Consider the following 55355-nt stretch of genomic DNA (forward strand, 5'->3'; position numbering starts at 1 on the left):
GAACGGGTCGGGCGGAAGCTCCACCCGCTGACGGCGCCACTTGATGCGCTTGATTGCGAGTTTCATAGGTAAACCCCGATCTAAATGATCAGCGTGACGCTTGTGCCGGGTGGCGGTTGCTGCGGTCGACGGTGGCTCACAAGTCCACTCGCGCTATTCGTTAGTAAATCGCGTGTCTTACTTACAGCGAGTATGCGACCGATCTGTGCGGCTGTCAACGGTAGTAGTGGATAGTCTTACTTTGTATTCGCAGAGCAGACGACGTGGCGTAGAGGGAACCATCATGGTTGAGCAGCAGAAGAAAGTCGGCGTGGAGCCTGAGGCTCGGCGAACTGCACGGGTGATGCAAGAGCGCTCCGTTTCGACGCGGACGAATCTGCTCGAAGGTGCAGCGCGTGTGTTTTCTCGATTGACCTACGCAGAGGCTCGCCTCAAGGACGTGGCTGACGAATCTGGCATAAGTGCCGGATCGATGTACTTCCACTTCGGCAATAAGGCAGACCTGGCTCGTGCCATACTCCAGGCTCAGCAAGAACGCATGACGGCTACTCTCACCGAGGTTCTTCAGCAGGAGACGTCTGGGTTGACCGCTCTACTCGCCGTGAGTCGTCAGCTTGGACAGCTGATCTCTTCGGACGTTGTGGTGCAGGCTGGTATCAAGCTTGGAATGCAGCCTGGACCAGATCTGGAGACAGACGCCAAAGATCCCTACTTCGAATGGATCAAGATCGCTGCGTCGCTGATCCGTCAAGGCATCGAGGACGGTTCGGTCGCACCGACGGTAGACGCTGACGCCGCCGCGGAGTACGTCAATGTTGTGCTCGTCGGTGCGCAGGTTCTTTCGGAGCTTGAGGATTCGTGGGCATCGCTGCCCCAGAGACTAGAGCGGATGAAACCGCTACTAATCCAAGCCCTGAGCGTCGACGCCACGAGCTGAAAGGCGGCATACCGTGAGCGCTCAGGCCGACAACGTGTGCCAGAGCGCGGCGGAAATGTGCACGGCCGGTGCCGGAAGTCTCATCGCTGGCCGCACCGCCGGCCTCATACTCTGGTGGAGAGTTCACCCCTCAGACGCACACAAGCAAGATCCGCGGAACCTGTGGCTGAATACTGCGCGGATTGACAGACAAGGCAGATTCATTGTCGACTTTTCGATCCCCCCCGGCACTCATGACGTGCGATTCGTGGATCTGGTTGAAGTAGAGAGGCAGGCGGGTATCGTCTTCGCCCACCGTTGCCTTGGTGTCGCCGACGACGCTGAGTTTGTCCTCTCCGACATCTCTCTACAGCTGAGCCCGGACATACGGTGGCAGAGTCGCCGTGGTCTCAGCGGCACGATACAAGTCTCGGTCGCCGACCCGCACGCGACGGCAATCCCGCTCAGAAGAGCAACGATGGACTTCTCGATACGAATACACGGACAGAAGTCCGGACGTGGCCGCGCTATCGTGCGGTTCCTCCCGGCGAAGCTGTACGCGCGCATCCGGGAGAAATCCCTCGCCTCCACAACTCACTTACCTGAGAACGCCTGGCCCAAGCGGCCACGTCAGGACGCGGTCATCGTGGACACGCGGGACTCACTCATTGAGGATCATTCCGCAGATCATGTTCCTGGGATGGCGATCGCCGCCGCGATCGAACGAGTGGCCGCGGACCTCGACGAACGAGCTTTGCGGGGGCTGTCGCTTACCTTTCGCGAGTATCTCGAGCACTCCTTGCCGACGGTGTTGTGCGTAGAGAGTGTTCATGATGGGGAGATGCAGGGAACCGTCCAGCAGGCCGGGGTCACGAAAGCGGTCTTCAGCGGACTGATGAACACGCATGGGAACCAATGAAGATGTCACAGGGTCGGGGGCTCGCAGTGGTGACTGGTGCGACTGGTGGGATTGGGGCTGCAATATGTCTGCGCCTGCAAGCCGACGGGTACGGAATCATCGCGGAATACCGATCCAGCCACGAAAAGGCGGGTGAGCTTGGCGACCACATTCGCGGACGTGGAACCTTCTTCAAAGCGGTATGTTCTGACTTGAGCACACCGGACGGAGTCAAGGCGGTGGTGCGCGCCGTTCGCGAGACGCTCGACGATCATCCCGAGTACGAGCTAAGAGCTCTCATCAACAATGCTGCCAAACTGCTCGGGCCAGCATTCGGCGAGGCTACCGTGGAGCAGTTCGACCACTACATGGCTGTGAACGTCCGAGCCCCTTACTTCCTCTGTCAGGAGCTCTCACCCCTTATGACGGCGGGCAGCAGCATCGTAAACATTTCTTCCGCCAGCGCCCACTTCTCCAGCCCCGGCGACATCATTTATGCGATGAGCAAGACAGCACTCGAATCACTCACGCGCAACATGGCCGAGGCGATCGCCGGCCAGGGGCTCCGTGTCAACTCGGTAATCCCCGGTTTCACGGACAATGGGCATCCAGAGTTCCACGACCCTTCGGCTCTGGAGTACATGTCGAGTTTCTCAGTGCTCGGCGGTGTGGCCGACCCCCAAGTAGTCGCGGACGCGGTGAGCTTTCTCGTCTCGGATCGGGCGAACCGTACGACAGGCACTGCCTTGGACGTAACGGGAGGGAGCACCGTCGGCGCCCGGAAACGCTCCGTCTCCTCCGTACGTCAGTTCACCGAAAAATAGGGCCAAGCCCCGCTCGGACCGAAACTCCGTGGGTATCACCGTGATACTCCGGCAGGTACGACCGCCAGCTCCTCGTTCGAACATCTAGGCATCGTCGTTGGCATCGCACTCACCATCGCAGCGATGGCGACGGACACAGGGTCAGTGGCCAGGTCGTGCTTTCCGAGGCTCGTCGGGCGCCAAGAAGCGAATGAAACAGTCACCCCACAAGTGAGCACTCGCGAATAGTGCTCAACGTGAGAAAGTACTTGCACCAGACAAGAACGGGCAGATCAGCGGCGAATCGGTCTCGCAAGACGCCGTCGGTTTGTTGCACTAAACGCCGCGCCGTTGCGCGAAACTGAGGCCGACGTAAGGGAGATGCTCGCGGAAGACAACAGCGGTTAGTGTTCCGCCGGTAGGGAGTTTCGTGCCGATGGCGTAGACGAATGGATCCGTGTCGATCTCCGCGCCGGTCACGGTGAGGCCATCGATGACGAGGTCCACTCCGTGCCGGACCACGCGCTCTGAGGTCAGCGCGGGCGAATCCAGTGCAGCCCGAGTCCGAGTTGCTCACGGAAGTGGTTCATCAGGATGTGGTTCGCGTGGTGGACGAGGAGGTAAGCGAGGGTGGTGTACTCGGACTCGGTGCGATGCCAGGCTGTCTGCACCGCCTCCCACAGCATCGGGTACCGCATGCGTTCGACGGACTCGATCAGCCACGCCGGGCGCGGCCACGGCGGGACCTCCTCGATCGACCGACGGGTCCGCTCATCAAGGTCGGCTAAGTTCACCGGGTCGGACTTGTCGCTCGGGTTTCGCCACAACGTCGCCGAAACGCTCGCAGTCATCACGCTCATGACGCGCCCATCGGTACTGGAGCTCACGCCAATGTCGGTGACACCTACAGCGTGTTGCGCAGCGAAGCCGTAGATGGGAATCGGCATGCTCTTGAGTAGCTTTTCCCGTTCGGATCGTGGGTCGGGTGCGTCCTCGGGGAGAATTCCAGTGAACTGCATCTTTCCTATCCTTGCGTTGTTCGGAACGCGGGCGGGATTGCAGCCTGCTCCCCATGAGGGATCGGAGCGTCTTTCGGACGGGGTCTCGTGAAAACGATGACAATGACGATCGCCGCGATCGGGACCGCGAATGCGAGCATCGGAACGACCGTCATGCCAAACAGTGCCGCATAGCCGACGCCCAAGGCAGCGCCGACAGCGACTCGGAGGAGGAGCGTGCCACGCAAGCGTGGGATGCTCCACCAAGCGACGGCCGTGCCACTGAGGGCGGCCGACAAGCCCATCCACAGGGTCATCTCCGGGCCCGCCGGTGCGTAAACGTAGGCGATCGCGATCGCGGTGAGACCGAGAACTACGAGACCGAGCGGCCCGCAGACCGCTGCCCGGCCGTGGCGCGTAGAAACAACCAGAGCAATTGCTGCAAGGAGTGGGATGGCTGCGGCGAAGAGGATGGTAATGCCCTGGCCCATAGCGATCGTCGTATCGGTAGCGGCCGATGACCACCCCGCACCGGTGAACGCGTACGCAACTCCCACCGCTCCAAAGGTGGCGCTCACGACGGTGAGCCAGAGAACCAGGCCGCGAACGTCGGAAGGCCGCGATCTTTTCGCTGGTACCGATGCAGAAGAGAGCCGGACGCGCCGGCCGCTGATCGTGCGGAGCGCCACCACGGCGACGACTGCCGCCGTGGTGGTGGACACCGTCGGATTGATCAGGGAGAGGCCCAGCGCGGGTGCCGCGACTGCACCAGCGAAGAGGGCCAGGAGGAGTCGGGCAAACCACGGCCATCGGGTGCGGTAAAGCAGTCCGTCGACACCGAGGCCGATGCCTACCGCCCCTACTAGCCATGCCAACCCGAAGAGGACACCCCACGCCCCCGCCAGACCGGTTAGCGGCTGATTCGCGTCAGCGAGACGGAACCCCCAGGCCCAGGAAAGCTGCGTCAACGCAGCGAGCAACAGTGCAATCAAAAGTATGGGGAGCACGAGGAGGGCACGCGGCGGTGTGACCCACCGTCGCTCCTGGGCGACCGCCACCAGCGCAACCGCAGCCAGCATCGGGGCGACACCCATTGTCACAAGCCCAACAGCCCAGCCCGGCCCAGGTCCCCCACTCACGCCAGTCAAGAGCCCCACCCAAGACAAGGCACCCAGCGTGATCGCCAGCAACGACGCCCACAGCGCCACCCGCGCATCGAGACGGAGACCCACCCCGTTGACGAACGCGGAGAACCGGTCACCCGCTGACGGCGCCGCGCGCTGTTCGTGATCCGCCTGATCGCGCAAGCTATCTATAAACACGGCACCGTTCGCCCGCCGCCACCACGCCGGATACCAGCACACTGATCGCGCGAAATCGTCCCGCAGCCGGCGTGTCACGAAAAGGCTCCCGCTGTCGGCGGCGCTCGAGAACTGGTCGGTAGCGGCGCGCGCTCGAAAAGTGAACACTCGACGATTGGAGTGTGATCACTTTGGAGGATTGGGCGTTGATCCGGAGGTTGGCTGCGGAGGGGGTTCCGAAGGCGCAGATCGCTGCGCGGTTGGGGATCTCGCGGACCACGGTCATCAAGGCGGTGAACTCGGAATCGCCGCCTCGGTATGAGCGAGCGTCGCGTCCGACGTCGTTCACGCCGTTCGAACCGCGGGTGCGGCAGCTGCTGGCGGAGACGCCGGACATGCCGGCGACGGTGATCGCGGAGCGGGTGGAGTGGTCCGGGTCGATCCGCTGGTTCCGGGACAACGTCAGTCGGCTCAGGCCAGAGCATCGACCGGTGGATCCGGCCGATCGGTTGAGCTGGGCGGCGGGTGACGCGGCGCAGTGTGATCTCTGGTTCCCGCCCCGGAAGATCCCGTTGGAGAACGGTACGGCAGTGCTGCTGCCGGTGCTGGTGATCGTCGCGGCGCATTCGCGGTTCCTGACCGCCCGGATGATTCCGACGCGGAAGACGGAGGATCTGCTGCTCGGGTCGTGGGAGCTGATCCAGCAGTTCGGGCGCGTGCCGCGTCGGCTGATCTGGGATAACGAGGCCGGGATCGGGCAGAAGGGTCGCCTCGCGCAGGGCGTCGCCGCGTTCGCCGGGACGCTGGCCACGAAGGTCGTGCAGTTGCGCCCGTACGACCCGGAATCGAAAGGGATCGTCGAGCGGCGCAACGGGTGGATGGAGACCTCATTCATGCCGGGCCGTTCCTTCGTCTCGCCAGCGGACTTCAACACCCAACTGGCGGACTGGATCACCACGGCGAACACCCGTGTCGTGCGGACGCTCAAAGCCCGCCCGGTCGATCTCCTCGAGCATGACCGGTCTCGGATGTTGCCGTTGCCGCCGATCCCGTTGCAGCTGGGCTGGCGGGAACGGGTCCGCCTCGGCCGGGACTACTACGTCCGTCTCGATGCATCTGATTACTCCGTTGATCCGACCGCGATCGGCCGGATGGTCGACGTGATCGCCGATCTGGATCGTGTCCGGGTTCGCCTCGACGGGCGGACGGTCGCCGATCATGCCCGGGTCTGGGCGCGCGGCAGCACGCTCACCGATCCCGCTCACGTCGAGACCGCCCGTCTGCTGCGGCGAGAGTTCCAACAACCACGGTCGGCGTCGATAGACGCCGACCTGAGTCGGGATCTGGCCGACTATGACCGGGCGTTCGGGATCGAAGGGGTCGCGTGATGGCTGCCAAGTCGACCGAGTCGGTCAAGCAGATCACCTATCTCGCCGCCGCGCTGAAAGCGCCCCGGATCAACGAAGCCGCCGCGCGGATGGCCGACCAAGCCCGGGATGCGGGCTGGTCGTTCGAGGACTACCTCGCCGCCGTCCTCGAACGTGAAGTGAGCGCCCGCAACGCGTCCGGCGCGGAGCTGCGGATCAAAGCAGCAGGGTTCCCCGCGAGGAAGACCATCGAGGACTTCGACTGGGATGCCCAACCAACCGCACGCCAGCAGATCGCTGCCCTAGTCTCTGGAGGGTTCCTCCTCGAAGCGCAGAACGTCGTGCTGCTCGGCCCACCCGGAACCGGGAAGACCCACCTCGCCACGGCGCTGGGGATCGTCGCCGCCCGGCACGGGCACCGGGTGTTGTTCGCGACCGCGACCGACTGGGTCACCCGCCTCACCGACGCCCACCGGCAAGGCCGGCTCCCGCAAGAACTCGCCCGGCTCCGGCGTTACGGGCTGATCATCGTCGATGAGGTCGGATACCTGCCGTTCGAGCAAGACGCCGCGAACCTGTTCTTCCAACTCGTCTCATCACGTTACGAACACGCCTCGCTGATCCTCACGTCCAACCTGCCCTTCTCGGGCTGGGGCGGGGTCTTCGGAGATCAAGCCGTCGCCGCCGCGATGATCGACCGGATCGTCCACCACGCCGACGTCCTCACCCTGAAAGGCGCCAGCTACCGGCTCCGAGGACGCGGTATCGACAGTCTCCCGAGCATCCGCACGACCACCGACGAAACCCCTGGCTAGACTGCCCGCAACCGTTCGCTTTTCACGCGCCGAAACTGTTCAGAATTCGAGCGCCGCCGACACCCGCTGGCATCCGGGCAAATCCGTGCACCGCCAGCTGTGTCCGTGCCGCTCGAGCGGAGCGTTCCATCAACTCCGCCTCCGCCGACAATCGCGCAGCGCCCTCGCCTGTGATGACGAAATACCGTCGAGCACGGCCAGCCACAATCTCTTCACCGTCCGCTGCGATTGAGCCTTCCAACACGAGCCGGTCCAGAGCCGCATACAAGCTGGCCACCTTCAACGACACCCGCCCACCGGACGCATCCGATGTCTCTCGGAGGATCTCGTACCCATGCCTCCGCCCGGAGGCTAGAGCAGTCAGAATCCAGAACGATGGCTGAGACAGGGGCGCGGTCATGAAGGCGAGCATATTCCAGACTCTGGAGTATGAACACCCACCATTTTCAGAGTTGAGCGTCGACGTACCGCCCCACGATATAGACGTTCGACCAAGCTGAGTCGCCTGGAGCGCCGCTCTCAGTCATGCTTACGACGTCGATTCCCTCGCGGTTGAGGGAGCTCACGGCGGCTTGGGGATCGTCTGATTCGGTAACGGCTGGATGCCCGCTGAAGCGCCAGCTTGCCGCATCCTTCATTGAACTCCTGTCGAAGCGGCCATACACCAGCACGTTTCTGACTGCTTCGCTCACCTGCTCCTTCTCAAGTGCCTCATGCTCGCCGTCTATGTATGCGATTGAATCCGCGTCATATCGTGAAGGTTCGCGCTCGTCGGGGAGCCAAGTGTCCGCGATCGCGAACGCGATCCCCAGGACCGACCGCAAGTTGGATTGAAATCTCATCCCGATCATCGCGGTAGCCCGAGACTGGCCATACTGCCGAGCGCCCCGCGGCCATGAAGTCGTGCGCTGCCGTTTGGAAGGTCAAGGCCAACTGATCTGAGATGGCAATGACGATCGAGCCACAATGCAGGTGCTTCATGAGTGCACGATATCCGCGCACGGGGACGAACTTGACTCGCGCATCAACTCGGTAGCCTGGCTCACACGTAGGAACAACCAGAATCGAGCTTCACCTTGATGAGTAACGAACTCATTCGACTCGCGCTGACTTGGCCGGTGAGCACAATCGACGGAGAGCCATCACTGACAAGCGGCATGCTCGTCGTGGTCCAAGAACCTGGAGGCGACTTCCTCCTGAGCGTCAGTGCTGGAGACGAAAACTTTCCAGACGGCGATGAGATCCAGTTCCCGCTGTCCGCAGAACACGCGCGACTCGTCCAGCGAGCTCTCGCCGGCGAGCAACTCGGCGACATCGGGGACTGAATCTGTCGGTCGTAGCCTTCACTCGTAACGGAGCGCCGCTAGCGTCGAAATCAAGCACGGTTCTTACGACTGTGCGTCGAAGCCTTCCAGAATCTCCGTACACCGCAACTGAGAACTTATGAATAGTTCTCCCTGCAAGATCGTACTTGCACCAGACGGTGATAGCCGTCGGCTTTTACCTCCTTCCTGTTCTCGTTGTGCTGAGACTGCCGATCAACTCAGACATCGGGGGGTCGTGTCACTGCAGCACGGTGATGATGATGCGTCGCGGCCGGCGCGAAGGCAGTGGCACGGAAACCGCGAAGCGGGATGTCCGCACCCAGAATGCGCGACGGGGGTGCCGACGAAGAGTGCGCGCCCATTCGTCCGCAGCAGCCTGCAGAGCCGGCAACTCCCGCGCAAACAGCATCGTGTTGTAGATCCGATACGCGGACTCACTCAATTCATCCCGATCACCGGCCGGCGCTGCGAAATCAATCGCCACCAGTAGATGCGCCTTCAACTGCCGCCCCGTCATAAGTCGCTGTCTCATGCGACGCTCCCTTCCTATGCGGCCCGGTCTCACACTCGGCCAATCGAGATCGACCCATTCTGCGCTTGAGCGAGGAGGCGGCCGATCGTCTCCGTCGCCTCGAGCTCTTGAGCCGTGAAGATCGTGGAGGTCGTACCTTCCGGTCCGGCGATGGTCACGGTGAACTGCATGGGCGAGATCTCCTCGGTTAGGCAGAGGCTGCGTTCGCGCGAGCAGCACGGAGCACCTTCTGGATGTGTGCGTGGAATGCGCCGACGACGTCACCCGCGGCGTGGGAGACCCGACCTCGGGCGCCACATCCGCAGCCCCACCGCCCGGTACCGCCCGGCACATAAAAGTGCTCGATCACCGGAGTCTGCTCCGTGCTGGTCACGAGGCCGATCCTGACTGGGAGGCGAGCACTGGCGACTGCGTCCGGATAGTTGCTTCCTTCACGGCGCAGGGATGCCGCCAGATCCTCCGATCGATAAGCATGACGGGGTGAGTTCCCGCGACAGCTGGAGCCGCTGCAGCGACGTCGCGCGCCCAGATCTTGATAATCCCGGTCGTCGGGTCAGCGAAGCCGAGCAGTTTCGGTAGGCAGCGCCGCGGCATCCCTGATCGAACGATGAGATCCGCACCGATGAGAAGTGGCGGTAGTGGAACGATCACCCTCGATGAGGACCCGAGATAGACGGTATAGGCGGTATAGGCGGTGGCTACGGCCTTCATCGGGCACCCCTCCCCAGGCTGGTCATGAGGGTGAGAGCACCTGCCACAACGATGACAATGCCCACCGCGTGGGCTGCAGAAGCTACTCCGACGCCAGTGCGGGCAGCGAGGAAGGCGGGCGTCACGCTGACGACCACAAGCACGGCCGCGACCACGATGCGAGCGATCATGAACTGTTGGAGCATTCCACCGACCCGCAGGAACCGGATGGCCGCATCGGCTGCGAAGTGACCCAGCAGCGCGGCAGCGAACAAGATGCCAGCCAGCATGCCGAGGAGCGAGGAACTCAGCGCGAGGGCGAAGACGAGCGCGGTGGTGACGAGCAGCGCGAGGATCTCGGAGGCGAGCAGTATGGCGGCTGGCGCATTTCTACCCGCCTGGGTTACTTCGCCAGGGAGCGGTGAAAGTGCCCATGCTCGGCGCTGGATGAACGTGGCGAGGATCGTGCAGCAGATCAAGGATGTGAGCAGTCAAACCCAGGCGCTACCTCCCGTAGAGAGATCGAACAGGATCGCAGCGATCAGGGGCAGGACCGCCTGCCGGAGCACCCATCCTGCGACTAAGATTCTGCGTGGCAGGCCTGGCCGGTTTGCCGGGCGCGTGCCGAGGGTCAGGGTCATGACAGCTCCTCCACCCCGGCGCCGGTCGGGACCGTCGTCCGGCTAGGAGGCTCCGTGCCCAGACCGGGCCACGCCGTCACGGAGTACTCAACGCGGTGAACATCCTGATTCTGTGCCTCGAGCAGATCGCGGATTCCGACCGAGTCAGAGCGGCGCGCAAGTCTGACCATGGCGCGGGTGATCTCGGTCGTCAGTTCGAGCTTGGTGAGGGGGTAGTAGCGGCCGTGTGCTCGGGCGGCCTCGTAGCAGGTGAGCAGTTTCCGAGAGTGGTGGTTGGGACAGCCACCTCGGCTCTTGCATCCCTCGGCAAACCCCGCGGGTGTGCCATGGTCAACTCGTTCGATCATGTCGAGGGTGTGGCTCATCAGGCTGCCAACCTCTGATCGGATTCAAGCTCCTGATCGGCTTCGAGCTCCTCAGACGTGTGCTGCACCCGCAGAACGGTCCGCGAGGTTACGCCAAGCAGCTGCGCGGTCTCCTCGAGGCTGTAGCCGAGCTCGCGCGCGCGCTGGATGGCGAGGTGGCGTTCTTCTCGCGTCATGCGAACGCGTTCGCCTAGGAGCGCCAGATCAATGGCGACTTCGTCGACGATCGGCTCAGGATCCTCGATAGCCGGCTCGGCATCGTTGTCGATGTCGTCCCACGCCATCGCCGGCAGCCAACAATGCCGGCGGGCGTAGTCCAGCGCGCCGGTGTAGACAGCTCGGTCGTATCGAGACTCGTGGGGTGGCCGCGCGTTCCAAAGCCGCTCGAAGAGGGAGGCCGCTGCGATGTGGAGCTCGACGGGGATCTCCCCGTCGTTAGTGAGAATGCGCGCCATTCGCGACTGTGTGACGCCGAGTAGACGGGCCAGGCGCGTCTGTGCCCATCCAAGGGTTCCCAGTGCCTGGATGCGCCGCCTCATTCCTCGAGATGAGACCTTGGCGTCGGGAGGCAATGTGCTGAGGTCAGTCTGAACGGCGATGATCCGCTCGGCTGTGGAGCGGTGGATCCGTGCTGGGGGCGCCCCGCGTCCGGGTCCGTCCTTCCGCTTGCTGCCGAACCAGATCGCGCGGATGGTGTCTGTGCTGACGCCGGCGGCCGCGGCGATCGAGATCACGGTCATGCCGTGCTTGAGGAGGATCCCGATGTGCAGCTTGACTGGCGCCGTCGAGGACATGCCGGAGTCGTATCTGCCGTAGGCGATCAGCTTCTTGCGCTCGTAGCACCGCTTGGTATTCGCGGCGCAGCAGGGGGAGCAGCTGCAGCGGTGGACGCGGTAGCAGGTCGGGGTGTCACCGTGCTTGTGGTCTGGCGGGCAAACCGTAGTGCGTTCCATCATCCATCCCTCCTCAAATTGATTACTTTTATAAATGTAAGCACTCCGATAGTGGATCTTGCAAGAGGAGAAGAAGCTCTCCTACCCACAAGGGGTGGAATACGGCAACGAAAGTCGACAAATTCGTTTCAAGGATCGCGCGCGCTCGCGGTGAGCTGGAGACACGTCGATGCCAGGCGTGCTGCCGTGATGCTGTGACGCACCTCGGCCGACGCCGACGACGAAGCTAGCGGCGTCGGCGGATCACGCGAGGGTTGAATGCGAGGGTTGCGTGCAGGGTGCGCACGTGCGGTCTCTTCGACTCCTCGGGGAGTGTGTATCGGCCGAAGGCGATGACGTGCCGTCCAAGGAGCGCTCCTGCGTCTGTGATGTTGAGGCGGGCGAGGTTTTTCTTGTCGACGAGGATCGCGACCTGGTCTGCCGCGTCGGTGAGCCGGATCATCAGGCCGTCCCATCTAGTGCGCGTGTAGCCGGCGACGCTCCCCCAGATGATGACGTCGGTGTTGAGCCGTGCCGCGATCGAGGCATCCCGGGCATGCACAATGACGCTGTTGGCGGGCACCGGGTCTTGGCCGCCCAGCACGAGCTCCAGACCTGCCGGCATCGTGCCGTAGACCAGGTTGACCAGCAGCGTGGAGAACGAACGCTGATCGGCGCTGTCGGCCTCCTGCTGCGTCGGCTCGGTGCGGTGGCGACGTGTGAGCTGCCCAGGTCGGTCTGGATTGGGCCGGCGACGACCATCCGGTCCGGTGGACGGCTCGGCGACGCCGAGTCGCATCCGCCAGCGCACGGGCCGTGCCCCCTGCTGATGCTGATGGCCGGCGTCTCCGGGACGGTCTTTGGACCGTTGAGAGCTCTCGTCGCAGCCCTCGCCGTGGTGGGCGGCGAACGCGGCCGCCTTCTTCGTGCTGTGCAGCGCGGTTGTCCAGACCTCGGCGCTGCACTCTTCCCCGTCCGGCAGCTCGCCCGGGCACCACAGATCGGGAATCACGGCGAGGCCGCGCACCTGCTCGAGCGTGACCAGGTCACCGGCAGCGTTTCGTGCGACATCCACCGTGTTCGCCCTATTCCTCGGCGAGGTCCTCGTGGATGTCGCGCGCGAGCTCGTCAGCGAAAGCGCGAGCGATCGTCGCTTCATCGGGCAATGCCTTCTGCGCGTCCTCGGCAAGCTCGTACCGGCTCACGGCGACCGGTTGCGTAGTCGAGGCCAGCGCGTATCGGACGACGGTGTCGTTTTTGCCGGCGACAAGCAGGATGCCCACCGTGGGCTGGTGCTTGTCGGGCATCCGGAGCCGGTCGTCGACGACGGCGACGTAGAACCCGAGCTGGCCCGCGTCGCGCGGGTCGAACTTCGTCGTTTTGAGCTCGATAACGACGTAGCGCAGCTGCTCAACGTGGAAGAACAGTAGGTCGACGTAGAAGTCGTCTCCGTCGATGTCGAAATGCACTTGGCGGCCGACGAACGCGAACCCGGCACCGAGTTCGCGCATCGTGTCGAGGATCCGGTCGACCATGCGCTGCTCGAGCTCGCGCTCGGATGCGTTGCCGTCGACGGCGAGGAACTGCAGTGCGTACGGGTCTTTCGTGAGCTCCTGCGCCTGGTCTGAGTCGAGCCGCTCGAGGACGCCGGCGAAGTTGGTCGGCGCGGCCGCTTCCCGCTCGTGCAGGCGGGTGGTGATCTGATGCGCCAGCACTGGCCGGCTCCACCCGTGATGAGCGTCCTTCGCGGCATACCAATCGCGCTGGTCCTGGTCGTCGAGCTTGTCGAGCAGCTCGATCACGTGGCCCCAGGGCAATTCGCCAACGGATCGTTGGCGAATTGAGTCGAGGTCTGGCCACGCCTCAGCGAAGCGCCGCATGTACCGCAAATTTGCGGGCGAGAATCCCTTCATCGTGGGGAACTCGTCTCGGAGATCCTTCGCGAGTCGAGCGAGGACGTTGCTGCCCCACGCCTCCTGTGAACGCCTAGCGCGGATAGCTTGACCGATGTGCCACCACAGCTGGAGCAATTCGTTGTTGGCCTTGCGCTGGACCCGTAGCCGGGCGCCATGCACCTGTCTCTTCAGTTCCTCGAGAGTCTTCGCGTAGTCGCTCGGTTCTACCTCTGTCACCTGCTCAGCTTTCCATCTCATGTCGTCCGCGCCGGCTCATTGCCGCGGTGAGGGCGGCTTGCGGTAGTGGCCCTCCACCTCTCGGCCATTGCGGGTGTGCGGATGAACCCAGGTGTGGCCGTCTCCGCCGCCCGTTTCGGATGAGGTGTCACCTTCGGGCGGTCGAGGTGCATCCGAGTTGGAGGCGTGCGCGACGGGCGTCTCTGTCAGAGGTGCGGCTCGGCGCAGCGACCACTTTCGGGACCACCGTCCGTCTTCTCGTTTTCCTGAGTACTTCTCGACGAGCTCTGGGGCAGCCTCCGGCTTGTCGACGGCGTAGCGCTGGAAGCTGACCACGTTCGCGTTTGCCTCCGCGACACGTTTGGCGATGCCTGAGCAGATGGACTGCCCGTCGTCTTCGTACAGCTTGTCGATGAAGCCGGGAGGCACGGCCCGTCCCCCGAGCCGCTCTGTAGCCGTGGCGCCGGGCTTGAGGCTGTCGAGGTGCTCGGTGCGCCACCGGTACTCCGCCCGTGCTTTCGTGACAGGCTTCGGGCCGTCGACGACGACGACGTCGACGACGTACCCACGCTTCTGCAGCACCTCGAGGGTGGCGAATGCTTTCGGCTCATTCGCGAGCGTGCCGTCGAGGATGATGTTCTCTCCACGGAGGATCGCGCGATCGCGCTCCTGCTTCATCAGAAGCGAAGACTCCTCGTGCACGAGGGAGGCACGTTCCCGTGGGGTTAGAGTCTCGGTACCTGCAGGAGCGAGCTCGCGATCGAGGGATCCGTCTTTGGCGGCACGCAGGAGCAGCTGATCCTTGAAATCGTCTGCGTTCAGATCCCGCCAGTCCTCGTCAGAGGATCCCATGTCTGCGATGAGCTTCTTGCGGGCTGAGGACTTCCCTGCGCCCGGTGGCCCGGCGAGAACGATAGCGCGCCGCTCACGCTTCACGTTGGGACGCTGCGCCCGGAACGCGTTGCGAATCTCTCGATGCACGGCTTTCCGCTGGCCCGAGGGTTGGATCCCCTCCTCGAACCAGGTCGAGTTGTGGATCGTGGAGCTCGAGGTGTCGTCGGCGAGTGGGCCGCCCGGTGCACCTAGCTGCTCGAGCAGCCGTCTGCGGCGCTCGAAGTCGATGTGATCAGGGAAGGCGGCCACCGTTGTGCTCCCTCACGGCATCCGCGATTTCGTCATAGAGCTCGTCGTCTATGAAATCGCAGGCCAGCGCCGAGCCGATCTCCTCGAAAGAGCCGGGTGTCGTCATCACCGGGTCATCGAACGGAGGCGAGATGCGCTCTCGTGGCGCGTACGGGTACACGGCCAGCGTCTCGAGCAGCTGCTGTCGCGAGATCTCGCCCTCGCTGTACTGCTGAGCGAACTCGAGTGGAGTAGTGGTCATCCTGATCACCTCCTTCTCGACCGTCATATCCATGAGCCCATCATACGACAGGTGGGGTTACCTTCGTTAAGGTTCACGCCGCGGGACATCGGGTACTCCCTTCCCCTATAAGGGGTGGAAGCTGGAAGTCCCGCTCGACAAAGTCAGGTCAGAATGCCGACCAGCGCCACGGCGATCCCGGCAATCGCAATCGCAGGACCGTGTGCATGAGCTCGCCGATCTCCGCCTCGAGCCATCCGTATCGCTCTTTCCACACCGCTGATCAGAACAGCAAGGGGCACGGCGTAGATCGCGAACCAGCCGGCAAAGATGCCCGCGAATAGCGCGAGCGCTGCAGCGAACTTCGCGTCCCCGAATCCAAACCACCCCACCATGCCCATCGCGACGTAGACGGCGAACACGATGCCGGACGCGACAACCGCGCCGGCAGCGATCCAGGGGTCCATCTGCTGCACACTCAGCACAGCTACCTGCAGGCCGGACGCAACCGCGAGCGGCCCGGTAAGGCGGTTCGGGAGAAGCCGGGTGCGGACATCCACCCCCGCGATCGCCGCGGCCGCCACAGCGAAGCAGACAAAAGCTACCCACGCGTAAGCCTGCACGTTGAGGTATGCGATCGACGCGAGCAAGATTCCACCTACGGCTGCCGCCGCATACACACCTATGCCGTGCCGTCGAGTCGTGGGTACCGAATCCACCGCCGTCATCGCGTTCCCGCGAGCTTGGTCTGTGCGGCGTCGATGATTTGCTGTGTCGCCTCGTCGAGTTCGTAGTCAGGGTCGCCGCCACCAGGCCGTGCATAGAGCTCGTCGACCACGCGGGAGAACTCGGTCGCGCTTCCTGCGCGCATAGCCGCTTCCAACTCCAGTCGCCAGCCCGCCTCGTTGAGGGGGTCAGCCGACTGGGCGATGCGAGCAGCAAAGCGGGCCTGATCGATCTCGCCGTGGCGAAGTGCTCGATGCGCGAGCTCATCAGCGGCATCCAGCACGGCTGCAATCATCTGCTCCTCGAGCACCGAGCGCCACACCCACCATCCGCGCCGGCTGCGGGCTGGTGTCAGCGGCTGGCCCTGTACGAGGCGGATGGCGGCGACGAGATCTTCGTTCGGGGTGGTCTTGAGGTCAGGACCGATGAGCTCACGGAAGTCGTCCCAATCGCTCCGAATAGCAGGGTGAATGCGGAACCCGACGTCGTTGCGACCTTCGGGGAGCAGCTTGTGCCCAGAAGGGTCGCTGCCTAGTGCGTTGCGGAGATGCTTCGCCAGCTGCCGGGCGTTGTTGCTGGTCGGGTCGTTCTTGTCGGGCCAGAAGGCTTTGTGCAGTTGCGCGCCGGGCACTTGGCCGTTGTGAAGCAGCAGATACGCCATCATCTCGACACCGCGGCCCGGGAGACCGTCAGGATCTGCGACGTTGAGTACGTCGATGGTGCCGAGCACGCGCACGTACGGTGCGGGCCACTCAGGCGCCTGCACTGTCGCCGTCGTAGACGGTGACTCTTCCCCTACCTCGGCGTAAGCGGCGTAAGCGGCGTCGGCCTCGGCGACCTCGACGATCTCAGCGGCCTCGGATGCCTCGACGTCGGTCTCGCTGGCCTCGGCCTCGGTCTCGCTGGCCTCGGCCTCGGGGGTCTCGGTCGCGGCGGCCTCGGCACCGTGTTCGGTAACCCAGTGGTCTACTGCGTGCTCGGAGTCGTCGTCCGCGTCACGTGGGACGGAGCCGTCGACCACTTCGACTGCTCCGGATTCCTCGACCGCCACGGACTTCTCCGCAACGTGCCGTTCGTCGATGTGATTCTCGGTGAGGAGGTCGGCCGGCAGCGGCTCGTGGGTGGTGGTGTCGAAGAGGTTCTGTATGAGCTCGAGTTCCTCTCCCGCCAGGATCTGCGGGTGGAAAGGCAGCGGCGGCAGCTGCCCGCCTGAGCGGTATTCGGCCGTTGTGCGGTCGGTGATAACAACGGTCGATCCAGCAGCGATCGCGTCGCCGCTGGCAACGGTCGCAATACCGAGACGCGGCATGTGTGCGACCAATTCGGCAAGCTCGGAGCGAAGATGATCTGCCGGCTCTTCGCCGAGGATGACAATATGCGGAGCCCAGGACTCCATCTCGGTTGCACGGACACGTGCCTGATGGACATCGTCGACACCGTAGCTGTCGAGAGCAGCGCGCCGGTCATCCATATCCGCGCGAAGGTTTCGAAGCAAAGCCGGAACGTCGTCAACATGCTGAACGCGGAACGTGCCGATCTCGTGCGCGAGACCGTGCGGCATCCCCACCAGGGTCACCTGGATCTGATCGGACCACGGGTTCACCGCGAGTTCGACAGCGATCGCCGTCAGCACTCCACGAGCGGTTTCCGCATCTCCAACAACGTTGAGAGACCCGATCTGTTCCAGATCGAGGAGAAGAACACCCCCGGCATCGTCGGTGCCGATCGTTGTCAGAGCCGGGTACGGGGACACAGTCGCGCGCGTCGGAGGCGTCGCGCGGCCAGGGCGAACAAGCCACGCAGTGCGATCAGGGTGAGCAGGCTCGAACGGCTCCGGCAGGTCTGCCGGCTGCGTCAGGTACACCGCAATCTCATCATCGGCGAGGCGAACGGCGAGGAGCTCGGGAAGAACGGCGCCGGTATTCTCGGCCCACTCCTGGAGGCTGCGTAGAGCGTTGTCGATGTCTTCGACACCGATCGGATTCTCAACGAGTCGCAGCTCGAGCTCAAGGTCGGCCGCGGCCTGCTCGGGCATCGCAATGCGCTCGCCGGCTGCGCGCTGACGACGCTGTCGTAGTCGCCTCGTGCCAAGCGCTGCGAGTAGACCCGCCAGAAGCAGACCGACGGCGCCGCCGGCGGTGACAAGAGGGATGGAAAAGTCAGCCTCGTCCGCCTCGTTGATGTCGGATTCGACGACGGAGGACTCGTTCTCAACCGAGCTAGAGGTATCGCTCGAGTTGGACGTCGACGAGCCTGGCTGCGCATCAGCAGCTCCACCGGCCTCTGCTCCTCCGGCACCACCGTCGAGGCCACCCGCTCCGCCGGAGCCTGCGCCGGAGCCCGCTCCCTCATCGATTGAGTCCGGAGAAGGAGCGTCGTCGGTGTCCGGCGCGGGCGGCTCAGGCGCCGGCGCCCGGGGCGCTTCTTCGATCTGCACATTGGGGACCGCGAGCGTCCAGCCCGTGATGATCAGATCGGGGTCGCTCAGGACGCGACCATCCGCCTGCGCCACTCCCCTATTCACCTCGAAGATTTCCGGGTAGCGCTGACCATCGCCGTAGTACTGAACTGCGAGATCCCACAGGGTGTCGCCCTGCACGACCGCGTGAGACACCGTTGCATAGACAATGACCGGAACAGCGGCCTCTGCGGCGATCGGTGCTGCAGCCTCGGGAGTCGCCGCCGCGGGCGTAGCCGGGGCAGTCTGCAGGGGCGCGGCCGCCGCCGCCGTGACGGTCGCCGACTGCGAGAAATCCGCCGCCACCGCCGGGGTGGCGCTCCCGATCGCGCCGAATCCGGTCAGCATGACCGCAACCGTTGCAACGAGCGAGGCAGCTACGCGCTGCTGCCCGCGGAACACGCCCACCCTTTTGCGGGTCGGTCGACCCGCAATGCCGGCGAAGATCTCTATCAGTAGCGGGCCAGCGAACGCGACCCAAGCGATCCAACAGAGAAGTGGGAGGACTTTCGTGGTCGTGATGACCCACCCGTAGTCGGGTGTGAGCGTGAAGATCGCCTGCCATTGCTCTGGCGACGGCAGCGGATTCCCCGCGATCGTCACCAACGCGATCGGTACGCCGACGAGAAGCGCACCGATCACAATCAGAGAGCCCAGGCCCCGCAGCAGTTTGATCACGCCATGCCCTTCCGGTCAGCCAGGCTGTTTAGTCACCGTAGTTGGCGGTGTTGACAGACTGGAGCTCACCCACCCGAACCTGCGCGCTCGAGGCTGTCGTGGGCATCGCGATCGTCCCGTTCTCGCCGCCACCGTTCCAGTGCACGACCCACGTGGTCGACGCCGAAACGGTGAACGTACCCGAACCGGATGTGCGCTGGTACCGGAACCCGCAGGTCGGGGAGTCGACGGCCAGCTGGTCAGCCATCGTCAGCGCGTTGAACGGAGTTCCCACACCGCAGTTGATCGTCTGCCCGTCGCCGGACGACCAGGTCAGAGATTGGACCTGAGCGGTGGCGGTGACGGTCACGCCGCCATATGTAGCTGTTCGAGTTAGCGGACCCCACGTGCTCTCCGAGGTGCTGCCTCCCCACAGCCAGACGGGGATACCGACCCACGTTCGTCGATACGCGGCCGTGCCAATGGGGTCATCGGTGTGCACCTTGCTCTCAGGAGCCATACCGATCGTGATCGGCTGGAGCACGAAGGTGCGCACAAGCATGCCGGCCGCCTGCGCGGGCGTGTAGCGGGTAATACCCGGCGGAGGGGCATCGAGCCACAACGAGAAGCCGTAACAGTTCATGGGTGCGCCGCAAAGCGCGGAGTTAGTCACGTACGGGTCGCAGCTGTAGTAGGCGCCGACGTTGAGACTCTTACCGTTTGGTGCTGGGCGCTGCGGGTCGTCGATAGACCAATAGCACTGCCTGTCATTCGACCAATAGTCATCGCCCGTGGAGCAAGGGATCTCTCGCGAAACCAGGTCAGGATCCTCCGACCCCTCCACCCCGTCCCAGACGCACGACGTCGGCCCGGGAGTGAAATCGGCGGGAACCGTTCCTCCGCCTCCGCCAGGAGTGCCTGGAGTGCCCGGCTGTCCGACCTCAACGTCGCAGACCCATTCGCCAACGTCGTTGTACCTGCAATCGTTGGCCGCGGCAGGCGATGAGGTCCAGACCAACATGGTGAGAACGACGCCTACAACCGCCAGTATCCCGGCCGCTGCGCGCGATCGACGAGCGGCTCTCAACATGTCGGAGCCCCGTCCTGGTCGCGTAGCGAGACGTTCTCCTGGATCAGCCAAACTTGAGCTGTCTGCTCATAGATGAGTGTGTACTGATTCGGGAAAGATCCCCTCGGGATCTCGGGCGCCACCTGCCCCTTTGGCACCTCAAATGTCCAGCTGGTGTTGTCTGCACAGCCATAGACAATGGCCGCCCCGAACTCGGACTTCTCGCCAGTTGCCGCGTTCGTCGACTGCGACGCATACGACATGGCGTCGTTGGTTTTCCAGGTTGTAGGCGACCCAGTCTGCCGAAGGCCGATCTCGATGTTGTGAGCGACGGTGTCACGAATGACTTTTGCCTGAGGCGATCCCTGCACTAGGAACCCGTCTAGATACGACTCACCCAGGTCAGGATTCTGCGCAAGAGCGAACGACGCGGCGAGATACTGCTGAATCGTGTTGCTGGCGCCGGTGATCGCTTCCTGCTGTGTGGTGGGTGCAGGTACCGGGTCCTGGGTGGGCGCTGCTTCCAGTGTGGGGGTGGGAGTGCTTGTCGCCGTGGGCGAGGCTGTAGGGGATGTCGTGGGGTCGGTCGGCGTGGTGGGGCTGCACGCGGCCATCGCGAGGGCGGCGGCGATCATGAGGGTGATCGCGGCGGTCTTCCTGGTGGTCTTCATGCTGGTTCCTAGTCGTCGATGAGTACTGCGGATCCGGTTGCCTGGACGGGCAGCGGGCCGAGTCCGATTGAGCCGAGGATACGTGGGGTGTAAGTCATGTCGACGGTTACGAAGACTTCGTTGCCGTTGACGGTGACGGTGCCGGTAGCGCCTGCTGCGGTGATGTAGTTCTCGGCGGCGGCGACAGCAGCGGGGATGGAGAGGTTGAATGCGTCTCCGTTGACGGAGTTTCCGGTCGCGGCGTTCGTGCCTGCTCGCGCAGCAGATTGGGCGACGGTGAGCGCCTGCTGAAAGGTCTGTGTCTTGCCCTGACCGTCGACGACGATGCCGGCGATGATGATGAGGGCGACGAAGAACCCGAGCCACATGGGGACGAACTTCATAGGTCGATCACCTCTCTCTGTAGGGGTCTACGGGGCTGCTGGCGGTCTTGGTGATTGTGATCGATCCCGGCATCCCTGGGAACGAGATGTCGGCGGTCGCGATTGTGCAGGCGATGGTCGCGGTGACTGTTCCGGTCTGGCCGATGCCGGTGCTGAGGCCGTTGCCTCCGATCTGGACGTCGAGGTTGATGCAGGTGACGTTGCTCCCGAGAGCGGCCGCGGCCGCAGCCTGTGCATGGGGGACGGCGTCTTCGACGGTGCGGGAGATGGATGCGTCTCTGGCGGCCGCGTACGCGGCGGCTTGCACCGTATTGGCTGCCGCGCCGCCCCGACCGGCGTACACGATCAGGCCGAGCAGGGTGAGTGCGGTGAGGGCGAGGATGGTCCACCCCGGAAGATCATCGAGATCGCCGGCTTCGTTGCGGATGATGCGCCGGATCATGTTCATGGTGCCGGCACCCATCTTTCGACGGGCCCCGTGTGGCTGCGCGTGATGGTGGGGAAGGTCACACCGGGAATGAGGGAGACCGGCTGCCCAGTGACGGTCACGGTCACCGTGTCGGCCGTGCGGTTCACCGCAACCTGCGGGTTGATGAGCAGCCCGGTGCCGTCGAGCAGCTGGTCCGCCGTGGCGATACCAGCGGTTCCGTCTGACTCGTAGGCGCGAGCGACCGTGTATCCGGCTTGGGCTGCGGTGTTGGCGGCGTCGGTGCCGAGGTACCAGGTCGCTGCCTGGAGGCCCAGGAACAGCAGAATCAGGCTGGCGGGGACGAGGATCGCCGTTGAGGCGTATCCCTCCTCCCCCGCCAGCCTTCTTCTGGTGGTCCGGAGCCATATGCGCATGCGCGGATTAGAACCCGTTGAGGCGCGACGTGATGTATCCCTGACCCCACGTGAAGATGAACGTCGCGATGGCGATCGCCGCGGCGCCGCCGACGGTGATCCAGATCGCCTTCCAGGCGGCATCGTCCAGGCCGGACTCGGGCTGCTCGGTGAGACGGTCTACACCATCGCGCACGCGTGCCTGCGTGGTGATGACCGCCTTGGTGACCTTGTCGGAGATGGTACTCATGATGTGGGTTTCCTTTCGGTGTGGTGGTGGTGGTTCAGATGCTGGCGAGTTGAAGAACGGACGGAACGATCATCAGCGCGAGGATCGGGATGATGGTGCAGTAGACGGGGATGTCCATCTTGCTGGTGACTCTTTCTGCAGCATCCTTGTCGGAGGCTGCGACTTGGGCGCGGAGCATGTCACATGCGGACAGCAGCTGCTCACGCAGACCGACGCGGGCTTCGGACAGTCGCATGGTGCGGGCCATGTCGACGAGCGCGGGGACGCCTACGGTCCCACCGAGCCGCTCGAGCGCATCCCATTTGCTGGTGCGGGTGAGTTCTGCTGCTTGGTACTCGCGGCGGATCCGACGAAACACCCACGAATCGGAGACGGACGCGGCTGAGGAGAGCGCCGCATCTGCTGTTGTGTTGCCGAGCAGCGCGACGGCGACCAGCTGCAGGTAGACCGTCACGAACCGGGTGAACTCTCGTCGCGCTTCTTTCGTCTTGGAGCGCACGTTGGAGTCGGGGATGATCCAGAAGATAAAGGCGAGGATCGGGGCGAACAGGACGGGGATCGGGAAGCTCAGCCCGCCCAGCTGCAGGATGGCAGCGAACCCGAGCGGAACGGCGAAGCCGATCGCAGCCATCTTGAGCTTGTCCGCGTAGAACTGAGCGACAGGGATCTCGAGCAGGTCGAGCTCTGCAGTGGGTGAAATGAAGAACGGGACGCTTGGAGCGCGGCGGGAGACCCAGGCGCCGGCCTTGTCCCAGCCGGCGAGGGCTTTCGCGGGTGCCGCACTGGGGATGGAAACTTCGCCAAGTCGAGTGAGCGCGTCGCCGGCGCGGATGGTGCGCGGCGCATACGTGAGCATCAGGATGGCCAGACCGGTGCCAGCGGCGAGTCCGGGGATGATGGCCAGGAGCACGGGGTTCAACGCTCCACCTCCATCGGGGTGTTGCTGAGTACGATGCGTGACTCGGGGCGGAAGCGCGTCTGCGACTTCGCCCAGGCGAGGATGAGAGTGAAGACGCCGACGATCACGAGGAGCGCAATCTGCCCAATGGGGGTTCGGTAAAACGCGATCGTCGGTGTGCCGGAGAACACGATGAGGCCAACGAGCACCAGGGCGACGATGCCGGTCATGACCTGCATGGTGCGGCGCGGCTTCTCCCGCTCGTTGAAGATCTCCATCCGCTGCTTCGCCTGGACGGCCAGGGTGTCGGCAACGGCGGAAAGCGCACGAGCGAGGCCGCCAGCGTTGAACTGGGCAGCTTGGATCAGATACACGGTGACCTCGTCGACGTAGGCGCTGTCGAGTTCGTCGGCGAACGCCTTGAATGCTTCGGCGGCTGACCAGGAGGTCGACATGCGCGCGTGGAGCCGGTCCACGGCACCGCGCAACACTGTCGGGGTGGCACCACGGGTGATGCCGATGACTTCGCGGAGGGTGTACCTGCCTGTGTCGGCAGTGGACGCGAGCGATCGGGCCCACGCCTCGAGGGCGATGATGAGCTGCTGCTCGCGGGTGTCCTGCTTACCCAGAAGCAACGGCAGTCCCACAACCGCGGCGGGAACGATGATGATCAGCAGCGGGAGGGCCGTGATCAGCGCTGCGAGCAGGCCGATGACGAGGCCGATGATCAGGCGCAGTCGTGTTCCTCGGCTCACTTTTCGCCAACGTTGGGCCAAGGTCGCTTGCGTCTTGACGTGCTTCTCGGGCTTGGGTGGTGCGGGCCGGAAGTAAGCGACGATCATCACGAGGCCGGCGAGGAGGAGGGCGCCGGTGATTGCTGCGGGCAGGATCATCGCGCCTCCCAGGGGATTCCGCTGGTGCGACTGGCTCGCTCGAGCATCGGGCGGAGCTTGTCTTCGCTGGGCTTCTCGGGTTCGGTGTAGATGCCTTTGTCCCAGTCCCACTGGAAAAGCTTGGAGGCCATGGGTTCGAGGCGGTCGTTGGCTCGGACCTCGGCGATCTCGGAAACGATGCGGGTTCGGGTGCCATCGCTGTTCTCGATGAAGTCGAGGTAGATGATGATGTCGATGCTGCGGAGGATCTGGCGCAGCGGGACGGTGTCGGCGGCCAGGCCGTATTCGCTCATCAGCATGTCGGCGAAGCGGTGGATGGCGTCGTCGGCGCTGCGGGCGTGGATGGTGGAGATGGAGCCTCGACCGGCCTGCATCGCTTTCATCGCCCAACCGGATTCTGGTCCGCGCATCTCGCCGTAGAGGATGCGCTGCGCGGAGGACCGCAGCGATTCGTAGAACGCGTCGCTCAGGCTGTAGGACGCGGTGACGTCGGTTCCGGAGAACATGGCCGGCATGTACTGCAGGTCCTGGACCTGGGCGTGACGGGCGCCCTTGTTGAGGTAGAGCTCGCGTTCCGTTTCGATGGTGACGATCTTCTCGTCCCACGGGACGGCCGCCATCCATGCCCGCAGGAACGTCGTCTTTCCAGTGCCGGGAAAGCCTCCGATGAGCGCCGAGCAGTTTGCCCGCGAGGCGAGCGTGAGGAAGGTCTTCATCTTCTCGGTGATGGTGCCGATGTTGACCATGTCGTCGAGGTCGACGTCGACGAGGTTGTGCTTGCGGATGGTGAGGTTGGGCACGCTGGTGATCGGCACGCCGGTTGCGGAGAGCCGTGCACCGCCGATGTCCAGGTCGAGGTGGCCGCCGGGCCGGGAGAAGGAGCGGCCGCGCCAGGAGGCGATGTCGGAGATCATCTGCTCGAGGTCGCTGGCGTGGTCGGTGAGCGGCGGGCGTTGCTCGCGGCGGCCGGTCGACTTGGTGACCATGACGTTGTCGTGTCCGACGATGCTGACGTCTTCCACGTCGGGTTCCCGCAAGTACTGCTGCAGCCTTCCGTAGCGGAACGCGTTGTCAAACACGGCTTGTACGTGTTGGGCGCGTTTGCGCGAGGACCACTCGTTGTCGCTGCCCAGGTTGACCACGCGCCACTCCGCGTGCCTGGTGACCAGCCGAGTGATCTCCGAGAGTGCCTGCTCCTCGAAGGGGGTCTCGGGCGTCGCGGCTGCGGTGGCCACGTCGAACTCGGCGCGCGTGCGACCGGCGCCGTCTTCGTTGAGGGTGAGCTGCTTGGTGAGCGTGTCCACCGTGTTCCAGTCGACGTCGTCGAGGAGCGCCTCAACGATCGTCACCGGTGCGACGGAGGGGTTACGTCGGGTGGTCGGCGGCGATGCGGCAGAAGCGGGCATCTGGTAGTTGTCGGGAAGGACTGCGGAGGTGGGTGCAGAGAACGTGGGTCGCTCATTCTCTGCGACGCGGTGCAGGTGTGTGCGGCCGGTTGCCGCAGCGAACAGGTGCGGGTTCTCGGCGGCGGTGCTGCCGGAGGGTCGTGACGTTGCGTCTGCGGTGTTCGCCAGCATGTCGCCCAGGAAGGGGCGGGTGCTGATCTCGACCGTGGGAATGGATTCGTCGCTCATGTCAGCTGGCGCTCCGATCGAGATCGCTGTAACCGATGATGCTGCCCAGGGAAGTGATGACGCTGCGGATCCGCTGACGGTAGCTGTTTCGATTGGGCTTGATGTCGGGTCGGCCGACGGAGAAGGTGCCGGCGCCCTGTGGGTCGAAGGGCAGCACGCCGAGGACAGGGAGCACGTTGGTTATGAAGTCCGACGCGGGCAGCTGCTCGGCGACGGCTTCGGTGAGCAGCAGGTAGAACTTCTCGTTGCCGACCACGTCGATCCGCTGGGCTAGGTCGGGGATCTCGAGGCGCCGGTAGAGACGGTTCAGGTCGACCATGGTCGAATGCGCGCACAGGAGTACTCGGTCGGCGGTGTCGATCAGGGGCAGACGTACGTCGTCGCGTCCGATTCTGCCCAGGTCGAGGATGACGTCAATGCCTGCTTCGGAGAGTGAGCGGAGCAGCTCGGGGAGTCTGGCCCACAGGCCGCTGACACCGTCGGTGATGCCCAGGTGGAAGAAGCCCGGGACGACCCACATCTCGTGCTGCGGGGGAAGTGCGGGGATCGGGGCGGTCTTGACCGGTGGCAGGTCGTGGACGGCGATCGCGAGGTAGCGTTCGGGGTCGAGGAGGTCTTCTCGAGTGAGAATGCCTCGGCTGTAGGCGAGCTGCACCTTCTCGATGCCGCCGAGCTCGGGGAGCAGGTTGGATCGGAAGAATCCGGGCATCGCACTGGTGACGGCATTGGTGTCGGCTTCGATCACTACGACGGGACGCGGCCAGTGCACGCCGAGGGCGAGCGCTGCGGTGCTCACGCCCGGGGATCCGCTGATGCTGGCGAGGGCGATGACTGCCACGGTCAGTTCGCCGGGGAGAGATAGATAGCGACCCCGCCGGCGGCAGCGAGGCTGGCCACATTCGCGGCGGAGCGTGCGTCGACGTAGACGTCGACCACGACGGTGCCGGTGGTGTTCGCGGAGGTTCGCACCTGAGAGACGGTGGCCTGGACGGTGGTGGAGGGATCGACCGTGGTCGGCACACCGGTGGCGGATTGGGTCGCGACGGGCACGATGACGATCTCGTCGCCACCGACCAGGGTCTGCGCGGGGAGCTGGCTGCTTTTGAGCTCGAGTCCGACCAGCGCTTGGCCGGAGGGGACGGGGAGGCTGGTGGTGAGGTCGCTTTGGGTGATCATGCCGCCAGCAGCGATGTCGCCGGCGGCGATCTTGCCGATGACGTCGTCGGCTCGCGCGACGGGGATGGCTTGGGTAGTCTGCCCCGCTGCCAGGGCGATGGTGGTGAGGTCGTCTCGGTCGATCGTGTCTCCGCGGGCGATCGTGCTCGCGGCGACGAAGACCTGTTCGGTGTTACTGGCCGTCGTGTAGACGAAGGCACCACCGATGGCGCCGAGGAGGACGAGGACGATGGCGGCGGCGAGCCAGATGCCGGAGCGTCGTGTACGGACCGGTGGCACGGCCGCCGTGCCGGCGGAGCTCTGGCCGCGAGAGTGGGACTTGTCCGCCTTCGTCTCAGCCGGCGTCGTGTCGGTTGCTGTGGTCACCGTCGTCCTTTCGCAAGTGTCTCCACCCACAAGGGGTGGGAGCAGAGACCCAGAGTCGACATATTGGGTGCATGCTGAGCTCGCGCCTCCGCCTTTGGGGGCGAATTGCAGACAGCCTAATCAGCTTTCGAGAACTTCGAAAGCCGATTATGCCTGAAGTGGTGATGTTATGTCGGCGTGCGCGAAAAATATGTCCCCCGAACGGGGGACACCGTCCGCTGAGCGCCCTTGCTTACCGCCGGGGGTGCGCGCGAGGAGAAGGCAGCCAGGAGGCAAGGCGCACGGGCGGTGACGCGACTGTTCCGGGTCAGTTGCCGGTGATCAGCGCGGTGATGCAGTGCAGCCGCTGGTCCACGGCATCCCGGTCGACCCACCAGATCAGGCGGTTGAATCCGGATGCCTTCCCGGCGCGGGTGGGATCCATTTCGGGGATGAGGATGCCGGCGTCGACGAGGGGCTTGATGTGGAAGGTGAGGGTGCTGCGCGCGATGCCGAGTTGGTCCATGAGTTGGTCTGCGGTGACTTGACCGTCTCGGTAGGCGATGCGGATGATTCCCACACGCGAGGCCGATAGTCCAATCGTCTTGACCAGATCAGCGAGAAGGTCGGAGGAGTCGTCGGGCATGCTGGCCATTGTGCCAGCGAGTATGGCGGGGTACCGCAACGGCCGCAGGAGACGGTACGAGCTGCCCGTTGCGGTCGCTCAGCCACTCCACCCTTGAAGCGGTCTGAGTTGTAAGTTCGGCATCTATCGGTAGATATGGAAGGAGTGGTGCGCTGCAATAGCACAGCCGGTCAACCGTCTACCTCGAAAACGCTCTTCAAGCAGTTTCGGCACGGAGTTTCGGCACAGCGTGTCAACGTCGCCGCGGTGATGCCCGCGGCTGTAGGTTCCGCGCGGAATTGGCGGTTTCCACGGATAGGTGTCGGGCAAATGTCGGTTTCCGTCATTTGCCTTGGACGTTCGTGTCAAACAGTGCATGAGATTGACAAGTCGGGGAGGCAACGGGTGGTCGGGCGGCGGAGAAGACGGAACTCACGTGTGGGTGGTGGACACGTCTAAGAGAAACCAACAGACAGGAGTTTCTCGTGGGAGTCCTTACTTCGATGGGTGTAGTTATCGTTCTTGGCCTAGGACTCGTCGCGCCGCCGCCAGAGGCGGCTGGGGATAGTGCCGAAGTCTGCACAATCGGAGGGCTGTCGGTTCCGGATGGCGCTCCAACACCGACTGACGTGCCGCTGGTGATGTCGTGCTTCGAGACGCTGGCGGAAGCGGAGGAGTTCGTCGAAGCGGGCGCGCCAGGTGACCTTGAGCAACTCATCCCGCGGGCACGCGGTGGAGCGACTCTGAGCACGGTGATCGTGGGAAAGCAGTACACGGGAACGTCGAGGTCGGGCGCTGTTCTCGTTCAATGGGGAACGGGGAGCGGTTGCTACGGCGTGACTTATGGATACCCGTCAATGCCATTTGGGTGGAACGATGAGGTCCGTTCGTCGGAAGGGTTTAGCAATTGCTGGGTGAGCAACTACACCGCGACAAGCTACGGCGGTAGCAGTCCTGAACTGCACGCCATACTGCTCATCGATGGGCTCATTTGCGGCGGTGACTTCCTCGGTTGTCTACCGACCCTCCGGGACATTCGGCTGATACGGATGAAGTCGGAGAACTGAACATTCAATCCTCGCCGGCACTACCGCCGCCTCACCCTCGTCTGTGACGCATAGCGTGAATTCGTGCGGGACCGCTCCTCGAGTCGGCTGCGGGTCTAGGGGGTCGGCGCCGACCAATGCTCCTGCCTCCCACATGTCTTCACACATCGCGATTGCATCATCGATCGGCAGTGCACCGTCAGAAGACGCGACGGTAGCCGCCGCGCCAGAGAGTCGATCGCCGCTGCCGAGCTTGGCGTCGGAAAGGCAATGGACGACGAAGGAATCCGTCACAGGTTCAGGAGCCAGGAGGGTGACCCCTGCAATCCCAGCCGCACCCACAACAACTATTCCTGCGCCCACGAGGCCTAGCCGTCCGTACCAGCGCTTGTACCAGGGCAGCCTGGTCAGGTCGGCGCGCATCTGAGAGACGAGTAGATCTTCGATTTCTGCACCGTGCGGCATGCGATCGCTCATGCGGGGGCCTCTTCCGCGTTAGGTGAGTGGTCGCGCAGACTGACGCGCAGGCGACCCTTCACACGGTGCAGCTGTGATTTCGCGGTGCCCTCTGGAATCCCGAGCACCGTGGCGGCCTCCTGCGGTCCGAGTCCCTGAACTATGCACAACAGCACAATGCTCGCATCCCGCGCGTTGAGACCGCCAAGCACCATCTGCACATCCTGCGCGATGTAGATCGCGTCGACCACCCGTGCGACCTCGTCAGCATGATCCGGTTGAGCATCGGACGCGGGTAGTTTTCTCAACAGCCGCTGGTAACGCCGGCGCCCTCGCACTTGATTCTTCGCCACGTACGAGACCGTTCTGATCAGCCACGGCAGGACAGAGTCACCGACGAGCCGCACCGAATCTCGCTTCCGCCACAGCTCAAAGAAGGCACTACTCGCCACTTCCTCGGCGTCCCAAACGGAATCCACGAGAGCAAGCGCGACGCGATATGCCACCCTTTCGTGCCTCCGAAACAGAATGCGGAAGGATCGCTCGTCTCCCCGCGAAAGCTGAAACAGCAGCTGACCGTCAGATGGATCGTTTTCGCCTGCCACTGGCCGCTCCCTCTGCTGATGGATGCCCATCCTAATTTGCCTGGGATTACGAGTTCAGGTCAGAAGACTCCCGAGATGGAACCGGCGCGGCCGCGCGGACATTTCGTAGTAGACGATTCGCGCGGGGCGGGTCGAGATCAAGGAGTAGTCATGAAGAATCGGATACTCACGGCCACGCTGACGGTGGCCGTCTTGGCTGGGGTGGGACTCATCGCGCCAACCGCAGCGTCCGCGGCGGAGAGCGAGGATCAGCCGACAAGCACTCGGGTCGAAACGACGATGTATGTGACGGGGTACGACGAGGCCGTGGCGCGAGCGAACGGTTACGAGATCATCACCTACGACGACGGATCGTGGGAATCTGTCGCGGTCACCGAGCAAGCCAAAGCGGAGAACGCTGAGACAGGGATCATGACACCGCAGCGCAGCCTGGCGACGGCTCGACTGCTGCGCGAGGTACCGTCTATGGCCCCTGTGGTTCGTCCTTCGTGGACGCGAGTGCGAGTGGCCGTCTCGTCACCGCTGTGACGGGGTACAGCGTTACCGGCCCTGTGTCGAACCGCATCTACTGGGACGTCACGTTCTGGTCGGGATACGGTGCGACGACTCTCAGCTGGCCGTCCGGTCCCTCGCCTGCCACCTGGACCGGCGCGGGAAGTGTGCTTTACGCGAGCTCAACGAGCGGGACGGCGATCGCCGGCGGTGCGGTCATCCTGACCACTGGCACGGTCTGTGGCGCTGGGTTGCCATCAGACGGGTTCTAGCCCATCAGGTGGGGAGTCGGTCGCACGAGGCCGGCTCCCCATGCATGGCATTTCAATCTCAGTGGCTACTCTGACGGGGCTTGACTTTGTCGGACATAGTCCGTGAACTCACGTAGGTGGAGACTTCGCAATGGAACTTCTAGGGCAGTCCGACAGGGTGCCAATGACAACCGACATCGTAGGAATTGCACCGGTGGTGGTCTGGGGTGATGATGTCCCGCATCGGCTCCTGTACCTGCGGAGAATCTGGAACCTCAACATCTCGCCAGACGATCTGGCCCGGGTCATCGAGACCCCGGAGCCTGCATCCTCCCAGCGAGATTCCCGCGAGCGGATGTGGCTAGAAGCCTGGCAGCAGGCATGGGTCTGCAACCAACTTCTCTACACGCACCCACTTGCTGAGGGCATCGACATTCCTGATCAGCAACCAGCTGAGTGGTTCACAGATGCAGGCCCGGACGGCGTCTGGGATGAGAAGTATCGAAGCTGGCAGACGGGGGTCTCCCAGGCGCAGGGCAATCTCCGCGATCGTCACACCTCACTCACCCTCCGTGCCGAGGCGGCGGCGGGACGAGGACTCGCATCGATTTACGTTGTTCCCGTTGAAGGGCGCTGGGCAGCGTCAAGAGGGAGCATCCTGGCGGTCTCGCCCGACACCTTCGGCTCAGATACCGCGCTGATCACGCTTCTCGACGGTGTCTAGCCGGGGGAGAATCGGCTCCTGCCGCCTAGTCCGAAGGTGAGCGCCGGCGTCAACACCGCTCGGGTGCCCGTCGAGAGTAGATCGGCTGGTCGCGCTCGTCGCCGCAGTCAACGCGGTGTCGTACCGCGAAGCTTAGGAATCGCCATCTGGCATGGAAAGCTGAGCCCGACGCTACCGCCAATTGCCGTGGAATCCCGGGAACAATGGCCATCTTGGGCGAGACCCTACAGCGGCCGCGCCGGAATCGATCGTTTACGGCCATACCCGTTGGGCTTTACATTTAGCGACAGCCACACAAGAAGGCTCAACGTGGGGAATGGGGACGGCGATGTGGAATGACAGCGGCAACGAAGACTACGAAGGTCGGGATGTGTACTGGCACAAGCGGGATGACGGTCGGTTGGACGTCTTCCCCGGCGGAGTGCCCTCGAGCGGCATCAGCCATGACCACATCGTCTTGGAAGGCGCCGACGTTTCTTCCTGGGGTCTCGGATACAAGATCACGGGCGGACGCGTCATTTACAAGCGCGTGAACGGTTTCGAAGAGGTCAGCGCTCCGTTCGGCCTCCGCATCTGAGCCGAAACGGCAGCGGAGATTGTCCGGATCGGCACGACATCGCAGCCATTGGCGATCGTCGCATTTCTGAGGGGTTCGGATGACTGCACACAACTTCGGGGCGTTGCGCCGCGCTGTCCTCGACGCATCGCTGTCCGATAGCTGGGCGCACGCCGTCCAGGAGTGGCAGGTGGTCGGCGTTGAAGAAGATTCACGGCGCGCCGGCATCTGCGTATGCGGAAAGACCGGACTCCTCTATCTATATTCGATCAACAATCGGCACACCCAGGAGACTCTGTTTCCGATTGGGAGCAGTTGCGTCAACCTGTTCGAGGTCGAAGAGCTTGATATCAGTGTCGCCGTGCTCAGGCGGCTCTTCGACCTCCGAACCGCATTCGCACGAGGGAAACGTGTTGACCTCACCAGCGAGTACTTCTCTCGAGCGGTGCTTGCCGACCTCTGGGAAAACGGGGCTTTCCCTCCGAACGAGTTCAACCGATCCAATGGAGCAAACGACTACAAGTTCCTCCTCGATCTGTTCAATCAACGTCACGAGATCACGGACAACGAAGGACGAAAAGTCTGGGTACTGCTGAACCGAACGATCAGAGACTTCGTGATCAACGACGCGCGCCTCGGGTAGGCACCTCAGCGTCCGAAGCCGAGTCCAGCGGTCCAGCGGTAGCCTGGTGGCATCACGCGTCTGCCGTGTGTCAGGGAGACGGGATACCCAATGGGACTGGACTACCAAGACCTGGATGCGGCGACGCGCGCAGCGATGGCCGCGGAAGTCGACCATGACATTGCGGCGGGCGCGCTCTATCTCAGCCCGCGCCTCACCGAACAGGGCGCACGCGAGTGGCCCGACCTGCTTCGCGCAGCGGTCACGAGCGGAACTGACGACGGGCTCGCGCAGCAGCTGATAAGACAGGGCCTTCTCAACACTCAGGAACAGAGCCATCGAAACGGCAAGACGTTCTGGAAAGCCGTGCCCGTGACCGCACCCGCCACCCTTGCCGAGGGCGAGTTCAACAGAATGTATCTGCGTGGCATCGCCGCTCGCGGCGTTGCAGAGAACCGGGACATCGAGATCTACCGTGGACGATACTCCGCCAACCCGCGCCGAGAATCTCAAGCACTCGAGGGCCAACGCCGTCCCGCCGACGCGCTCTTGGAGGATCTCCGAACGCATATCGGGGTCGATGGGGTCTTGGGCCTGCCCCCGGGCCCGAATTCTGGGCTCACGGGGAAACTTACCTAGCCGACGCCCGCAGTATCGTCCACACTTCGGAAGGCCAGCCATCATGACGCGTTTCACCGTCAACGATCCGCTCGACGCCGAACAGTATGACGGCCCCGGCACGGTGACGGCCGTTACGGCGCTCGTAAAGAAATACCGGCCCCGCGTGAGCTACACCAACGCACACGGGCCGTTGCATTTCTACAACAGCGGACCCGACCTCACCGTCGAGCTATCGGACTGGGTCGTAGCGGTCGGAGACGACGTTGTCGTCATGAAACCGGACGTCCTCAACCGCTGGGCGAGCATCACCCCCGCCTGACGCTCAGAACTCGCCGTCAACACAACCCGAGTCGTGCGCCGAAGGGACGGGCGCAGCGGGCATGTCATCACGCCCTGACCCCTTCTGGCTCGCCTCAGGCGACTGCTGCGTCGCGGATTTCGTGTATTCCGTCGACGAGGCTTGCGAGCGTGCGGGCACTGAGCTGATGTTCGCCGCGGCTCTTGTATTCCTTGTTGACAAGTTCACGAAGCTCCAGCGCGCGACGCAGTCGCTTCGCTTCGGCTTCGGGCCGCCAGGCAGGGGGCGTGTTCTGCAGGAACGCCATCTCTGCCGCCCTGGCGTGAAGATAATGCGTCCGGTGATCGGTGGTCGGGCCGGTCAGCGAGTGAGCACACGCTCCGAGCCTGCAGCGGCCGATTCGAGTCCGGATATCACTGTGCCCCAAGAGCGCCTCGGCGCGCGTCTTCTTCAGCGTCATCGCCAGCCCTGGGAGGTAGACGCCCTCCCATTGGCCACCGCCGATGCGTTTTCCGTTCTCATCGCGCTTAGGTGGAGTGGCCTGACGTGTGTAGTCGCTGGCCAGGTCGACCTTCTCCCCCATGCCGATGCCCACCGAGTATGCGGCGACGTGACCCAGGGCGTACGCGACTTGGCCGATGTTCCCGGAGTGGCCGAGGGTGACCGTGATGCCGTTGGACGTGAAGGCCTGAGCGGCGGCGAAGACGGAGCGGACCTTGGCTATGCTGTCGTTCTCGCCGCCGAGGGGTGAGAAGCGCAGGTCGATTTGTTGGAAACCGGCGCGGGTGTATTCGGTGGCGAGCTCGGTGATCAGCCCGACGCTCGTTCTGCTTCTAAGTGCGACGATCGGGCGGACGGGGAGATCCGTGCTCAGCTGCGCGGCTTCGGCAAGTGCCAGGTTGAGGTGAGCGGATCGCTCGTCTCGGCCGAAGAAGTACGCCGGCGTCACCACCGACACCAATCCGTCCTGGGCTGCCAGAACCCGTTCCGTCAGTTCCTGACGGTCGGCGATGCTGGACGCGAGGCGTTCCACGTCGTAACCGTCGTCCCGGTAGCCGGGTAGCTGTTCGAGGTGCAGTCCCGCGTGCTCCAACCTGTCCGTGCGCGGATCGAGCAGCACGTTGACACCTTCCGAGCGCGCGACGTCAGCCAGGTTGGACTGGTGCGCTGCGGTCTTCGCGTCGAGCGAGATCGCCGCCACACCGTCATGGTCGCGGGCAAGGAAGTCTTCGACCTTATGGTGATCCGTTCGGCCGACGTGGAACTCGATACTCATGAATCTTCCCCGTTCAGTGTCCTACCTGTGTGTCATACTACTGGACATATACACGACAGAGAAATGGACACAATAAATTGAGTGCAGTCGCGGCAACAGCCCTAGCGCACAAAGTGACCGGCATCATTGATCGACTGGGGCTGACCCAGGAGGAGGTCGGTGAGATCGTCGACGCGTCGGCACGTTCCGTCGCTCGATGGTCAAGCGGCCAGGTCGTCCCGCAGCGCCTAAACAAGACCCGGCTCCTTGAGCTGGCCTACGTCGCCGACGCCGTCACGGAAATTCTGCCGGCCTCGCAGGCGAACGTCTGGATGTTCTCGCCGAGCCGACTCCTGGAACACGACACCCCCGCCGAACGCATCCACAAAGGTCAGTACCGGGACGTCCTGGATCTGATCGAGGCGATCGCTGACGGGGTGGTCGTTTGAGCGGCGAGCTTGATGAGAATCTTGTCGAAAGAATCGACGAACTCGACCGCCAAAAAATCAGTGGCGAATACCACCGGTACACCGGTGCCCGCCGAGACCCCTTGTCCGGAGCAGGCGCGCGAGCCCATGGCGGCCGGTGGAACCCGCGTGACATCTGCGCCACCATCTACCTCGCGACACCGCGCGAAGCCTGCGCCGGAGAAGCGCGACGCGCCGCCCAGGCACTCGCAACGACGCCCGAAGTGATGCTGCAAGCGCCCTTCCTTCTCCACACCGTGCTTGCCACCGACATCGCTGTTCTCGACCTGGCAGGCCCTGACGCGCTCGAGCGTGTCGGGCTGACCGTCACCGATCTCACCGATGATGACTGGACAGCATGCCAGTCGGTCGGGCATGCGGCCTGGTTCCTCGGATTCCAGGGCATTCTTGCCCCGTCAGCGAGCGGCACCGGCGTCGTGCTTGCCGCCTTCGAAGGGCGCCTCGGACTCCACCAACTCACGGTGACCCGATCGGAACCGTTCACCCCCGACCTGTACACGTCGCTCGCATAAGAGTGCGCGCCCTAAGTACGCGGACGACGGTGACCTGGACTGGGTGACCCACGGTGTAGTCGGTACTCCCCCTCGGCCGGCCGACCGGGATCACTCCCGGTCCGACAGGCTCGAACGGCTTGCCGCCGTTGTACTGCGCTTCCAGCTGCTCGACCTTCTTCATGATCGCTTCGTTGGCGAACCTCGACAGGTTCGTCATGCCGACGTTGCGCATATGGGCGACGATCACGCCGCGCGTGCGAGCGGAGTCGTCGGGGGGTTCGTGAATCGAGAACTTCGGAGGCTTGCCGGGTTTTGTCGCCCTCTCAACGGCGCTCTGCGGAGCTGTAGCGCTTTGTGCCAACTCAGCGGGAGTGGTGGAGGCCAAAGGCGGTGCGGGAGCCTCCTGAGAAGCTCTAGGGCAGTGGGGTGGTCGAACGGGCTCGCACTCGACAGGCTGGATTCGCGGGGTGCAGGACGGTTCATGAGGGATCTCCTTCGATAGCGGCCAGGTGCTCGGCGTAGATCGCTCCGAGCGCGGTTGCTTCCGCACTCCCCCACTCGTCGAGGCCGCGCGCAAGCCTCGGTAGCGTCTGCGATCACGACGCGCTTGGGAATAGGCCGGTCAATCAGACGCAGCCCGCGCGCCGTGGCGGCCGCGCCGAGCTCGTCGACCCAGGCAGCCCCGCCCACAGTGCGTTCCTCGTGCTAGTTGACGATGATTCCGGCGACGCTCAACCCGGGGTTGTAGTACCGCTGCACATTGCCGATCGTATCGAGGAGCTGACCGAGGCCGTCGAGGATCCACTTCTTCGTGTGGGTGACGATCACAGCTCTATCGGCCGCGGTGAGGACGTTGATCGTGAGCTGGTCCAGGGATAGGGGCGGAGTCGATCAGGATCAGGTCGCAGTCCTCGACCACCTGAGCCAGCGCATCCCGCAGCCGAACCTCTCGGCCGGCGCCGGCAATGACGAGTTCATCCCGAACGTTCCCAGTACTGCCCCGGATGTCGGCACGACGTCGAAGCCCGGCCAGAGTCCCGTCACGATGACGTCGCGCATTGTCTCGTCGGCACGGGTACTGACGACGTCGGCCAGGCCCGCCTACTCGGCGTCAACCTCCTCGGCGGTGATGGTTCTCGTGAGGTTGCCCTGCGGGTCGTTGTCGTGTCGTCTCGGACGCACGGGCACTGAAGCCGTCAGCGCGCCCCGCCCGATCTTCCTCCACTGACTCGACGGACGCGTTGCCAGGAGGGGTTCACGCGTAGAAGTACACGAAGTCCTCAGGTGTAGGGCTGGGTCGGTCGGGGTAGAAGATGACGTTGTCGAGGTCTTCGCTCATCGTTTCGTACTCGTCGGCGAACCGTTCGGGGTCATCGATACCGGAGGCGTTGGATGAGGCGAACGCGAACGCGATCTCCCAGCGGTTTTGACGGATCGTGCTCATGGTCACAGCCCTTCCTTGACGGCTGCCGCGATGCGGGCGCGGATCCGGTCGGCGCGCTTGCGGAGGCAGGCCGTGGACAGTCCGAGGTCGTTGGCGATGTCGGCGTGCTTCTCGTCGCTCAGGGCGGTGCGTGACAGGAGCGCCAGCTCTTCGGTGGTGACCAGCTTGATGTCCAACGCCCATGTGAACAGATTGGCGAGCTGCTCTTCGGGTGTGCGCATCGGCTCTTCCCAGGAGCCGGCTTCGATCTCCAAGATGTCCGTGGCCACGGGTGCGGTCTTGTCTGCGATGAAACGGTCGTTGGCGGTCTTCTCCGGGGCCAGGACGCCGAGCATGTTCATGGTCAGGTTGGCCATCACTCGCGCATGCAGGTGCAGCTTGTATTTCCGGATGGACTCCCACGCGGCGCCGATGGCGTATCCGACGCGGTCGTGCCTGTCGAAGTCCTCCAGGGACCGGACACGGTGGGCCATGCGCTGCGCTGCGGGGAACAGAGACTGCAAGACGACGCGTTCGGAGTTGCGGTCGCCCTGGTGGGCGAGGGTGACGAGCTCGTAAAGGAGCTCGTCCTGGCGGGCGCCTTTGACGGCGCGAATCTGCGCGAGCATGGCGCCGGCGGTGTGGAACCCGAGGCTGCCGAACTCGTACTCCTTCGCGGCGATCTGTGTGGTCCATTCGCTGTTAAGGCGGGTCATCAGCGGAGCCGGCCGCGTGCTGGTGATCGACATGTGGGAACTCCCGGGTTGGCGGATGTGGTCCCACACGACGGTCCTCACGCGACGTGTACCCCTGCGTGTATCCGAGGCGGTCACGGCGACGAGATTGCGGCTTGACTTCTGCTGCTGTTCCGCGTGATTGCGGCGATCGCGGGCGTGTATCGCCGGTGCCGAGAAAAGTTCGGTGAGTTTGTCCACTCCGGCTCCCGACTTCCACCCCTTGTAGGTGAGGGAGCCGTGACGCTCCCGCCACAAGTGACGAGGAGAGCGAGAGATGAGCTCACGCGAGGGCCAGGACGATGCGGTCATCGGCGCCGAACTGCTGACACAGCTCGGGGACAACGCGACCGTGCTGGGCGTCTACGACGAAGGGCAGGACATTGCCCTGGACCTCCACGAGGGGCTGTTCTCCCCCACTACTCAGCAGCGGGCGCTGGCCTTCCTCAACTCAGACCGCTACCGCGACGCCGCGTCGAGGTTCCGCCGGCTCACCGGCACCACCGATGCGGCTGAGGAGGCCTCATGAAAAAGCTTCGCAAGACTGCGGCGGCGTCCGCCGACCCGGACGCCGCCGCTCCGACCGCTCTATCGGCGGCCCAGGGTTCCAGCTGGACTCACGGGAGGAGCCTGGCGCAGCGGGCCGTCACAGGGCTGCTGTATGTCGGCATCGCCTGCGGCGTGCTCGCGCTCGGGATGCAGTTGCTGCCTCCCCCTGCCAAGCCAGCGGCAGCCGTTTTGACGGCTGACGGCGGGCTGACTGTTGTCCAGCAGCAGGCCGGTGCATACGCAACAGGATTCGTCGGCGCCTGGCTCAGCGCGACCCGGCAGCAGCCCGGCACGCTTCTGGACTACATCGACGAGTCGAGCACATCGATGCTCAGCGAGAGTCCGTGGGACTACCGAGATCTGGGGATCGTGTCGATCGACCCTGTCGATGAGACGGGCGTGGTGAGCGTGGTCGTGGCGGCCAACATCGAGGAATACGACATGACCTCCGACAAAGGTCTCACCTTCTGGCCGCGCCGGTACTTCTCGGTTCCAGTCCGTATCGCGGACGCCGGATTGGCCGTGGTGGCGCTGCCCACTCCCCTCGCCGCGCCGGTCCGCGACGCCACGAACGTGCAGTTGTCGTACACCAAGACCGTCTCACCAAACAGGTCGGCGCGTACGACGGTCGAGGCGTTCCTCGCTGCGTACCTCGCCGGGTCCGGGGACATCACTCGAGTCATCTCCCCCGGCTCCACGATCAGCGCCGTCCTTCCCGCCCCATATCAGGAGCTCAAGGTCACCGATATCCGCAGCGACCGCGAAGCGTCCGACACGCCTGCTGGCGGCGACGTCGTGCACGTGTTCGCGACGGCAGACGTGACCAGCGCCTCCGGGCAGCGGCTGACAACGACCTACGCACTCACGCTCACCGCGCGTGATGGCCGATGGGAGACGACAACCGTCGATCTCGCACCCCAGGAGAGCTCAACCGGAGCGACCTCCACCACCAAGTCCACACCCACCCCGACCCCCTCGCGCTGAGCGGGTCAACCGAAAGGAACAGCACTCATGGAATCTCTCTCCGACTGGCTCATCGGTCTCTTCGCATCGTGGACCACCGTCGCGCAGGTCGCGGTCGTCTTCCTCGCGATCGTCGTCGTTATCGGCGTCGCGGTCATGACCAACCTCAAGTGGGGCAAGATCATCGTCACCGGTCTCGCGGCCGCGGTGGTCGTGATGCTCGTCAACGGCGGCATCACGCTCTTCTCCGACCGACTCAACACCGAGGTCAACACAGCACCGGCGTCGCACACCATCCAGCTCACCTCCGACGAGGCGAACGTCTGGTCACTTCCGGAGCTCGCCGAACCGGCGGTGTAACCCGTGCCCCAGGAGACCGCCCGCTTCTACACAAAATCCCGCCGATTCCCCAAGATGATCGGCCGGATGAACGACGGCTCGCGCATTCCCGGCGGTCCGTACACGCTCACCCAGGTAGGGGTGGGCGGTGCCGTGTTGCTGGTGATGTTCGCCACCCGCGGCCTGCTGTGGAGCACGGGCGAGATCCTTCTCGACATCCTGTTGACGGCCGTCGTCGCGTTCGCCATCACCTGGCTGGTGGGGCGGCTTCCGATGACCAGACGCAATCTGATGTTCGCGTTCCTGGGCGCCGCGGCCGCCATGTTCAAGCCGTTCGGGGGGAAGTACCAGGGGCAGGTGATCCGCCTCACCGCACCCCACGTCGCAGGCGGCGGCGCCCGCGTACTTCCCCCCGAACCCTCCGTCTCGCTCGTCAACCCTCCCCCGCCGCAAGACGCCGAACGTTCCCTCCCGCCCGTGCAGGCGACACAGCCGCGCCGCGAAGTGTCCCTCACGCCGCCGGCGCCAGCTGTGCCAGCGCACCGCCCCGCAACTGGGCTGGAGCGTCTGCTCACCCAGGTCAACTCCACCAACCGCTAGGAGACCCTCATGCAGATCCCCGCTGCCGCCTTCGCCGGCAACCTCACCTGGACACGCACCGGTGTGATCTGGGCCACCTGGCGCCTGCAGGGACTACCCCACGGTCTCGGCACCGAAGAGATGTCCAGCCTCGTCCTCTCCCAGCACCAGGCGCTCTTCCAGTCGCTGCGAGGCGAAGCCCTCCTGCTCGGCTTCTGCGCCGCAACCGACCCGGTCGACATCGTCGACAAGATGCTCGCCGGCGTCGACATCCGCGACGCGCCCGCCTGGGCCGAAGAATGCGCACTCACCCTCGATTCCCTCGAGGAGATCGCCCTCGGAGAACGGGTCTACTGGTTGTCCATCCCTCTCGCGGCAGGCAACTGGCGCACCCGATCACGCGCCACATGGCGGGCCGGGTTCAACCAGTTCCGCGAACAACTCGCCCTGCCACGCACCGCACCCACCAAGAGCGAAGTCGCCGCAGCCACGGCCGCTGCCACTCAACTCGCACATCGCATCCCCGCCGGCTTCCAGGCACGCCCTGCCACAGTCGCCGAGCAGATCTGGATCGCGTTGCGCTCGCAGCATCGTGGACTCGTGCTCGACGGCGCCGCACCGGACGAGGCGCCTGGGATCGACGAGGTCCCCGCCACTCAGCTGCCCACAGCGATGCCGCGACCCTGGCTGGACGAGGGTGGCCAGTCAGACCTCTCCCCTGCGGAGCTCAAGCGCTTCCTTCCGTTCAACCGTCGTTACCTCAAGGTGCAGAGCCCTCACTCCGAGGATCCCAGCTACCAGGTCATGCAAGCCGTCGTCGGCGGCCCCAAGGGCGGATGGGTGATGCCCGGGGTGGAGTGGATCAGCCGTGTCGAGCAGTACGAGATCGACGTCGACTGGGCGATCCGCCTGACCGTCACCTCGGCCGAGGCGGTCAAGCGTCGCAACAAGCGCGCCGAAGAGCAGCTCATCGACCAGGTACAGCAGCAGTCCGGTACCAACGCGATCACCGGCAGCGGCGCTGACCTCATTGAGATCGGTGAAACGCTCGCCGCGTACCACGCCTCACTCAACGTCTCCGACAAAGAGGTCGAGGTCGAAGGCACCGTCATCCTCTCCGTCGGCGGTCCCACACCAGACATCGCTCAGGCACGCGCACGCTACATCGCAGCCGACTACAAGGCGAGTGACTTCCTCCTCGAAACCCCCCTCGGCGGCCAAGAAGAACTGTGGTGGGCCATGCAGCCAGGCACCCCCACATCACGGATCGTCCGCGACCTGGCTCAGATCACCACGGGTCGAGAGTTCGCCTCCGGCCTCCCCATCGTCAGCTGCTCGCTTGGCGATGATCGCGGCATCCGCCTCGGCGACAACATCACCACCGGACGGCACACCCCGATCCTCATCGACCTGCACGGCAACATCCGCGCCGACTCCTCCGGATCCTTCGGTGTCGTCGCCGAGCTCGGCGCCGGCAAGAGCGTGCTGCTCAAGGCGATCGCCGGCGATGTTCTCGACCGCGGCGGCCGGATCGTCGCGATCGACCGCACCAACGCCCGCGAATACGCCACCTTCGCCCAGTCCCTCGCTTACGACCAGGAAGACTCCGACGTCCACACCCGCAAGATCGTTCGCGTCGTCGACATCCTCGAACCCGAATGGTCTCTCGACCCGCTGCGTGTCCTCGGACCCCGAAAGGGCGCCCGCATGGTCCAGTCCCTGTTCGCGCTGATGCTCAACGTCGACCCCGTCGAGGCGCGCGGCGTAGAGCTCTCCCGTCTCCTCGAGTCGGAGTACATGACTGAGCACAAGATCGACAGCCTCGGATCGCTCATGACCCACCTCGGCACCCTCCCCGACAACACCATCGCCACCGAACTTCTCCACCTCATCCGCGTCGTCGCGACCAAGGAGTTCGGAACGGTCCTGTTCGACGAGACCATCCCCGCCCTCGATCTGCAGGCCGACGCGATCGTGTTCACCACGCGCGGCCTCCCCCTCCCGGACCGCGCGGAGGTCGAGAAGGAGCACCTGTTCAAGCAGCTGCCGCTCGAGAAGAAGTTCGGTCGCGCCATGTACGCCGTCCTCACCCAGCTGACCCGTGAAGCCTGCTTCATGGACATCTATCGACTGGCGCTCGCGATCTTCGACGAAGCACACCACATCACCGTCAGCCGCGACGGAGAAGCCGAGCTGCAGACCTTCTTCCGCGACGGTCGCAAGCACGGCGCAGCCGCCGGCGTCGGCTCCCACGACCCCGCCGACTTCGGCGACGACGTGACCCGCGGCCTCATCAAGACCCGATTCGTGATGCGGCAGACCGACGAAAAGCTCGCCCGCCGCGCCATCGAATGGCTCGGTCTCCCCGTCACCAACGAAACCGTCCGCGAGGTCACTCAGAACCTCAGCCCCATGGGCGCGGACCGACAGGTCGCCGCAGGACGCCGCGGCGAAGGCCTCATGCGCGACATCCGCGGCCGCTACGGCAAGTTCCGCAAAACCCTCCCGGCACGACCCGACCGCCGCCAGGCGGTCATGTCCACACCGTCCGTCACCGCGGAGACACCGTGATCACCTTCTACGCCACCTCGTTCCACACCCTCAGCCGGTGGGGTCTCCGAGCACGCGTCTGGGCCCACACCCACCCATGGCAAGCCCGGACCCTCACCGTCCTGCTGCTGATCACCTACTTCACCGTCGTCACCGGCCAAGCAGCACACGCCTCCTGGCTCCTCCCGGAAGGAACCACGTTCACCGACAGCCACGGCGTCCCCATCGAGGCGTACGCGACGATCAACGTCAACGCCGGCGACATCTGGACCCCCTGGAAGGTAATCGCCAACTTCGTCGTCCAGCTCGTCTGGATGCTGCAGTACTACCTCACCACCGCCATCATCTGGCTGTTCAGCTTCCTGCTGTCCTTCGAGTGGGTCGGCTGGCTGGCAACCCCATTCAACGCGCTCGCCGTATGGCTGCAGAGTGTGCTGTCCGGCGTCGGATGGATCCCGTTCGCTCTCACGATCGCTGCGCTCGCCGGCGGCGCGGCGATCCTGTTCGGGAAGACCTCGGCGGGCGTCTGGGAGCTTGTCATCGCGCTGGTGATGTCTGTGCTCGCTGTCGGTGCGCTGGCCAATCCGGTCGCGACACTCACCGCGGCCGGAGGCATGCTCGAGAAGGCACAGGAGTGGGGTGGGTCGCTCGCCGCGGCGATCGTGGTCGACGACACTCAGACCTCCGTCGACGTCGACACGATGTCGGCCGCGGTGAGCTCGCAGCTGGTGGACGTGTTCATCCGCATTCCGCACCAGGTGATCTCATACGGAATGGTGCTGCCCGATAACTGCCAGGAGCCGTACACGGCGGCGATGACCACGGCCGACCCGATCACCGGGATCGTCTCGGGCAGCTACGCAGCGTTCTCCAGCTGCCTGCCTGACTTCGCCAAGTCCGTGTCGGATAACCCCGGAGCGCTGAACATCATGTTCGCGTTCGTCAACAGCGGCGGAGTCACCACGCTGCTGATCTTCGCTCTGGCGATCGCTGCCCTCCTGCTCGTATCGGTCTTCTTCTTCCTCGTCGCCGCGGTGAAGTCGATGATCCTGGTCTACCTGGCAATTCTCCCGATCAACCGCGAGCCGCTGTGGCGGTCCATCAGCGACACGTTCATGGGCCTGATCAGCCTGGTGGTGATGACGTGCTTGCTGTCCCTGTACCTCAAGCTGACGACCTGGATCATGACCGCCAGCGGAGGGATCCCACACAACTTCCGGATGATCATCCTCTCGCTGCTGCTGATCATCATGGTGGTCCTCATCTGGCGGGCGCGGAAGGCCACTCTCAAGGCGGGCCGGATGACGGCCGGGCCCTTGAGCCGCCTCGGATTGGGGATGAAGGGAAGTCCCCGGGACGCTAATGCACTGCTCAAGATGGGTGCCGTCACGAGCATGGCCAAGAACGCATACGACCTCCTCAAGCGGGACGGATCCAAGCCGACACAGGCCGCACCCACCGCTGCAGCGCTTCCCGAGTCAGAGCCGATTCAGCTCCGGCAGGTACCCGACGCACCTCAACCCCGGCCGACGCAGGGCGCACTGACGGCTGGCGGCCGCGCACACGGCGGGTCCGGCGCCGGAGTGCCAGGGGGTGGGCCGCGTCCTCACGGCGGCGCGGCCGCGCGCAAGGCGATCAGCGCTGGCACGACGGTTGTCAACGTCGTCAAGGGTGCTGCGGCCGGCGGGGTTGCCGGCGCTGCCACTGCCGCTGCGGCCGAAGCAGGGAAAGGCCTCGCAGGACGTGCTGCGCGCGCCGCGACGCAACGGGCGCAGCGAACCGATGTCGGCGAGCTCAAGGTCGTCACCGTGCCGGAAGCACCAAGCCGCATTCAGGTCGACAAGGACGGCGTCGCGACAGCTCGCCGCATGCCGACAGTCGTCCACGACGTGTCCTCCCTGCCTTCAGCCCCTGCTCCCTCCTCCCCCCGTGCTCTCGAGCGTCGTCGACAGCTGGAGGCGTTCCGGCCCAGGGAACTGACCCGCGAATGAAGAAGCTTCTCCTCCTCGCCGCGTCTCTCGTCGTCGTCCTCGTCCTCGGCGCCGGAGGCTTCGTCATCGTTGCGATGGGTGCTCTGTTCTCTTCCGCGGCCGCGGCCGGAAGCTCAAGCGGCTGCGTCCCCGCCACGGCTGGCACAGTCGGCCCTGCGCCCACGGGAGCACCGCCCGCGCCGAAGCCTGCCTCGTCGACGGCAGCCGCCTCTACAACCACCACCGCGCCGGAGTCACTTGAAATCCCCCTCGGGAACAGGACCGTCACCCTGCAGAGCAAGCAACTCGCGATCGCCACCTCGATCATCACCGTCGGCCGGCAACTGGGTGTGTCCGATAAGGGGGTGAAGGTCGCGCTGATGACAGCGCTGCAGGAATCTGTGCTGCGCATGTACGCGAACTCCTTCGTCCCGGAGTCTCTCAACTACGACCACGACGCCGTCGGCAGTGACCACGACAGCGTCAACCCGTTTCAGCAGCGCGCGGGCTGGGGAACAGTCGCCGAGCGGATGAACCTGGACTACTCCATCCGCGCATTCTTCGGCGGCAAGGACGGTCCCAACGGCGGCTCACCGCGCGGCCTCCTGGACATCCCCGGGTGGGAGACCATGACCCCCGGCGTCGCCGCCCAGACCGTGCAGGTCAGTGCCTACCCCGACGCGTACGACAAGTGGGAAGCCGGCGCCGATCTACTGATCGCCAAGCTCGGTGGCGGCATCAGCTCCGGCTGCGGTACAGGCACCATCGTCGGCGAGATGGCGTTGCCGCTGGACCAGCCCTACCAAATGACCAGCGGATACGGGCCCCGAGACGTCGACGTTCCCGGAGCGTCAACGTGGCACGCCGCGATCGACCTGCAGAACTGGCCCAACAACTGCGGCGCCCCCGTCTACGCGATCCTGCCCGGCGAAGTGACTCTCTCCAGCGCCCTCTGGCTCTCCGTCAAACACCCCGACGGGTTCGTCGTGTCCTACCTCCACATGTACAAGTCGGACCGCCTCGTCGACGTCGGCGACCAAGTGACCGCAGGACAGCAGATCGGGAAGGTCGGCAACGTGCCGCCGAGCGGCGGATGCCACCTGGATCTGCGCATCAACGTGGCCAACAACACCAGCGCCGAAGTCGCGAAGCTCACCCTCTCCCAGAACGAGACACGCATGCGCTCAGCGACCCTCCCCGAACACCAGAACTTCGTCGATCCCGAGCAATTCATGCAGCTGTGGAGCGTCGAGGCCTGCCCCACTGACTGGTGCCGGCGGCTGTAGCCGCAGCTCGAGTTTGTCGACTCGAGCACCACAGCCAGACCCCTTATGGAGTGAACGCGTACCAGCGCAGGAGGAACACATGAACACCGACGACGACCGCACCATGCTGATCCTCACCCTGCCGATCCTCTTTCTCCTCCTCGGCCCCGGAATCCTCGCCTCCTTCCTTCCCGACGTACGCGCCCTGCTCCTCGAGGCGGACCTCCTCGTCGACGAAAACGTCGTGATCCCGATCGCTGACGGCGTCGGCCTCGATGCAGCACGGATTGTCATTCTCTGCGGTCTCCTCATCGCACTGCTGACCCTGGGCGCGGTGGGAATCAAGCGGCTCCACGCCCGCCGCGACGAGAAGGCAACCCGCTGATGTCTGTACGCGCCACCACCGCCGCCCTCCCCCGCATCAACCCGCCTGTCCTCGCGGTCGGAGCGCTTCTGACCGGCATGCTCCTCGCGATCGGCGCCGGCATGATCCTCGAGCTGCCGATCATCACACTGATCCTCGTCGGCATCATCGCCGTGGCTCTCGCCGCGGGCATCATCGCCGTACACATCCGCACAACACGACGCCAGGAATCCCTCGACCTGTGCCTGATGCGCCTCTACGGGACTCTGGGGTGGCCGAATCCGGCCCGGGAGCAGCTGGTCGCTACCCGGTGGCGTGGCGGATGGTTCGGCAAGCCCGCGCGGCTCCTGGTGCGTTACAACCCGATCGCCGACGAGTCGTTCCCGGAGATCCTCGGAGAGACCAAACGCCTCGCTGAGCGCGCCTTCGACAGCCGGTACAAGCTCAGCAAGCACAAGCCTCGCAAAGGCTGGTTCCAGCTCGCCTTGAACACGGAGGAGACCGACACCAGCAAGGATGCGCAGATCGAGCGTGTCCACACCGTGATCGCAAAGACCTTCGGCGGGGATGCCAAGGCATCCACAAAGTTCGTCGACGACAAGCTGCGTGAGATCACCGTGCGCTACGAAGTGACGCCGCGACTGTCCTCGAGCGCGCTGCGCGGCCGCATTGAGTCGCAGATCTCATCAGTGCTTCACGGCCGCTGGCGAGCCTTCTGGGATCTGCAGAACGACACGGTACGCCTCGAGGTACGACCCGACATGTCTGGCGTGATCTTCAACCCCAACACCGCCCCCTCCAGCGTCGACCCGCTTGCCACGTACGACGAACTCAAAGTGCCTTTCGCCGTTGACGAGGACGGCAACACGATCTACTGGCGTCCCAAGCGCGACCCGCACGGTCTCATCACGGGAAAGACCGGTGCCGGCAAGACGGTAGCGATGCTCGGCATCATCCAGTTCCTCGCCGCGCAGGGGTGGGAGATCTGGGGCATCGACGGCAAACGCATCGAGCTGCTCGGTCTGCGCTCCTGGCCGAACGTGCGGATCATTGCCGGTCGCATCGATCACCAGGCGCGCGTCGCGCACGAGGTGTTCCGGACCATGCAGCAGCGCTTCGAGGACTACGAGAGCGGCCGGATGCGCCTCGAGGACTTCACCCCCGTGCTGTTCCCCATCGACGAGTTCAAGACCTTTAAGAACGCCGCCACCCGCTGGTACCGCACCGTCAAGCCCAAAGGCCCTGGAACTCAGCCGCCGGTGCTCGAAGAAATCAGCGACTTCATGTCGCTCGCCCGCAAGGTGCGCATGCATGCGCTGCTCGGCCTCCAGCGCCCCGACGCGGAGTTCCTCACCGGTGACATGCGCGACAACTTCGGGTTCCGCGCATCCTTCGGACGCCTCTCCCCCGACGGCGCCCAGATGATGTGGAACTCCTACTCGATTGGCGTCACCGTGCCCGTGAACGCCAAGGGTCGCGGCATCGCCTACGACGACCACGGCACCCCTGTCGAGATCCAGGCCTACTGGACCCCAGACCCTTACCAGACCGAACCCGAACACCCCGAAAACTGGGTCTTCCCCGACGACGTCAAGCTCGTCCGTCAGATCACGCCAAAGCAGACCATCCACCAGCTGATGGGGATCATCGACCCTGAAGATCAGGCCGACATCGACGGCACGGGCGCCGACGGCGTGCCGGACTACAACGACTACATGGCCACACGGATCGTGCCAGCCGACCGCGTCGATGAGCTGCAACGCAGAGCAAGCGGCCTCATCACCGGCCTCGAGGAAGACAAGCGCGTCGCCGAGCTTGAACGTATCCAGCGCGAAGAAGCAGAGCCTGAGCTCGACGACGCCGAGGAACTTTTCGCCGGCTACACGCAGCCCGACGAGCTCGCCGTTGAAGAAGTACTCACCGACGATGGCACCCTCGGCCGCGACGGCATGCTCGCGCTCGTCGACCCCGACACCAATACCTGGGGCCTCGTCGAATCCGCCGGCTACGACGAGTTCGACGAGGGGTACATCGCCTTCACCTACCGCGACTTCGAGACCGGCGAACCTGGAACGCTCTCACTGCCCTCTGATGGCTCCATCACCGTACGCACGCCTCGCGTCTGACATGCGGGTGCGAGCCGAACCCAAAGTGAGCACGCACCGGAACGTCACCCATGCACGGAACTTCGACACGAATTCTGCGAGCATCTTTGACCCACAATGCAAGCGAATTTCGACTCCCGATGCACCGCCTGATGATCGTTCACAGCGTCGAGAGCAGTCGCCCAATTCCTCGAAGACGACTTCGTGGTCGCTGACGCCGCCAGATGGCGCGTACGCAGCCGTGCCGGCGTGGAGTTCAGCGCGCGCTTGGTTGGCCCTAGTCGCGCACAGCCTGACTTCCGACCGGGCAACGAAGCTGCGCGAGAAGAGAATCTCTGTGGGCAGCGTGATGCTTGTCGCTCGCGCAGACATGGCCACCGCCGACGTACGAACAGGCCGGGGCGTCAGCACATCGCATCAGACTGTGGCTCAGCGACTGGGCATGAGTAGGCGCACTGTGGGCGAAGCTCGCCGACTGCTAGAAAAGCTCGGCCTGGCAACCACCATTGTCATGGGACGTCACCTCTCTCCCGCTGAGCGAAGCCAAGCCAGGCAAGCTCACGGTGGTTACCAGGAAGCGGCACCATCTGTGCGCGCTCTCACTATGCCTCGCCACAGGCGATCTGTGGATACTTGCCACCTACCTCGTAGAGGTTCAGATCTTAAGAAATCTCCCGTCGAGAAGTTGTTAACAACGCGCGCCGAGGCGCGCAGGAAGACCTCTGCGCGGCCTGGACCGAATACGCAGCGGGCTCGACGAATCATTTCGCCCGGTTCGCCGCGCTCCATCGACATCCAGCGCTTTGCCTGGGCAGTCGCCCGAAACTACGGGCTTGATTCTGGCAGCTCAACAACGCGCATCGGTGCTCTGCATGGTGGACGGCACATCGGGCAGCTGTGCAACATTCTCGAGCGGTACAACGTCACCCCAGAGCGATACACGCTCGCAACGTTGCGCATCGAGATCGATGAAGCGTTGGCCGCATCGCATATTCGACCGCTCGAAAACGGTCAGAAGCGCGACCGAATTGCGTACTTCGCCTGGATGCTGGGGATGATGCGAACCAACAACCCCGGCGAAACCCGCCTAGAACGGCAAATGCGGGACCATACCCACCGGATGAGGCAGCGTCGCGATCACTTTGCCGCCACTAGGGCGGCCGCGGAGCAGCAGCAGCCGACTGCGAATACTTGTCAGACCGGTAGGCACGCGATCACGGAAGACTTGCGTCACCACCCTCCCCTGCAGCGGGCAAGGAAGGCCTCAGACCGCGGAATGGCAGCGAAGGCGCTCGTCCTCACGTTGATCGGAACCTCACAGCCTCTCTATGCCGCGCCCGCACGGACTCAACAGTTGGTCGGCGCGATCTCCACCCTCGGAAGGATGCTCGCCGATCAGCGCTGGCATTCATCTCATGACGCCATGGCCCGTGTCGCTCGATGGAGTCGCCCCGACACCGGGGGCGAGATCGCAATCAAGATCCGCGATCCCTACTCCGACGTTGCTCAAGTCATCGTTCAGCTCCCCCGCCTCATTCAGTTGCCACCCGATATCGAGGAACAGATCTGTTTCCTTCAACAGACGCAATGGCAAGTCTCGGCGGATCAGAAGCCCCTAGAGCGGTAGGAATTCGCGACTGTCATCGACCGCACTCGGCAAGGCAGTCAGACAGGGACGGTGGCGACTGTACTTAGCACTTATGCGGGCGTGTGCTCTCCTGGGCGCCATGCGTCGGGTGAAATCGACTGGACCGCGACTCGCCCCGAGATGTCTGCTGACTGGTGAGCGTGGGTCTGTCCGCGGCTCGAGACGGCTTCCGGCCGGACTCGGCGCGAACTTGCGGACTGCGCCTCACGGATGACTGGGATTGACCGTGTGATCGTTGTTGTTGTGCTAGCTAGCTACCTAGAAGGATAGTTGGTTGTTAATCTTCCCTGAGCCCCCTGGGACTAGCCTGCGGAGTTCGGCAACGCGCTCCAAAACCCAAGCCCTGTTCATGCCCAGCGGGCGGCAGCAGGAAAGGTGCGGTGTCCGGCGATCCAGCAGGCTGCACAGCACGCGATGATCGTTGACGAGCGCGCAAATTTCTGCCCCCCATAAGACGCATAGTGCCTCAGGGCACTACAGCGATCTTGATTGATAGTGAATACACTCTGGGTAGCTAGCACGCATGATAGCTAGCACGTGGGCTGTCTAGTGCACTTACTGCTGAGAGTGCTAGGTACTTCGCTAGCGAACTAGGTACTATGAATTAATGTTCTCTGGCTAGCTAGCCAGCAGGCTAGAAAGTGAGGTCGGCGAGCATGCAGACAGTTATGGTGTACAGCGAAGCAGGGGGAGTCAAGAAGACGACGACTGCCGTGAGCTTGGCAATGGTCGCAGCCGAAGGTATCGCCGGCACGGGGAATAGCACCGAGTCCCCAGTACCGTCCCGACGTGTCGTTCTCATTGATCTGGATCCGCGCGCAGCCGCAACGAAGTGGCTTGGCATCACACCCGTGGGCGATGGACTTCACGTGGGCGCCATCTTGGGCGCCAAGGAAGACCCCACGGGCTGGGCAGCCGACCTTGCGGTCACTAGCCGGTGGAGTCAGAACTTGCGAGTCATCCCAGCCGCCCGAGAGCTGAGCAACCGTGAAAGCGAACGCGACGACTACGCCGAATGGCGCCTAAAGTCGTCGCTGACCGACCTCGATGCAGACCTCGTGGTGATCGACTGCGCCAATCGCCAGGGTGGTCCCCTTACTGTCTCTGCGCTGCACGCCGCGGACACCGTGCTCTATGCAGCTACCGCGAGTGATTCTGGCGTAGACGGAGTCACCGGCGCGAAGCTGTCTGTGGCAAAGTTCCGTCACCACATGTCCCAGATTGGTGCCGTCACGAGCATTAGTGAGATTGGCGTTGCGGTCACCCGCGATGGCACCGGCTTTTTGAGCTTCAGTGAAAGAGATGCGATCGAGCAGCTACGAGAGTTGACACCGATCATTGAGCCGATCGTGCCCCACCTGTCTATCGTTCCGGAGAGCCGGATGGCGGGGGAGTGGTTCGGGAACTATCGCAAGGGATTAGCCGTGCGAGATAGCTACGCGGCAATCATGAGGAAGGTGATTCGATGAGCATGGCGGAGCGCCCGGACCGACCGGCACGAACCAAGCCTGTTCCCACTGATGATGAGGGTGTCGACCCCATCGAGTATCGACCCGCGCAACCTGCGGCGACCCCTTCGGCTGTTCCCGCGAGCGCTGCAGTTACCGCCGACGCCGTCGTTCCACCTGAAGACCCCACTGGGACCAGTGGGGTCGTGGGAACTCAACCTGTACTGCGAGGTCGGGAGCTCACAGTGCAGCTCGCCGCGCGCGTAAGCCCAGATGTCACTGACCTGGTCGACCGCGCAGCTGCAATGACAGGACGATCCAAACGCGATCTCGTAGAAGACGCAATCAGAAACGCTCCATGGCGAACATAGCCAGGGTTCAACTGACGGAACGGGCGTGCGGGGAAGTCACACCGTGAGTGCAGGAGCATTCACCGGCTACGTCGTCATCGCCCTCACGCTCACACACCTCGCGCGCATGATCTCCGTCGCCGACAATCTCGCGTGGAACTTGCGGGTAGCGCATCACCCTAGGTCTGCCGACACCTAGATCGAAGCGCCATAGAGGGTCCTGACCCGACTGGCACAAAGATCATTCACAATGCGGCTGCGATACCCGCGCGCTGCTCCTGACTTCGTTGGGCCGATTCCCAGTGCAAAACGGTGGCGCTCTTATTCACGGAACCACCAGCGCTGAAGCCGTTCGAGCGCACCCGTGCAACTGACAGTCGGTGCAAAACGGTGGCGGCAAGTTCGCTCCGCGACATCATCGCAAATTCGGGTGCATGCAGGATTTCAGTGCAATCTGGTGGCGGTAATAGCAACAGACGAACGCATGCGGTTCGCAATACCCCGGTGCAATCTGGTGGCGCTGTCAGGCGCGATTACGAACACTGGTCGAGACGGCGCGCGCTGCCTGAATGCCTTAGAGCTACGTGTTCACGCAGGTGCAATCTGGTGGCGGTTATAGCAAGAGACGCGCCCCATCCGTTCGCGACAGAACGGTGCAGTCTGGTGGCGCCTAGGGCGCCTCGAAGTGCATGACTCCTCCGCTGAGACCGTCACAGCCACGAAGTGGCTGTGGTGCAATTCGGTGGCGGGTGTCGCCTAAGCGAACAGGCGTTGCCCGTCCTCATCAGCCACGGCAGCAACACGCACCTGGTGCAACCTGGTAGCGCGTTGGCCCAGATTCATGCGGAACCTGTCCGGTCGGCCTTATCCGTCGAAAAGGCTCCCCGGGCGAGGAAAAGCTCGTGCTGAAGTGCCGCTCTCCACCAACTTCAATCATCTCGTGGAAGCGGTAGGCGTTTGACGTGCGAAAACCGTAGCCGCCCTGTGGTCACGTTAAGACTTAAGTTCGTTACAGGGGAGATCTATAGGTAAGAACTACAGGGGGCGAAATTATCGAGTCCCTCGAGCCCTACTCTCGACTGGTATCCAAAGGGTGTTGCACACCCGCCTCGCGCCACCAGATTGCACCTTACGTGCCACCAGATTGCACCCCCAGCGCCACCAGACCGCACCTTCCGCCACCAGACTGCACCGGTTATCCACCGGCAGATCTGTGGATAATCGGTGCAGAACGGTAGCTAAGCGATGCGAGATGCTGTGGCGCCTTGCACCGATGGATCTGCCCGGAAATACAGGCAACACGCCGAGTCAGATTCAAGCCTGTGGCGCTTCGAGGGTGCATGCTCAATCCCAACGAAGGGACGTCCACATGACGACTGAGCACAACTCGACGACGCGCGAGCAAGGCCCATTGGTCGTCCCCCGCAACGAGCTTCGGCTGGTGAACTACGGATCGCTCTTGGAACAGAATCCTGGTGTCCAGGACGTGGGTTTCACCGCCAAGCTCTGGGCTCAGGTGAGCATTCCGTACAGCGAGCCGCCGGCGGGCACAACGGTCTGGGAGCGACGCAACGGATCCGTCACTTTATCGATGCGCCCGGCACGTATCGCAAACCGACAGACCGGCGTTCGCGAAGACAAATTTCCATTCGGTGTCGCACCCAGGTACATCCTGACTTGGATGGCAACTGAAGCAACCCGAACCAACTCCCGCCATCTTGAGATCGGCGGAAACGTGGCCGAGTTCCTCCGCAAGGTGGGCATGACCAAGAATGGCTACAACGCCACGAACACGACGAACCAGATGCATCGGCTGTTCGGGGCAGATGTATCCGTCGACGATCAGCTAGCAGGCGTCGGCGGGCAGCGAGGTATGGCCGCGGCTAAGTTCCCGATCGCCGATGCCTACCAACTCTGGTTCAACAATGACGATCGCAGCGGCGACAACGACGGCCTGTGGTCCAGCGAGGTTGTGCTCAGCAAGCAGTACTTCGACGCGATCCAACAGGCCTCGATCCCCGTGGACTTGAACGTCCTACGGTCGCTGAAGAACAGCCCAATGAGCATCGATATTTACAACTGGGCGACCTATCGCATGATGTCTCTCAAACGCGATACGAAGATCAAGTGGGAGGACCTGGCTGTTCAGTTTGGTTCGAACTACGGTCGTCTTCGCGCCTTCCGGTCCGCGTTCGAGAGGAACGCCCACAAGGTGTCACTCGTCTACCCGTCGCTGCGTTACGAAGTATCAGCCGACTACTTGACGATCAAGCCTTCGCCCACGCACGTTCGTCGACTAGATCGCAGCGCCACCAAGCTACATATCGCGTCCTGACTGAACGTGTGGCCATGAAGCTGATTGGCGTGCCCGACATATCGGGCCACCCGACGATCTGGATCAACGCGGATCACCTTGTCAGTGTGCAATCCATCCTGCGAACGGGCGAACGGGCGATCATGCTCGAGGTCGAGCTGAAGATCGACGGCATGCCACTGATGAGGATCAATCTCGGACCGCATGACGGTCGCGTAGCAGCAGAGACCGCCTTCACGGAATTTCTTGAGCAGCTGCAGAACTGATCACCTCAGGTCTGGCAATCTACGTCTGCACACCGCGCCTCGGTGCATGGGGCCGGCCTAGCCCCGGAGGTGATCCCTGCTGTGGAATTCCAAGGACGGCTCGCTAGACAACGATTCTGCCGCGGACGATTTGCAGGCGTCCGCGGAGGATCAACCAGCGCGAATCATCACGGCGGGGCCTGCAGGAAGCGCCTGCAGGCCCCCACACGCTGGCGAAGGCCCGAACCAACCAGGGAGGCAGATGGCGCGGCACGGCGCGCACAGGGTCGTGTGACGCTACATAGACGGTGAGACGCGAGCTCGCGTCGTGGCTGCGCTTGAGATCACCGCGCACCTGGAGGAGACGAGCCGTTCAGTGCGTACGTCGAGACGGCACTACTGAACGAAGCGGTTCGCCGCGAGCATCTCTACAACGGCGGCGAGGAGTTCTCTGCCGCGGGGAAGCTGCAGCGTGGTCGCCCTGTGCATGGCTGAATACACACAGCCAGGTGGGTGTATCGCACAGCGCCGGCATCACTGTTCCGGAGGCGCAAACGCCCCTAATGGAGAGCTACGCTCACCTCATGTGCGGCCGCTTTTCACTTTCGTAGAAGACGGATGAACTGATCTCCGAGTTCGTCGTCAAGGGCGGATAGCCCGACGACTGGCGTACCACCCACTCAATTGCCCCGACCACCAACGTTCCGATCGTCCGCCAGAGAGCCGAAGATGGCGACATCCGGCGAGAACTCACCCTTGCCCGATGGGACTGGCCCAAGCCCGCGAACCGCCCTGGGGGCGGCCCAATCATCAATGCCCGGATCGAGAAGCTGCCGACCGGTTTCTGGGTGGGGGCGTTCTCCAACAGCCGCTGCATCGTTCCCATGGCGCCGGGATACTTCGAGTGGACTGGCCA

The 55355-nt window shown here is 63.9% G+C and carries 63 protein-coding genes and 1 pseudogene (1 of these 64 running past the window's edge); 30 read left to right on the forward strand and 34 right to left on the reverse strand.

The window, feature by feature from the left end; all coding sequences use genetic code 11:
• The first annotated feature begins 283 nt into the window (after positions 1-283).
• From F6B43_RS16435 to F6B43_RS16445, 3 genes are read left to right on the forward strand one after another with little or no spacing between them, the layout of a single operon-like run.
• Positions 284-937, forward strand: a complete 654-nt coding sequence (locus tag F6B43_RS16435; protein WP_150450089.1) for a ScbR family autoregulator-binding transcription factor — start codon at positions 284-286, stop codon at positions 935-937.
• Between the two features lie 13 nt (positions 938-950).
• Positions 951-1835 carry a hotdog family protein gene (locus F6B43_RS16440; RefSeq protein WP_150450090.1) on the forward strand — a complete coding sequence of 295 codons (885 nt, stop codon included), beginning with the start codon at positions 951-953 and terminating at the stop codon, positions 1833-1835.
• A gap of 2 nt (positions 1836-1837) precedes the next feature.
• Complete coding sequence (locus tag F6B43_RS16445) at positions 1838-2638, forward strand: SDR family NAD(P)-dependent oxidoreductase (protein WP_246160029.1); 801 nt, start codon at positions 1838-1840, stop codon at positions 2636-2638.
• Positions 2639-2953: 315 nt separating this feature from the next.
• Here the strand turns inward: F6B43_RS16445 and F6B43_RS19940 are convergent, their stop codons facing one another.
• The 3 genes from F6B43_RS19940 to F6B43_RS16455 all read right to left on the reverse strand — a co-directional run bounded on the left by F6B43_RS19940 (position 2954) and on the right by F6B43_RS16455 (position 4709).
• Positions 2954-3124 (reverse strand): hypothetical protein, encoded by a 171-nt coding sequence (locus F6B43_RS19940; protein ID WP_246160017.1) that lies wholly within the window; start codon positions 3122-3124, stop codon positions 2954-2956.
• Between the two features lie 26 nt (positions 3125-3150).
• Positions 3151-3477 carry a hypothetical protein gene (locus F6B43_RS19945; protein WP_246160018.1) on the reverse strand — a complete coding sequence of 109 codons (327 nt, stop codon included), beginning with the start codon at positions 3475-3477 and terminating at the stop codon, positions 3151-3153.
• Between the two features lie 164 nt (positions 3478-3641).
• Positions 3642-4709 carry a hypothetical protein gene (locus F6B43_RS16455; protein ID WP_211368180.1) on the reverse strand — a complete coding sequence of 356 codons (1068 nt, stop codon included), beginning with the start codon at positions 4707-4709 and terminating at the stop codon, positions 3642-3644.
• 389 nt (positions 4710-5098) lie between these two features.
• Here F6B43_RS16455 and istA point away from each other — a divergent pair, with 389 nt between their 5' ends.
• The gene (gene istA / locus F6B43_RS16460; protein ID WP_150450093.1) at positions 5099-6304 is read left to right on the forward strand and encodes an IS21 family transposase; all 1206 of its coding nucleotides are present in this window, start codon (positions 5099-5101) and stop codon (positions 6302-6304) included.
• On the forward strand, positions 6304-7098 hold the full coding sequence (istB, locus tag F6B43_RS16465) for an IS21-like element helper ATPase IstB (protein WP_150450094.1): 795 nt from the start codon (positions 6304-6306) through the stop codon (positions 7096-7098). The genes istA and istB overlap by 1 nt, the downstream gene beginning before the upstream one ends.
• 22 nt (positions 7099-7120) lie before the next feature.
• Here istB and F6B43_RS16470 read toward each other — a convergent pair whose 3' ends face one another.
• Positions 7121-7498, reverse strand: coding sequence for a PadR family transcriptional regulator (locus F6B43_RS16470; RefSeq protein ID WP_150450095.1), 378 nt, complete (start codon positions 7496-7498; stop codon positions 7121-7123).
• 46 nt (positions 7499-7544) lie between these two features.
• Positions 7545-7940 carry a hypothetical protein gene (locus tag F6B43_RS16475; RefSeq protein WP_150450096.1) on the reverse strand — a complete coding sequence of 132 codons (396 nt, stop codon included), beginning with the start codon at positions 7938-7940 and terminating at the stop codon, positions 7545-7547.
• 237 nt (positions 7941-8177) lie between these two features.
• On the opposite strand from F6B43_RS16475, the gene F6B43_RS16480 reads away from it, so the two are divergent.
• Positions 8178-8423 (forward strand): hypothetical protein, encoded by a 246-nt coding sequence (locus tag F6B43_RS16480; protein ID WP_150450097.1) that lies wholly within the window; start codon positions 8178-8180, stop codon positions 8421-8423.
• Between the two features lie 238 nt (positions 8424-8661).
• Here F6B43_RS16480 and F6B43_RS16485 read toward each other — a convergent pair whose 3' ends face one another.
• The 3 genes from F6B43_RS16485 to F6B43_RS16490 form a co-directional block, all read right to left on the reverse strand.
• Entirely contained in the window at positions 8662-8940 is a 279-nt protein-coding gene (locus tag F6B43_RS16485; RefSeq protein ID WP_150450098.1) for a hypothetical protein, read from the reverse strand.
• A gap of 44 nt (positions 8941-8984) precedes the next feature.
• Positions 8985-9125 (reverse strand): hypothetical protein, encoded by a 141-nt coding sequence (locus F6B43_RS19660; protein WP_170285706.1) that lies wholly within the window; start codon positions 9123-9125, stop codon positions 8985-8987.
• 199 nt (positions 9126-9324) lie between these two features.
• Positions 9325-9666 (reverse strand): hypothetical protein, encoded by a 342-nt coding sequence (locus F6B43_RS16490; protein WP_150450099.1) that lies wholly within the window; start codon positions 9664-9666, stop codon positions 9325-9327.
• Between the two features lie 68 nt (positions 9667-9734).
• Here F6B43_RS16490 and F6B43_RS16495 point away from each other — a divergent pair, with 68 nt between their 5' ends.
• A complete protein-coding gene (locus tag F6B43_RS16495) occupies positions 9735-10070 on the forward strand; it encodes a hypothetical protein (protein WP_150450100.1) in 336 nt (111 codons plus the stop codon).
• A 212-nt stretch (positions 10071-10282) separates the two neighbouring features.
• Here F6B43_RS16495 and F6B43_RS19775 read toward each other — a convergent pair whose 3' ends face one another.
• The 20 genes from F6B43_RS19775 to F6B43_RS16595 all read right to left on the reverse strand — a co-directional run bounded on the left by F6B43_RS19775 (position 10283) and on the right by F6B43_RS16595 (position 27706).
• The gene (locus F6B43_RS19775; RefSeq protein WP_211368181.1) at positions 10283-10651 is read right to left on the reverse strand and encodes a hypothetical protein; all 369 of its coding nucleotides are present in this window, start codon (positions 10649-10651) and stop codon (positions 10283-10285) included.
• The gene (locus F6B43_RS16505; protein ID WP_150450101.1) at positions 10651-11607 is read right to left on the reverse strand and encodes a helix-turn-helix domain-containing protein; all 957 of its coding nucleotides are present in this window, start codon (positions 11605-11607) and stop codon (positions 10651-10653) included. Before F6B43_RS16505 ends, F6B43_RS19775 begins: the two co-directional genes overlap by 1 nt.
• 223 nt (positions 11608-11830) lie before the next feature.
• Positions 11831-12658 (reverse strand): hypothetical protein, encoded by an 828-nt coding sequence (locus tag F6B43_RS16510; RefSeq protein WP_150450102.1) that lies wholly within the window; start codon positions 12656-12658, stop codon positions 11831-11833.
• A gap of 10 nt (positions 12659-12668) precedes the next feature.
• Positions 12669-13715 (reverse strand): PDDEXK nuclease domain-containing protein, encoded by a 1047-nt coding sequence (locus tag F6B43_RS16515; RefSeq protein ID WP_150450103.1) that lies wholly within the window; start codon positions 13713-13715, stop codon positions 12669-12671.
• A gap of 36 nt (positions 13716-13751) precedes the next feature.
• On the reverse strand, positions 13752-14858 hold the full coding sequence (locus tag F6B43_RS16520; protein ID WP_150450104.1) for a zeta toxin family protein: 1107 nt from the start codon (positions 14856-14858) through the stop codon (positions 13752-13754).
• Complete coding sequence (locus F6B43_RS16525; protein WP_150450105.1) at positions 14842-15099, reverse strand: hypothetical protein; 258 nt, start codon at positions 15097-15099, stop codon at positions 14842-14844. Before F6B43_RS16525 ends, F6B43_RS16520 begins: the two co-directional genes overlap by 17 nt.
• 143 nt (positions 15100-15242) lie before the next feature.
• Positions 15243-15728 (reverse strand): prepilin peptidase, encoded by a 486-nt coding sequence (locus F6B43_RS16530; RefSeq protein WP_170285707.1) that lies wholly within the window; start codon positions 15726-15728, stop codon positions 15243-15245.
• Between the two features lie 74 nt (positions 15729-15802).
• Complete coding sequence (locus F6B43_RS16535) at positions 15803-18940, reverse strand: LysM peptidoglycan-binding domain-containing protein (protein WP_150450107.1); 3138 nt, start codon at positions 18938-18940, stop codon at positions 15803-15805.
• A 28-nt stretch (positions 18941-18968) separates the two neighbouring features.
• Positions 18969-19481, reverse strand: coding sequence for a hypothetical protein (locus F6B43_RS16540; RefSeq protein WP_150450108.1), 513 nt, complete (start codon positions 19479-19481; stop codon positions 18969-18971).
• 521 nt (positions 19482-20002) lie between these two features.
• Positions 20003-20659: a hypothetical protein gene (locus F6B43_RS16545; RefSeq protein WP_150450109.1), complete on the reverse strand. Its 657-nt coding sequence runs from the start codon at positions 20657-20659 to the stop codon at positions 20003-20005.
• An 8-nt stretch (positions 20660-20667) separates the two neighbouring features.
• The gene (locus tag F6B43_RS16550; protein ID WP_150450110.1) at positions 20668-21042 is read right to left on the reverse strand and encodes a DUF3060 domain-containing protein; all 375 of its coding nucleotides are present in this window, start codon (positions 21040-21042) and stop codon (positions 20668-20670) included.
• A 7-nt stretch (positions 21043-21049) separates the two neighbouring features.
• Positions 21050-21505, reverse strand: coding sequence for a hypothetical protein (locus F6B43_RS16555; protein WP_150450111.1), 456 nt, complete (start codon positions 21503-21505; stop codon positions 21050-21052).
• On the reverse strand, positions 21487-21885 hold the full coding sequence (locus tag F6B43_RS16560) for a hypothetical protein (protein ID WP_150450112.1): 399 nt from the start codon (positions 21883-21885) through the stop codon (positions 21487-21489). The genes F6B43_RS16555 and F6B43_RS16560 overlap by 19 nt, the downstream gene beginning before the upstream one ends.
• A gap of 7 nt (positions 21886-21892) precedes the next feature.
• Positions 21893-22114: a hypothetical protein gene (locus F6B43_RS16565; RefSeq protein WP_150450113.1), complete on the reverse strand. Its 222-nt coding sequence runs from the start codon at positions 22112-22114 to the stop codon at positions 21893-21895.
• A 34-nt stretch (positions 22115-22148) separates the two neighbouring features.
• A complete protein-coding gene (locus F6B43_RS16570; protein WP_246160030.1) occupies positions 22149-23024 on the reverse strand; it encodes a hypothetical protein in 876 nt (291 codons plus the stop codon).
• Between the two features lie 5 nt (positions 23025-23029).
• A complete protein-coding gene (locus F6B43_RS16575; RefSeq protein WP_150450115.1) occupies positions 23030-23905 on the reverse strand; it encodes a type II secretion system F family protein in 876 nt (291 codons plus the stop codon).
• The gene (locus F6B43_RS16580) at positions 23902-25539 is read right to left on the reverse strand and encodes an ATPase, T2SS/T4P/T4SS family (RefSeq protein WP_150450116.1); all 1638 of its coding nucleotides are present in this window, start codon (positions 25537-25539) and stop codon (positions 23902-23904) included. The genes F6B43_RS16575 and F6B43_RS16580 overlap by 4 nt, the downstream gene beginning before the upstream one ends.
• A gap of 1 nt (position 25540) precedes the next feature.
• Positions 25541-26335 (reverse strand): hypothetical protein, encoded by a 795-nt coding sequence (locus F6B43_RS16585; protein ID WP_246160019.1) that lies wholly within the window; start codon positions 26333-26335, stop codon positions 25541-25543.
• A gap of 44 nt (positions 26336-26379) precedes the next feature.
• Positions 26380-27081, reverse strand: coding sequence for an SAF domain-containing protein (locus F6B43_RS16590; RefSeq protein WP_170285708.1), 702 nt, complete (start codon positions 27079-27081; stop codon positions 26380-26382).
• A 307-nt stretch (positions 27082-27388) separates the two neighbouring features.
• Complete coding sequence (locus tag F6B43_RS16595; protein ID WP_170285709.1) at positions 27389-27706, reverse strand: winged helix-turn-helix transcriptional regulator; 318 nt, start codon at positions 27704-27706, stop codon at positions 27389-27391.
• Positions 27707-28170: 464 nt separating this feature from the next.
• Here F6B43_RS16595 and F6B43_RS16600 point away from each other — a divergent pair, with 464 nt between their 5' ends.
• Entirely contained in the window at positions 28171-28752 is a 582-nt protein-coding gene (locus F6B43_RS16600) for a hypothetical protein (RefSeq protein ID WP_150450120.1), read from the forward strand.
• A 452-nt stretch (positions 28753-29204) separates the two neighbouring features.
• On the opposite strand, the gene F6B43_RS16605 is transcribed toward F6B43_RS16600, so the two are convergent.
• Positions 29205-29792 (reverse strand): RNA polymerase sigma factor, encoded by a 588-nt coding sequence (locus F6B43_RS16605; RefSeq protein WP_170285710.1) that lies wholly within the window; start codon positions 29790-29792, stop codon positions 29205-29207.
• A gap of 150 nt (positions 29793-29942) precedes the next feature.
• Here F6B43_RS16605 and F6B43_RS16610 point away from each other — a divergent pair, with 150 nt between their 5' ends.
• From F6B43_RS16610 to F6B43_RS16635, 6 genes are all read left to right on the forward strand, one after another.
• Entirely contained in the window at positions 29943-30320 is a 378-nt protein-coding gene (locus F6B43_RS16610; RefSeq protein ID WP_150450122.1) for a hypothetical protein, read from the forward strand.
• Between the two features lie 399 nt (positions 30321-30719).
• Entirely contained in the window at positions 30720-31259 is a 540-nt protein-coding gene (locus tag F6B43_RS16615) for a hypothetical protein (RefSeq protein ID WP_150450123.1), read from the forward strand.
• Positions 31260-31587: 328 nt separating this feature from the next.
• Positions 31588-31836 (forward strand): hypothetical protein, encoded by a 249-nt coding sequence (locus F6B43_RS16620; RefSeq protein WP_150450124.1) that lies wholly within the window; start codon positions 31588-31590, stop codon positions 31834-31836.
• A gap of 79 nt (positions 31837-31915) precedes the next feature.
• Positions 31916-32458: a hypothetical protein gene (locus tag F6B43_RS16625; RefSeq protein WP_150450125.1), complete on the forward strand. Its 543-nt coding sequence runs from the start codon at positions 31916-31918 to the stop codon at positions 32456-32458.
• 90 nt (positions 32459-32548) lie between these two features.
• Positions 32549-33076, forward strand: a complete 528-nt coding sequence (locus F6B43_RS16630; RefSeq protein WP_150450126.1) for a hypothetical protein — start codon at positions 32549-32551, stop codon at positions 33074-33076.
• Between the two features lie 43 nt (positions 33077-33119).
• Entirely contained in the window at positions 33120-33377 is a 258-nt protein-coding gene (locus F6B43_RS16635) for a hypothetical protein (protein ID WP_150450127.1), read from the forward strand.
• Positions 33378-33471: 94 nt separating this feature from the next.
• On the opposite strand, the gene F6B43_RS16640 is transcribed toward F6B43_RS16635, so the two are convergent.
• Entirely contained in the window at positions 33472-34632 is a 1161-nt protein-coding gene (locus F6B43_RS16640; protein WP_150450128.1) for a hypothetical protein, read from the reverse strand.
• Positions 34633-34745: 113 nt separating this feature from the next.
• Here F6B43_RS16640 and F6B43_RS16645 point away from each other — a divergent pair, with 113 nt between their 5' ends.
• Both F6B43_RS16645 and F6B43_RS16650 read left to right on the forward strand, forming a co-directional pair.
• A complete protein-coding gene (locus F6B43_RS16645; RefSeq protein ID WP_211368183.1) occupies positions 34746-35060 on the forward strand; it encodes a helix-turn-helix domain-containing protein in 315 nt (104 codons plus the stop codon).
• On the forward strand, positions 35057-35611 hold the full coding sequence (locus tag F6B43_RS16650; protein WP_150450129.1) for an RES domain-containing protein: 555 nt from the start codon (positions 35057-35059) through the stop codon (positions 35609-35611). The genes F6B43_RS16645 and F6B43_RS16650 overlap by 4 nt, the downstream gene beginning before the upstream one ends.
• Here F6B43_RS16650 and F6B43_RS20170 read toward each other — a convergent pair.
• The 4 genes from F6B43_RS20170 to F6B43_RS16670 form a co-directional block, all read right to left on the reverse strand.
• The gene (locus F6B43_RS20170) at positions 35580-35840 is read right to left on the reverse strand and encodes a ParB family protein (protein WP_150450130.1); all 261 of its coding nucleotides are present in this window, start codon (positions 35838-35840) and stop codon (positions 35580-35582) included. The genes F6B43_RS16650 and F6B43_RS20170 overlap by 32 nt on opposite strands.
• A gap of 458 nt (positions 35841-36298) precedes the next feature.
• A complete protein-coding gene (locus tag F6B43_RS19780; protein WP_246160020.1) occupies positions 36299-36421 on the reverse strand; it encodes a hypothetical protein in 123 nt (40 codons plus the stop codon).
• A 427-nt stretch (positions 36422-36848) separates the two neighbouring features.
• Positions 36849-37043: a hypothetical protein gene (locus F6B43_RS16665; RefSeq protein WP_150450131.1), complete on the reverse strand. Its 195-nt coding sequence runs from the start codon at positions 37041-37043 to the stop codon at positions 36849-36851.
• The gene (locus F6B43_RS16670; protein ID WP_246160021.1) at positions 37040-37951 is read right to left on the reverse strand and encodes a hypothetical protein; all 912 of its coding nucleotides are present in this window, start codon (positions 37949-37951) and stop codon (positions 37040-37042) included. The genes F6B43_RS16665 and F6B43_RS16670 overlap by 4 nt, the downstream gene beginning before the upstream one ends.
• Positions 37952-38027: 76 nt before the next feature.
• Between F6B43_RS16670 and F6B43_RS16675 the strand changes: the two genes are divergently transcribed.
• The 14 genes and pseudogenes from F6B43_RS16675 to F6B43_RS16745 form a co-directional block, all read left to right on the forward strand.
• Positions 38028-38279: a hypothetical protein gene (locus tag F6B43_RS16675; RefSeq protein ID WP_150450133.1), complete on the forward strand. Its 252-nt coding sequence runs from the start codon at positions 38028-38030 to the stop codon at positions 38277-38279.
• A complete protein-coding gene (locus F6B43_RS16680; RefSeq protein WP_150450134.1) occupies positions 38276-39283 on the forward strand; it encodes a conjugal transfer protein in 1008 nt (335 codons plus the stop codon). Before F6B43_RS16675 ends, F6B43_RS16680 begins: the two co-directional genes overlap by 4 nt.
• Before the next feature lie 27 nt (positions 39284-39310).
• Positions 39311-39622, forward strand: coding sequence for a hypothetical protein (locus tag F6B43_RS16685; RefSeq protein ID WP_150450135.1), 312 nt, complete (start codon positions 39311-39313; stop codon positions 39620-39622).
• A gap of 3 nt (positions 39623-39625) precedes the next feature.
• Positions 39626-40201: a hypothetical protein gene (locus tag F6B43_RS16690; protein ID WP_150450136.1), complete on the forward strand. Its 576-nt coding sequence runs from the start codon at positions 39626-39628 to the stop codon at positions 40199-40201.
• Positions 40202-40210: 9 nt separating this feature from the next.
• Positions 40211-42751 (forward strand): ATP-binding protein, encoded by a 2541-nt coding sequence (locus F6B43_RS16695; RefSeq protein WP_150450137.1) that lies wholly within the window; start codon positions 40211-40213, stop codon positions 42749-42751.
• A complete protein-coding gene (locus tag F6B43_RS16700) occupies positions 42748-44721 on the forward strand; it encodes a hypothetical protein (RefSeq protein WP_150450138.1) in 1974 nt (657 codons plus the stop codon). The genes F6B43_RS16695 and F6B43_RS16700 overlap by 4 nt, the downstream gene beginning before the upstream one ends.
• Complete coding sequence (locus tag F6B43_RS16705; protein ID WP_150450139.1) at positions 44718-45986, forward strand: M23 family metallopeptidase; 1269 nt, start codon at positions 44718-44720, stop codon at positions 45984-45986. Before F6B43_RS16700 ends, F6B43_RS16705 begins: the two co-directional genes overlap by 4 nt.
• A 79-nt stretch (positions 45987-46065) precedes the next feature.
• Positions 46066-46350 carry a hypothetical protein gene (locus F6B43_RS16710; RefSeq protein WP_150450140.1) on the forward strand — a complete coding sequence of 95 codons (285 nt, stop codon included), beginning with the start codon at positions 46066-46068 and terminating at the stop codon, positions 46348-46350.
• Positions 46350-48455, forward strand: coding sequence for an FtsK/SpoIIIE domain-containing protein (locus F6B43_RS16715; protein WP_150450141.1), 2106 nt, complete (start codon positions 46350-46352; stop codon positions 48453-48455). The genes F6B43_RS16710 and F6B43_RS16715 overlap by 1 nt, the downstream gene beginning before the upstream one ends.
• Before the next feature lie 931 nt (positions 48456-49386).
• Complete coding sequence (locus tag F6B43_RS16720) at positions 49387-50061, forward strand: hypothetical protein (protein WP_150450142.1); 675 nt, start codon at positions 49387-49389, stop codon at positions 50059-50061.
• 689 nt (positions 50062-50750) lie between these two features.
• Positions 50751-51551 carry a ParA family protein gene (locus F6B43_RS16725; RefSeq protein ID WP_246160022.1) on the forward strand — a complete coding sequence of 267 codons (801 nt, stop codon included), beginning with the start codon at positions 50751-50753 and terminating at the stop codon, positions 51549-51551.
• 1698 nt (positions 51552-53249) lie between these two features.
• Entirely contained in the window at positions 53250-54215 is a 966-nt protein-coding gene (locus F6B43_RS16735; RefSeq protein WP_170285713.1) for a replication protein RepA, read from the forward strand.
• Between the two features lie 14 nt (positions 54216-54229).
• The gene (locus F6B43_RS16740; RefSeq protein WP_150450146.1) at positions 54230-54460 is read left to right on the forward strand and encodes a hypothetical protein; all 231 of its coding nucleotides are present in this window, start codon (positions 54230-54232) and stop codon (positions 54458-54460) included.
• A gap of 653 nt (positions 54461-55113) precedes the next feature.
• Positions 55114-55355, forward strand: a pseudogene (locus tag F6B43_RS16745) (SOS response-associated peptidase) (its annotated part continues 388 nt past the right edge of the window); the annotation flags it as partial.

It is taken from the genome of Microbacterium rhizomatis (assembly GCF_008710745.1).
Lineage (GTDB): Bacteria > Actinomycetota > Actinomycetes > Actinomycetales > Microbacteriaceae > Microbacterium > Microbacterium rhizomatis.

What these genes read in the sequence shown, in the direction of transcription:
- F6B43_RS16540 (WP_150450108.1), bottom strand. Translation starts at nt 19,481, where the DNA reads ATGCTTGTGCGCACCTTCGTGCTCCAGCCGATCACGATCGGTATGGCT.
- F6B43_RS16735 (WP_170285713.1), top strand. Translation starts at nt 53,250, where the DNA reads ATGACGACTGAGCACAACTCGACGACGCGCGAGCAAGGCCCATTGGTC.
- F6B43_RS16640 (WP_150450128.1), bottom strand. Translation starts at nt 34,632, where the DNA reads ATGAGTATCGAGTTCCACGTCGGCCGAACGGATCACCATAAGGTCGAA.
- F6B43_RS16480 (WP_150450097.1), top strand. Translation starts at nt 8,178, where the DNA reads ATGAGTAACGAACTCATTCGACTCGCGCTGACTTGGCCGGTGAGCACA.
- F6B43_RS16620 (WP_150450124.1), top strand. Translation starts at nt 31,588, where the DNA reads ATGTGGAATGACAGCGGCAACGAAGACTACGAAGGTCGGGATGTGTAC.
- F6B43_RS16525 (WP_150450105.1), bottom strand. Translation starts at nt 15,099, where the DNA reads ATGACCACTACTCCACTCGAGTTCGCTCAGCAGTACAGCGAGGGCGAG.
- F6B43_RS16635 (WP_150450127.1), top strand. Translation starts at nt 33,120, where the DNA reads ATGACGCGTTTCACCGTCAACGATCCGCTCGACGCCGAACAGTATGAC.
- F6B43_RS16545 (WP_150450109.1), bottom strand. Translation starts at nt 20,659, where the DNA reads ATGAAGACCACCAGGAAGACCGCCGCGATCACCCTCATGATCGCCGCC.
- F6B43_RS16575 (WP_150450115.1), bottom strand. Translation starts at nt 23,905, where the DNA reads ATGATCCTGCCCGCAGCAATCACCGGCGCCCTCCTCCTCGCCGGCCTC.
- F6B43_RS16725 (WP_246160022.1), top strand. Translation starts at nt 50,751, where the DNA reads ATGGTGTACAGCGAAGCAGGGGGAGTCAAGAAGACGACGACTGCCGTG.
- F6B43_RS16710 (WP_150450140.1), top strand. Translation starts at nt 46,066, where the DNA reads ATGAACACCGACGACGACCGCACCATGCTGATCCTCACCCTGCCGATC.
- F6B43_RS16560 (WP_150450112.1), bottom strand. Translation starts at nt 21,885, where the DNA reads ATGCGCATATGGCTCCGGACCACCAGAAGAAGGCTGGCGGGGGAGGAG.
- F6B43_RS19775 (WP_211368181.1), bottom strand. Translation starts at nt 10,651, where the DNA reads ATGAGCCACACCCTCGACATGATCGAACGAGTTGACCATGGCACACCC.
- istB (WP_150450094.1), top strand. Translation starts at nt 6,304, where the DNA reads ATGGCTGCCAAGTCGACCGAGTCGGTCAAGCAGATCACCTATCTCGCC.
- F6B43_RS16445 (WP_246160029.1), top strand. Translation starts at nt 1,838, where the DNA reads ATGTCACAGGGTCGGGGGCTCGCAGTGGTGACTGGTGCGACTGGTGGG.
- F6B43_RS16555 (WP_150450111.1), bottom strand. Translation starts at nt 21,505, where the DNA reads ATGGGTGCCGGCACCATGAACATGATCCGGCGCATCATCCGCAACGAA.
- F6B43_RS16565 (WP_150450113.1), bottom strand. Translation starts at nt 22,114, where the DNA reads ATGAGTACCATCTCCGACAAGGTCACCAAGGCGGTCATCACCACGCAG.
- F6B43_RS16630 (WP_150450126.1), top strand. Translation starts at nt 32,549, where the DNA reads ATGGGACTGGACTACCAAGACCTGGATGCGGCGACGCGCGCAGCGATG.
- F6B43_RS16475 (WP_150450096.1), bottom strand. Translation starts at nt 7,940, where the DNA reads ATGAGATTTCAATCCAACTTGCGGTCGGTCCTGGGGATCGCGTTCGCG.
- F6B43_RS16740 (WP_150450146.1), top strand. Translation starts at nt 54,230, where the DNA reads ATGAAGCTGATTGGCGTGCCCGACATATCGGGCCACCCGACGATCTGG.
- F6B43_RS16695 (WP_150450137.1), top strand. Translation starts at nt 40,211, where the DNA reads ATGCAGATCCCCGCTGCCGCCTTCGCCGGCAACCTCACCTGGACACGC.
- F6B43_RS16580 (WP_150450116.1), bottom strand. Translation starts at nt 25,539, where the DNA reads ATGAGCGACGAATCCATTCCCACGGTCGAGATCAGCACCCGCCCCTTC.
- F6B43_RS16685 (WP_150450135.1), top strand. Translation starts at nt 39,311, where the DNA reads ATGGAATCTCTCTCCGACTGGCTCATCGGTCTCTTCGCATCGTGGACC.
- F6B43_RS16625 (WP_150450125.1), top strand. Translation starts at nt 31,916, where the DNA reads ATGACTGCACACAACTTCGGGGCGTTGCGCCGCGCTGTCCTCGACGCA.
- F6B43_RS16435 (WP_150450089.1), top strand. Translation starts at nt 284, where the DNA reads ATGGTTGAGCAGCAGAAGAAAGTCGGCGTGGAGCCTGAGGCTCGGCGA.
- F6B43_RS19945 (WP_246160018.1), bottom strand. Translation starts at nt 3,477, where the DNA reads ATGAGCGTGATGACTGCGAGCGTTTCGGCGACGTTGTGGCGAAACCCG.
- F6B43_RS16490 (WP_150450099.1), bottom strand. Translation starts at nt 9,666, where the DNA reads ATGAAGGCCGTAGCCACCGCCTATACCGCCTATACCGTCTATCTCGGG.
- F6B43_RS16595 (WP_170285709.1), bottom strand. Translation starts at nt 27,706, where the DNA reads ATGCCCGACGACTCCTCCGACCTTCTCGCTGATCTGGTCAAGACGATT.
- F6B43_RS19660 (WP_170285706.1), bottom strand. Translation starts at nt 9,125, where the DNA reads ATGCAGTTCACCGTGACCATCGCCGGACCGGAAGGTACGACCTCCACG.
- F6B43_RS16470 (WP_150450095.1), bottom strand. Translation starts at nt 7,498, where the DNA reads ATGACCGCGCCCCTGTCTCAGCCATCGTTCTGGATTCTGACTGCTCTA.
- F6B43_RS16550 (WP_150450110.1), bottom strand. Translation starts at nt 21,042, where the DNA reads ATGAAGTTCGTCCCCATGTGGCTCGGGTTCTTCGTCGCCCTCATCATC.
- F6B43_RS16715 (WP_150450141.1), top strand. Translation starts at nt 46,350, where the DNA reads ATGTCTGTACGCGCCACCACCGCCGCCCTCCCCCGCATCAACCCGCCT.
- F6B43_RS16505 (WP_150450101.1), bottom strand. Translation starts at nt 11,607, where the DNA reads ATGATGGAACGCACTACGGTTTGCCCGCCAGACCACAAGCACGGTGAC.
- F6B43_RS16610 (WP_150450122.1), top strand. Translation starts at nt 29,943, where the DNA reads ATGAAGAATCGGATACTCACGGCCACGCTGACGGTGGCCGTCTTGGCT.
- F6B43_RS16485 (WP_150450098.1), bottom strand. Translation starts at nt 8,940, where the DNA reads ATGACGGGGCGGCAGTTGAAGGCGCATCTACTGGTGGCGATTGATTTC.
- F6B43_RS16615 (WP_150450123.1), top strand. Translation starts at nt 30,720, where the DNA reads ATGACAACCGACATCGTAGGAATTGCACCGGTGGTGGTCTGGGGTGAT.
- F6B43_RS16680 (WP_150450134.1), top strand. Translation starts at nt 38,276, where the DNA reads ATGAAAAAGCTTCGCAAGACTGCGGCGGCGTCCGCCGACCCGGACGCC.
- F6B43_RS16705 (WP_150450139.1), top strand. Translation starts at nt 44,718, where the DNA reads ATGAAGAAGCTTCTCCTCCTCGCCGCGTCTCTCGTCGTCGTCCTCGTC.
- F6B43_RS16455 (WP_211368180.1), bottom strand. Translation starts at nt 4,709, where the DNA reads ATGGGTGTCGCCCCGATGCTGGCTGCGGTTGCGCTGGTGGCGGTCGCC.
- F6B43_RS16675 (WP_150450133.1), top strand. Translation starts at nt 38,028, where the DNA reads ATGAGCTCACGCGAGGGCCAGGACGATGCGGTCATCGGCGCCGAACTG.